This is a genomic window from Chryseobacterium sp. WX (assembly GCF_029542485.1).
GTDB classification, from domain to species: Bacteria; Bacteroidota; Bacteroidia; order Flavobacteriales; family Weeksellaceae; genus Chryseobacterium; species Chryseobacterium cucumeris.
Genome location: NZ_CP120710.1, coordinates 2249189 through 2305108 on the forward strand (window position 1 = coordinate 2249189; position 55920 = coordinate 2305108).

Below are 55920 nucleotides of genomic sequence, written 5' to 3' on the forward strand. Positions count from 1 at the left end.
GTCATTTGCTGTATTTTGTGAAAAAATACGTACTGAAAACAGGAATAAAAATACTATTAGTTGATAATTTTTCATGGCTTGATTATTTACTTAATTGTTTCAGGTATTGATAGTGTGAAGCCACGGCATTCACAATACTTTTCTCATGGTATGGAAAATTGTTTCTGGCAGCTGCTTTTTTGATTGCAGGAGTAATAATGGTATAAACTGTGTGTGGCAAACCTGGAAAAAGATGATGCGCCGCATGGGAATTGAACCCTCCGAAAATCCAGTTGGCAAAACTGCAGGTTGGATGATAATCCAGAGAGACGGCTAACTGATGCTCATAATAATCATATGGCAGATATCCATTTTCATCTGCCTGGGGGAAATCAGTTTCAAGACTCAGATGAGAAATAATCAGGGTCAGAACAAAAAACAGTGAAATGGTCACATGCATGATAATAAAAGAGATGAAAATTGTCATGACCGAAATATCTGTAAAAAGCACTGGCAACATCAGCATATAGCCGAAGTAAGCTAATTTTAGCAGGATAACTTCTGCTACAGATAGAATAGAATGTTTCTGATTTCTGAGATTAGCCAGGTCTTTCTTCCTTACATACATAAAATCTTTGATCATAATCCAATGCAAGGTGTAAAAACAATACAGCACAGTAGCATATACATGTTGGTAGGCATGGATTCTTCTTTTGGGATGATGTACAGACAAGCGCAAAAAAATATTATCATCGATATCAGCATCACAGCCATCCACATTAGGAAACACATGATGAGAAGCAATATGCCTCTTCCTCCACAGTCTTGCATTTACGCCCTGCAAATTAAAAGTGATATAGTAAATAATCCTGTTGAGTTGTTTATACTTTGAGAATGTATTGTGCACACAATCATGAGCACAATTAAAAGCCAGCAATATTCCGGTAAGTCCTAAAGCAATATAATTCAAAGTTACCAGCCAGTTCTTATCTGATATATAAGGATTGAAAAGATTAGCATAAAGAAGCAGAAAGGCCAGAGCATACAACAGGAATTTTATGATCATCAATCTTCCGGCCTTTTTCATCACTTCATCCGTCAGCAATAGATCCACCTCTTTACGCAATTCCGAGTAGAAAGAAGAGGTTGCTTTTTTAAATCTGATTTTGGGTTTCATAATCACTTTTTATTTACTTTCTGTTTCTTAAAATTCCAGTTGATCAAAGGCAGTTTCCTTCTTCCGTTCTCATTCCATCCTCCAATCTGTATTCCACGGAAATCCTTACATTGATTGTACAAACCGATCTGTATTCCCCGGCATTTCTGCCCGATATTCGCCAATGGCGCTACAGAAACCCCTTTCATCTCATGATGCAGATTAAAAAACGGAGAAACAGACATTCCGTTAGTCACTGCATACGTATTGACATTACTTGAAACATTAATCTCCAAACCATTGGTAACAGTGGGTTCCAGGTTAATAAGCGACAGCTGAAGTCCGTTAATGGTATTCATCTTTTCGCGGGGAACAATTACATAATCATCGTTAACTGGCGGTTGTAAATTGAAAAGCATTAATGGCGGAAGAAAAATTCCTACAAAATTGAATCCCATGGCTAAGCCATTTACTTTTTTAGGCTTAAAATATTCTTCCTCGTCAAAATATTTAAATAAAATTCCGTTGACATTTCTGGTAGTCTTTGAAGGTGAAGCTGCAATCAGTCTTGGTTTCAAAGAATCAACTTTCAGATTATCTGATGCATAAACCAGACTATTGACTAAAAGAACTGCTGTTAATAATATAATTCGTGTTTTCATAACTCGTTGTTTTAAAAATTACAGTTCAAAATTATCCGTAGAAACTCCAGTTCCGAATGTGAAAAAAAATTAAAAAAAACATCGTGTTTGCGAAAATCACAAAATACGGGTTGAAAGCCTGAAGAAGGAGGCTGGAAGTTACTCTCAGTGGTTCCACAAAAAACACTACATTTGTGAAAATCACAAAACTATGCACCAGGAAGCTCTGCTGAAAGAAATCCGAAGAAAAATAGGGGAGAAATCTTTAAATGACGAGATTGCCAACATTCTTAATATCAGCTATGATGCGGCTCACAGAAGGACTTCTTTGAAAGCCAAGTTCAGTTTTGAGGAAGCTCTGGAGCTTGCCAAATACTATCAGATCTCACTGGATCAGTTTCTGGGAACGGAAAATCAATTAGTCGTTAAGAGAACACAACCTGTAAGAACGACCGAAGATCTTTTAAACTATTTCGAGAACTCCTTGAAGATTTTGAATGTTTTTCAGAATATCAATAATTCCAAAGTATTTTATTCCGCAAAAGACATCCCTTTTTTCTATACCATTTCAGATTCTGTTCTGTCTCGTTTTAAGTTTTATGTCTGGATGAATTTGTTGAACCAGGATAAATTTTTAAGTCCGTTTGACGAGTTCACAATGAAATATCATTCTGTAAAAAATGAAATGCTGAAAGATCTTTACGACAAACAAAACGTAACGGAAATCTGGAATGATACCACCATTATGAGTGCATTGAGACAAATTTCGTTTTATTATGAAATGGGATTATTGAAAAAGAATGATGCAGATCTTATTCTGGAAGACCTGAAAAAGTTACTGGTAGGACTGGAAATTAAAACACTGGAAAAAAGTAATTTTCAGATCTATGTGAATGATTTAGTCATTTTAAACAACGCTATTCTATTCAAAAATGAAGAACAATGTTCCTTTTTTGTACCTTTCAGCATGTTCGGATATATGATGACCAATGATAAAATAACGTGTGAAGATTCGCTGAGCTATTTTGAGCATCAGATCAAGAACTCCAGATCACTTAATGAATCAGGAAACAGAGAAAGGAAAATGTTTTTTAATAAAATGTATGAACAGATTGACCGATTAAAACAAAATTTATCATGAATACACTTCGTAACGGCGAATATTTTGGAGACACCAATCAAAGGGTCAATTTAGAAGGATTGACCATCACCGATACGGAGTATACTCATTCTTATGTAGACTGGCATTATCATGAAAATGCTTATTTCACTTTTCTTCTTCAGGGGAATATGACGGAAGGAAACAGAAAGGAAGCCTACGACTGTTCTGCCGGAACATTATTGTACCATCATTGGGAAGATCCGCATTATAATATTAAACCGGATATTTTCACAAGAGGCTTTCATATTGAGCTTTCGCAAAGTTGGTTTGACCGGTTTGATATTCAGAAAAGTAAAGTGGAAGGCAGTTTTAACATAAAAGATCCGGCTTTAAAACTATTGGTTTATCAGATGTTCAAAGAAACCAAAGGTGATGATATTTCACTTGAACTGGCTTTTAATCAACTATTGCTACATCTTTTCAGCCAGTTGACCCATCAAAAAGAAAGCACAGAAAGAAAACCTTTATGGGTAGGTCAGATTAATGAAATTCTACATGAAAGCTTTACGGAAAGCCTTAATCTCAAAGAACTTTCCAAAACCCTGAACATCCATCCTATTCATCTCAGCAGAGATTTTCACAAATATTTCCACTGTAATCTGGGTGAATATCTCAGAAAATTAAAACTCAATAAGTCTCTTGAACTTCTCACTTCATCCCATTCTTTAACGGATATTGCATTAGGGTGCGGTTTTTCAGATCAAAGCCATTTTACACGCTGCTTCAAAGAAAATATAGGAATTACACCGCTGAAATACAGAAATCTTCTAAAAAATCATTGAAAGTTGTTTGAAATTAAAGAGGGGTTTGGATTTTGTCATAGACTACGGTCAATCTGCGATTTCTAAAAAGGTAGGAATCTTGTTATTCATCAATTGTTTGAGATTCTTCATTACATTTCATTCAGAATGACACGCGTTAAATAACACCATTCACGATTTGGATACATCATTCCCCGATTCGGCTACATTTACCTTTTCGTAAGTTTCCATCTTTGTACCATCATTTAAACAAAAAAATATTTAAAAATGGAAACGAAAAAAGTATGGTTCGTGACAGGAGCTTCAAAAGGATTAGGATTCGAGTTGGTAAAAAAATTACTATCCGAAGGGTTTCAGGTTGCAGCTACTAGCCGTACTGTTGAATCCCTGATCTCCACCATCGGAGAAACTTCAGAAAATTTTCTTCCGCTTAGCGCCAACATCACAGACAATAATGACATCAAATCTGCCATTGAAAAAACAGTTCATCACTTCGGACGCATTGATGTGGTGGTCAACAATGCAGGCTATGGACAAATCGGAACGCTGGAAGAACTGACAGATGAAGAGGCAAGAGAAAATTATGCAGTGAATGTTTTCGGAACCTTAAATGTGATCAGAAATGCCATGCCTTATCTGCGTGAACAAAGATCAGGAAACATCTTCAATATTTCTTCTGTTGGTGGATACTCTGCTAATTTTCCAGGCTGGGGAATCTATTGTTCTACGAAATTTGCCGTTGCAGGATTTACGGAAGCGCTGGCAGAGGAAGTAAAAGACTTCGGAGTTCATGCTACGGTTGTTTATCCCGGATATTTCCGTACCGATTTCTTAACCAAAGATTCTGTGAAAACGCCTTCAAATCCTATTCAGGCTTATGAAGCTGCAAGAAATTCGGAACAGGCGCACCTTAACGAAATCAATGGAAACCAGCCTAATGATCCTGAAAAAGCAGCCGATGTTCTGATCCAGATCAGTAAAGAGAAAAATCCTCCGGTCCATTTATTATTAGGGGTAGGAACCATAGAATTTCTCAATAACAAAATTGATATTTTAAAGAAAGACGCTGAGCAATGGGAAAGTCTTACTGTTTCTACTGCAATTTAATATGATAATCATATCCTTCGACTCCGCTCAGGATGACATTTCTAATACTGAATGTTTTAATTTATATGCATGGATTAAATATAAAATTTTAGAGAAGTCTGCATGAGCTGAGCCGAAGACTTTTTGAAATGTATTATACTTTCTATAAAAACAATTAACTTCGTTATATGAAACAACCCGTTCGTTTTAATTCTATATCAGATTTTCATACTTTCTGCAGTCTTCCGAATCCTGAGCATCCGCTGATCAGTTTGATCGATTACAGCAAGGTTCGTTATGTTGTAGAAAATGAAGAACTGAAGTGGATTCAGAATTTTTATTCTATTGGTTTGAAAAAAAATGTCACACCAAAGTTCAATTACGGGCACCAGCAATATGATTTTAATTCAGGAGTGCTTTGTTTTGTTTCACCGCAGCAATATTTAAGTCTTGAAATCAACCCGGACGTAGAAGTAGAGCCTACAGGATTTTTATTATTGATTCATCCCGATTTTCTGTGGAATACTTCATTAACCAAAAAAATAAAATCGTATGACTTCTTCAGCTACCAGGTAAAAGAAGCTCTTTTCCTCTCTGATAAAGAAGAGAAAATCCTGGTTGATATTTTTAAAAACATTGAACGTGAATATCAGACCAATACCGATAGATTCACACAGGAACTGATTATTGCCCAGATTGAATTATTACTGGTTTACTCTGACCGTTTTTATGAAAGGCAGTTTTTCACCAGAAAAAAATCAAGTCATGAATTGTTATACAAATTTGAAGACATTCTTTCTCAATATTTCGAAAGCGGAAGTCTCCTTGAAAACGGGATTCCATCAGTGAAGTGTATTGCTGAACAGATGAATATTTCTCCCAATTATCTGGGAACACTTTTACGTCTTCACACCCAACAAAATACACAACAGCATATTCAGAATAAATTAATTGAATCTGCCAAAGAACGATTAAGCACTACAAGTTTATCCGTAAGTGAAATTGCTTATGAGCTGGGATTTGAGCATCCGCAGTCTTTCAGCAAACTTTTTAAGCAAAAAACAAATCAGTCACCAGGAGAATTCAGAAAGCTTTTCAATTAGCACTGCTTTGAAATGATCATTATAAAATAGCAATGTTAATTTCATTCTATTTTGTGATAAGGAAGTTCATTATTTTTGTTTAAATACTTCTTTAAGATGAAACCAATCCTATTATTGATCTTTATTTTCACATTTTATTTCTATCAGGGACAAAGTAAAAAAGATATAATCAATGTTGAAAAAACAGAGAATCCAATTCAGAAAAAATATTCCGGAAAAATTGTTTTTCTAAGCCAAAACATAGCAACGGAAAATCTGAGAGATTCGGATATTCTTAATTCTGCAATATTTCAGGAAAATGGTGATCTTGGTATTCATGCCTTCTTTGATAACTCTCTGGTTAATTATCTGCATCAGCTTGAACCCCTTCTTTCTGTGGATGAACTGCTGAAAAAAGGAAATTATCAGTTCTCATTTTATGTAGACGGAAAACTTATTTATCAGGAAAATCTCAATACAGGAGCGGGAACTTCCGACCATAAAAAATTCAAAACCAGCTTACGAATTCCTCTTCTCAGCAGCAAAAATGAAGATTCCTGGGGAAGGTATTTATGGATGCATTTTTATATGGCTCATAACGGAATTGATGCGCTGACAGCAGGAAATCATATTTTAAAAATTGAAATCAGACCTTATATCAATACTTCTACGATCCAAACGGGATCAGTCATTGCAGAAGGACAAATCAATCTTACGGTTCCTGCTCAAAACACTACAGAGCAGCAGATCGCCATTCAACCTATTCAGTCCAATAGTGGTTGGAATATTTCACAGGAAAGAATCAATACGGAAAGCATCAGAACTCTGAATAAGAAAATTGCAGAGAACAGGTTCAAAAATATCACCGGAATTGTCATTATAAAAGAAGGAAAGCTTCTTCTAGAAGAATATTTCAACGGATCCGGAAGAGACTCTTTGCAGGACACACGATCGGTAGGAAAATCTTTTTCTTCAGCTTTAATGGGGATTGCTATTAAAGAAGGATATTTAAAAAGTGAAAACCAGAAACTGAGTGAATTTTATGACCTGAAGCTCTTTAAAAACTATTCTCCTCAAAAAGATAATGTCACTATCAAAAGTTTACTGACAATGAGTTCAGGGTTTGACGGAAACGATGAGAACTACGAATCTCCCGGAAATGAAGAAAATATGTACCCTACTGAAAATTGGGTAAAGTTTACTCTGGATCTTCCTATGACGGAAAATCCCATTGGTAAAAATTGGAGTTATTTCACAGCAGGAGTAGTAGTATCCGGAGATATTCTGGATAAAACTATTCCACAGGGGTTAAAAAATTATGCCCATCAAAAGTTGTTTCAACCTCTTGGAATTACAAACTACAAATGGCAGTTTACACCCCAGCAAAAGCCTTCATTGGCAGGAGGACTTCGCATGAAAGCACTTGATTTTGCAAAATTCGGGCAATTATATCAAAATAATGGCGTATGGAGTGGAAAAACCCTATTGAGTAAAGAATGGATTCAGAAATCTTTCACCAATTACTTCACAGACAATCCTGATTTTGAAGGATATGGATATTTATTCTGGAAAAAAGTTTATACTGTGGGAAACAAAAGTTATGAAGCTTTCCAATCCAGTGGAAATGGTGGAAATAAAATTATTATTTTCACTCAGATACCAGTTGTCATAGTAATTACAGCGCAAGCCTACAACAAGCCCTACGCACACCAGCAATCTGAAAAAATAGTACAGGATTATCTTTTACCCGCCTTAAAAATGAGTAATGAATAATCAGTAATGAGTAATACTATTCGTCTTTTTTGGAAGGAACCAGAAATACATCAATAAGACCTTCAGGAAGTTCCATTTTGATGGTTCTTTCTTCCCTGTCAACTGCAAGAATCCAGTCTTTGATCATAGGAATTACCACTTCTTTTCCATCCAGATTGGTAATGAAATACACCTGTGCTGTCTGATCGTTTACTGATCTGATCACTCCACAGTTGTTGTCATTCTGGTCAAAAATTTCAAATCCGATGATTTCGTGGTAGTAAAATTGTTTTCCTGAAAGTTTAGGCAGTGAAGCAAGTGGAAGGTAAACACTTTTACCCAATACCTGATCTACCATCGCTTCAGAAGAGTTTTTGAATGCAAGATTCAGAGCATCCAGTTTGCTCCATGATGATTTTTCAATAAAAAATGGAACCAATAATCCGTTGATTTCAACGAATATTGATTCCAATTTATTGTAAAGCTCGGGTTGATCGGTATCCAATTTAAGGATCACATTACCCGCAAGTCCATGTCTGCGTGTGATTTTTCCTAAAAAATAGCAATCTTCTTTACGCATAACAGGTTTTGTTCTTAAGCTTCAGTGTTTTCTTCAGTTTCAGCAGCAGGAGCTTCTCCTTCTGTAGCTTCAGCAGCAACTTCAACTTCTTCAGCAGGTGCATTAGCAGCTTCTTCAGCAGCTTTAGCATCAGCTTCAGCTTGTGCAGCAGCAGCAACTCTAGCTTCGTTTACTTTTACTTCAGCTTCTAAAGCAGCTTTCTTAGCATCAGCTTTAGCAGTAGCTAAACCTTCTACTTTACCTTGTACTTTAGCATCTTTAGCTTCTACCCAAGCATTGAATCTTTTTTCAGCTTCAGCTTCGTCAAAAGCACCTTTAGCTACACCACCTTGTAAGTGTTTTTTGTAAAGAGCACCTTTGTAAGATAGAATAGCTCTAGCAGTATCAGTAGGCTGAGCACCGTTGTTTAACCACTTTACAGCAGAATCAACGTTCAATTCGATAGTTGCCGGGTTAGTAATTGGGTTGTAAGTACCTAGTTTTTCGATGAATCTACCATCTCTTCTAGCTCTAGAATCTGCAACCACGATGTGGAAAAAAGGTTTTCCTTTTTTACCGTGTCTTTGTAATCTGATTTTTACTGACATAATGTTTGAATTTTACGGGAACTCGTCCCAGTTAAATATTTAAGAGTGCAAAGATAGTAAAAAAGTTTGAAGTAAAAAGCTCTGAGTAAAAAGTTTTATAAAATTCATTATTTTTTAACTAATCAGTGCAAAAGAGAATACTGTTGAAATAATCACAGAAATTAAAACTGCCATAAAAACAACAAAATTATCTCTTGTTTTTCCTGTAATCCCATAGATCACCAAATAGTTGATGATATACGCAGGCACCAGTAGAAAAAATGAAAACTGCCCGGTAGATGTAAGCACAGCCTTAAAAAAAAGACTCCCGGTTACAGAAGCTATGATAAGCCCTAAAAGACTTTTAAAAATGATTTTCTCATCTATCTTATCATTTTCTTTGACTTTTGAAAACTGATCAAATTTATTCAGAATAAAAATCTTTAAATCGCTGCTGCTAATCATTTCTGAAGAAATATTTTCAAGGATAACATCTATATTTTCTCCCTTTTGTACCCTTTTGTGTACTTCAAATGAGATTCTCCCTTTTTCTTTGACTAAAACTTTCCTGTATTCTGCTGCTTTTACAAATTCATCATAATTGAATTGCTGACTGATGGCTTCCCGCAGTTCATCATTGACTTTACCAGTATGATCAGTCATATGAAGATAGGCAGCATGAAGATCTTCTTCATTATAATTTCTGTAAATATTCTTCATCTACACCGTTCCCATATAGAAAAGTCCAAGGCACTTCTGGTTTTCCTCAATGGTCAGAGAGTCTTTCAGCTCGTCCACGATTTTAGGAGAACTCCAGTAACACCCGATATTATTTGCTGTACAGCTAAGATACATATTCTGAACCGCCATTGAAGTCGCTGCTATTTCTTCCCATTCAGGAACCATACCGCTGAAGTTGACAACAATAGAAACCACAACATTGGCTTTATTGATTTTAAAACCGATATCATTGTATTTTTTTTCTAAAAAAAGTTGTTCTGGAGTAACAGTCTTATAGATAGCCTGCATTTCTGCTGCCAGCTGTGCTTTTTCTTCTCCTTTGAATATTTTGAAACGCCAAGGCTTAGTACGTTTGTGATTGGGAGCAAACGTGGCAGAATTTACAATCTCTTCCAAAACTTCCTGAGATATTTCTGTGTCTGTATAATCTTTCGGGAAAATACTTCTTCTCTCCTCTATAATTTCTTTTAAAATGGTTGCTTTACTCATACCTGCAAATTTACAACATGAAATTCAATCTTCATTTTAAAATGTTAAGGATGTATAGCCAGTTTACGATTTTTATACGCCTGATAATTGCTTATGATAAATGTTGCGGCAATGATTAAAGCAATCAGAATACTCAGCCATTTTTCATAGACTTCCCCTTTTGCCGGGTTCAGCATAAATAACACAATAAAACTTATGGAATATACTACCCCGGCAATGATCCATCTGTTATCGGGATCAGGATATTCCTTCACGGTACTTGCTTTATTATAATTAAAAACAGGAAGCAGTTTATGTTGATCCCAAATGACCAATATCAGTACGGCAATCATCATTAAGGAGGTGATTATCCAGGTCCCCGAAAAGGAAAGGCTGAGAGTAATAACCCAGATATTACTCAAGATAGCCAGAAACATCAATGCACCCAATGTTGCAAAGCGCTGTGTCATCAGTAAAATTCCGGCTGCCACCTGTGCCAGTCCTAAAAAATTCCAATAAAATCCGGATTGATATAAAGCTTCAAAAAAGTATCCGATTGGGTTATCAGCTGAAATTCTGGTAAACCTTTCTCCCATAAGCTTTATTAAACCTGATGGAAAAAAAGCAGAGCCTACGAGATAACGAAGGTGAATAATGATCCACTGATTAATTCTGCCTGTTCTTAATTGTTCAAATTTCATAGTATAGTATTTTGCATAGCAAGGTACTAAATAAAAATAAAACTTCAAATATAAATCTGAAGTTAATCTTATTAAGATGAATAACTATATGATACTGCAGAATCCTATTTACAATACCTCTACAATCTTCTGATGGATTTTATTCAGGGTAAACTCGTCTCCGGGTCTCATTCCCATCATTTTTCTGGCCATGGGGCTTTCCGGAGAAATAGCGTAGAATCTGTCGCCCTCAAAAAAGAACTCTCCCAGCGATACAGAAATATAGAACCTGGCTTTATTGGTAATCACTAGTGAACCGAGCTGTACCCTTTCTGTAGCTGTATTCAGAACCTTTGCCATATTCCTCTTAAGATCATTCAATGCGCCGAGTTGCCGCTGCATCTGATAAATTTCCTCCTGCATTTCTTCTCTCATGCTGTCATATTTCGGAGTTTTTTTGATGTCACGGCTGGCTTCCATGGTAAATTCGATAAAGTTTTTAAGCTTCTCAATTTTCTCTGCGATGGTGGTCTTCACAAAATCTCTGATATCACTTTTTTCAAATACAATCTTCTCCATACAATCTATTCTTTATATAAAGATAATATTTTTAGAATAATATTTCTTTGACTTTATACAAAAACGATAACAAAATAAAGAGAAATATGATTTATTCAAATAATAGGTTCTCATAAAAAAGCCCTGCAAAATTTACAAGGCTTTCTTATTATTTCTCGGCTAATTTCTTAAGATTATCCAGACCCTGGCCAAACATTTTATCCATGTTATTATCCATCATAGGCTTCATAATCTTCATCATACTATTTAGTTCATTATCTATCATCCAGGTTACTCTGGTTCCATTCCCTTCACGAGTCAGCACAATATTAGCTTTTGCATCTCCTTCAAAAGGTTCTATAAAGTGAAGTTTTGTCGCCATTTTCTGATTAGGGATCAGTTCGGTAATAGATTGTTCACCTTCCCCTACATTTTTATCACCCTTCCAGTGATAAGAATCTCCTAATTTATCTCCTTCTCCTGAATAGGTAATCACAATATTTTTATCGGCTTTGGAGAAAGGATCCCATTGGTTATATCCTTTTAAGTTCCCCGTATAAGTCCATACTTTTTCCTGGGGTGCGTTGATGACAACAGATTTTTCATAGTGATAGTCTTTACTGAAAGCCAGCACAGCAATGACAGCATAGATAAGAATCAGTACGATGATGATACCGATAATTTTTAAGAGTGTTTTCATAGTCTATATATTTAAGGTTATTTATTTTAATGATGACTTTTAAATCTGTTTTCAAAATTAAATATTCCCATATCACTCCTTCTTTCCATATGACAAGATTAATTAAAGATAAGGTATTTTTGTCATAACTTGCCAGTAAGGCATTATTTTTGAGCATTTCAGCTGTGATTCCCGATGAATCATTACATTTACCTTATATAAAAAGATCAAAAAATGAATATTTTAACCGAAAAATTTAACACACCATATCATTCAGCACCGTTTAACCTTATTAAAAATGAAGATTATCTTCCTGCATTTAAAGAGTTAATTCAAAAATCTGAAGCAGAAATTGAGGCTATTGTCAACAATCCTGAAACCCCTACTTTCGAAAATGTCATTGAAGCATTGGCATATTCCGGAGAGCAGCTGGATGTGGTTTCCAATATTTTTTTCAACTTAAATTCTGCAGAAACCAGCGACGAAATCCAACAGATTGCACAGGAGGTTTCACCAATTTTAACGGAATATTCTTCAAAAATTTCTCAAAACGAAGCCCTTTTCAACAAAATCAAAAAAGTATATGATGAAAAGGAAAAATATAATCTGAATGAAGAGCAGGAAATGCTTTTGAATGAAACCTACAAAGGTTTTGTAAGAAGCGGAGCCTTATTGAATGAGGAAGACAAAGAAAAACTAAAGAAAATCAGCATGGATCTTTCTGTAAAATCTTTACAGTTTGGACAGAATGTACTGGCTTCTACGAATGCTTATTTTAAACATATCATTAATAAAGAAGATCTTGCAGGAATTCCTGAGGCGATCATTGATCAATATGCGGAAGAAGCGAAAGAAAGGAATCTTGAAGGCTGGGTAGTCACTTTACAGTATCCAAGCTATATTCCATTCATGACCTATGCTGAAAACCGTGAACTGAGAAAAGAACTGGCTTTAGCCAATGGTAAAAAGTCTTTCGATGGTGGAGAATTTGACAATCAGAATTTGATTAAAGAACTTCTGAATTTAAAACAACAAAAAGCTGAACTTTTAGGATATAAAAACTACGCTGATTTCGTTCTTGAAGAAAGAATGGCCAAGTCTCCGGTGAAAGTTTTCGATTTTTTAAATGAACTTCTTACCAAGGCAAAACCTTATGCTGATAAGGAAATTGGAGAATTAAAATCTTTAGCAAAAGCTGACGGAATTGAGGAAATGCAAGGTTACGACCATGCATTCTATGCTGAAAAACTTCGTAAGGCGAAATTCGATCTTAATGATGAAGAACTAAAACCCTATTTTCCATTAAACCAGGTACAGGATGCTGTATTCGGACTGGCTGGAGAACTTTTCGGACTGACTTTTGAGGAAAGAAATGATATTCCAAAATACCACGACGATGTAAAAGTATATGAAGTAAAAGAAATTATAGCAGTTTCCAGTACTGGAAAGACAGAATCTGATTATAAAGCATTATTATACGTTGATTATTTTCCAAGAAAGGGAAAAAGAGCCGGTGCATGGATGACCAGCTACAAAAATCAGTACAAACAAAACGGTGAAAATTCCCGTCCGCATATTTCAATTGTCTGCAACTTCAGCAAACCTACAAAAGATACACCTAGTTTACTGACTTTCCAGGAAGTGACTACTTTATTCCACGAGTTTGGGCATGCACTTCACGGGATGATGGCAGATACTCAATATCCTACTCTTTCCGGAACTTCTGTGAAATGGGACTTTGTAGAACTTCCCTCACAGTTTCTGGAAAACTTCTGCTATGAACCGGAATTCTTAAAAACGTTTGCAAAACATTATAAGACCGGAGAAGTACTTCCTGACGAAAAAATTGAAAAAATTGAGCAGTCTAAAAACTTCATGGAAGGATATCAGACTTTAAGACAGCTAGGTTTTGGACTTCTGGATATGAATTATCATACTAAAGTGGCAGAACTGGAACATGAAAGTGTAAAAGAGTTTGAAGATAAATATACCAAAGCAACCACTCTTTATCCTTCCAACGCTGAAACGGCAATGAGTCCAAGTTTCTCCCACATTTTCCAGGGAGGATATTCCGCAGGATATTATTCTTACAAATGGGCGGAAGTTCTTGATGCCGATGCATTCCAGTATTTCAAAGAAAACGGAATCTTCAATCCTGAGATTGCAGCCAAGTATAAAGTACTGCTTTCTTCAGGTGGAACAAAGGATCCGATGGAGCTTTACAAAAGCTTCAGAGGCAGCGAACCAAAAGTGGAAAGCTTATTGAAAAGAGCGTTTGGATAGAATACAGACTGAGATGACGACAGAAAAAATTAATATGCTGGAAGCTATTTTTAATCAATCTTTAAAAACAGCTCTTGGCAATACTACTCCCGAAAAGATTGATGAAATTCTTGACAACCGAGATTCTGCAGAGTTTTCTGCTGAATGGATGAAAGCGTATCAGGTGATTGAAGAAAAAGCTTTTGATGAAGAAACAGAAGACCAGATAAGTGATATCCGAAAGGAGATTTTTGTTTCCACTTTCAGAAGTACCGGTTCTTCAGATCTTCCGGCTTATATTTCGGATGATTTTGGTTTGATTTGCTCTTACTACATTCATCAGGTTGAAAATAGCTGGGTCACCAATTTGCTTTTCACCTATCTTCATCATCAGATTCCACAAGGTGAACTGATGAAAACAGAGAAAACAATGAAAGAATTGATCCCATAGATCAGAATTTACAATATAAAGAACAGCGATTGCTGTTCTTTTTGTTTTAAATTAGTCGCTCGATAATTTCAAAATCAATTCCTGATCTATGACCATTCAAGAACAAATCCAGGGCTACATCAACAGTCAGCCGGAACTGAAACGCAATGATATGCAGGAACTCCACAATATTATTGTGGAGCTCATCCCGGAATGCCAGCTGTGGTTTCTGGATGGTAAAAACAGTGAAAATAAAACCGTTTCCAATCCCAATATCGGATATGGATCATATACCATGCAGTATGCAGATGGAAAAACCAGAGATTTTTATCAGATTGGAATGAGTGCCAATACCACAGGAATTTCCATCTACATTATGAATATCGGTGATAAGGCCTATTTAGCCAAAACATATGGAGATAAAATAGGGAAAGCCAGTGTAACAGGATATTGTATTAAATTCAAAACGTTGAAAGATATCAACATTGAAATCCTGAAAGCTACCATACTGAATGGACTTAAAGAGTAAAAAGCTAAATTTGCACCTTATAGTAAACATCCATTCTGTAATTCTAAATAATGAGCACGATAACAACAAGATTAGAAAACGTAAAAAAACTTCAGGCTAAGAGATGGGAAAATGAAGACCATTGGGATACTTTAAATGATCTGTTGGTTAAAGAATTAGATGAAATTTTATTGATTGAGCCTGAAAACACTTCGGCTTTAATCAATATCGGGGCTATTTACTCGGATATGGGAGAAAATGAAAAGGCATTGGAGTATTTAAAAACGGCATTAGATTTGGGTTCAAAAGACAAAAATCTTTTTGTAAATCTCGCTATTGTGCTTGTTTATATGGAGAAACATCAGGAAGAGTATTTGGAATATCTAGAAGAAGCAGAGGATAAAACGGAAGATCCTCTCACTTTTAAAGCGTATTTTGATCCTCAGTCCCGGTAAAATCAAATTAATTAAAAACTTAAAATCATGTTATTAGCCATCTTACTTCCCTTCTTATCTTTCATGGTCCGTGGAAAAGTTTTCACCGGAATTATCTGCCTTATCTTACAGATCACTCTGATCGGATGGCTTCCTGCGGCAATCTGGGCTGTACTTTCTTTAAATAATGAAAGAGCAGACAAAAGAAATGACCGATTGATCAAAGCCATGCGGGAAAATAAAAGATAAAACTTACCCAAGCCTACCACAAACACTTGATTTAAAATCAATTAATAAACATTATCTATTGTTTTTCAGTTTCTGATTTATAAATTTCATCAAAAAAAATTGCGAAACCGAAAAGTTGCACATATATTTGCAACCATATAGTTTCATTTAAAAATTATCACCTATGAGAAGAGATATTTTTCAGGCTATAGCAGATCCTACACGAAGAGCTATTATTGCACTGATCGCAGTACAGGCGATGACGCCCAATGCCATAGCAGAGCATTTTGATACGACCAGACAGGCCGTTTCAAAACATCTGAAAATTCTGACAGAGTGTGAATTGGTAACTCAAAATCATCAGGGAAGAGAAATTTATTACTTTCTAGAAATTGATAAAATGAAAGAAATAGACCATTGGCTGGAACAGTTCAGAAAGATATGGGAAAGCCGTTTCGAACAGCTTGACACGTTACTGGCAACTTTGAAAAGCCAGCAGAAATAAAGTTTAATACGACAACCAAACTATAAAAATATTAATATGAAACATCTTCTTCAGTTCGATTTCCTTGCAGATAAGGAAAAGAACACCTTAACCATCAGACGTGAGTTTATGGCGAACAGACAATTGGTATGGGATTGCTACACGAAAAGTGACCTTCTTGATCGTTGGTTCGCTCCCAAACCATTTACTACCAAAACAAAATCTATGGAATTCCGTGAAGGTGGACACTGGCATTATGCAATGGTAGAACCTGACGGAAAAGAATACTGGAGCTGGGTTGGCTATCACAAGATCAATCCAATTGATTCTTATACTTCAAGTGATGCGTTTTGCAATGAAAAGGGAGAAATCAATACAGATCTTCCTCAGGCAGAATGGGTAGTATCTTTCACGGATAAAAATGAGAATACCCTTGTAGAAACTATTGTGACCTATCAATCCTTAGCAGATCTGGAAACCATTATCGAAATGGGAATGGAACAGGGAATGATGGCTACTCTTGAAAAGCTTGACGAATTATTATTAACATTAAACCCATAAAAATGAGCCACAAAATCACAGTTTCTGCCATCATCAGTGCAGATGCAGAAAAAGTATGGAATTATTACACCCATCCTGAACACATCACTCAATGGAACTTTGCTGATCCTTCATGGCAATGCCCATCTGCTTCCAATGATATGAAAGTAGGTGGAAAATATGCAGCAAGAATGGAAGCCAAAGACGGAAGTTTCGGTTTCGACTTTGAAGCCGTTTACAATGAAATAAAAGATGGTGAAAACTTTACCTATACCATGCCGGACGGAAGACAGGTACATGTTGACTTTAAAGAAAACAATGGCCAAACCCATGTACATGTAGCTTTTGATCCTGAAAGCCAGAATCCTGAAGAAATGCAGAAAGGAGGCTGGCAGGCAATTCTTGATAATTTCAAAAAGTATGCGGAAGCCAATTAAAAATATTTCAATCAAAAATTGATAAAAAGCTGGATGTTTTACATTCAGCTTTTATTTTTCTGGGATCAGAAATCTCTGAACTCTGATATTGTTGTAAATTTACATTTCAAACTCTGAAGGATTGATAGTAAAAAACTACAAACTTCTTTAATCCTTGTGATAAGTCAAGGGTTAGAACCTTGACAAGGATAGAGGATCATTCAGAAAAAATCAAAATGATTTTAATTAAAGAACCACATTTTTTGGGAAGCTATGAAAGAAAATAAATACGACCATCCATCATTTTTTGACCAGTATGAAAAAATGCTCCGTTCTCAGATTGGATTGGAAGGAGCCGGAGAATGGCATACTCTGAAAAATATGCTGCCGGATTTTCATGGAAAAAACATTCTGGATTTAGGATGTGGTTTCGGATGGCATTGTCGTTTCGCTATAGAAAACGGAGCAAAAACGGTTACCGGAATTGATCTTTCAGAAAGAATGCTGGCAAAAGCTTTGGAAATCAATAGTCTGCCTGGAATTCAATATGAAAGAATAGCTCTGGAAGAAGTGGATTATCCTGCTGAAAAATTTGATATCATACTCAGTTCTCTCACCTTACATTATGTAGAATCCTTCGATAGTATTGTTCAAAATATTTATAAATGGCTCACACCCGGCGGATCTTTTGTATTTTCAGTAGAACATCCTGTATTCACTGCAGAAGGTGGTCAGGACTGGATATATGATAAAAATGGTGAAAAAATCTGCTGGCCGGTAGACCGTTATTTTATAGAAGGAAAAAGGAATACAACTTTTCTGGGTGAAAATGTCATTAAATACCACCGCACTTTAACTTCTTATTTAAATACATTATTAAAACACGGCTTCACCCTCAAAGAAGTTATCGAGCCGGAGCCAGGTCAGGAAATGTTGAAAGAAATTCCGGAGATGAAAGAAGAACTCCGCAGACCTATGATGTTTCTCATCTCCGTATTGAAATAATTTTCAGAAAATCAACTTTATTGTTTTTAAAAATACAATATACTTTGCTATATTGTATAACATAGTAATTAAAATAATATATATCTTTGTATAACAAAATACAGAGATATGATTATTAAAAAACTCATAACCCCACTTATTCTACTTCCATTTTTAAGCAATACAACCGATGCTCAGACACTATCAAAAAGATATGAAAAGAAGATTGACAGCATTATCCAGACTGAATTCGGGAATAAAAATGAGCCTGGTGGCGTTTTCCTCATTAGTCAGAACGGAAAAAACCTGTATAGGAAAGCATTTGGGAAAGCCAATCTTGAACTTAACGTCAATATGACCCCTGAGAATGTTTTCCAAATTGGTTCAATGACCAAACAGTTTACAGCCGTAGCTATTCTGCTGCTTGAGCAACAGAGAAAACTGAATGTCAACGATCCCATTTCCCAATACATCAAAGATTATCTTAACGGAGATAAGATCACTATTCATCAACTTCTGACGCATACTTCAGGAATTAAAGATTTTACCAAAATGAAGTCTATTTCTTCCATTGCCCAAAAAGAAATGAAACCTGAAGAAATGGTGAATTTTTTCAAAAATGAACCTGTCGATTTCGCACCTGGAGAAAAATTTGATTACAACAATTCCGGCTATGTGGTTTTGGGATATATCATTGAGCTTGTCTCCGGAACTTCTTATGAAGATTTTATTAAGAAAAATATCTTCGATAAAGCAGGAATGAACCACTCTTATTATGCTTCTGACAGAAAAGTTATTCCTCAAAGAGCTTACGGATATCACAAAAAAGAGCAGGGATTTGTAAATAAGACAGTCATCAGTTTCAGCGTTCCATTCTCTTCCGGATCACTAATGTCTACAGCAGATGATATGCTGAAATGGCAGCAGGCCCTAAACCAAAATTTAATATTGGATTTAAAAGAAACTCAAAAGGCTTTTCAGAAATATAAACTGAATAATGGTGAAGAATTTACTTATGGCTACGGCTGGCATTTGAAAGACATCAATGGAATTCCTGACCGCGAACACGGAGGAAGTATCTTCGGATTTAAAAGTATGGGAGTTTACATTCCTGCTGAAGATGTTTATGTGATTGGGCTCAGCAACTGCGACTGCCACTCTCCTACCGAAGTGACCAAAAATATGGCAAAAGCAGCTTTACATGAAATGAAAACCTCATCAAAACAACCTTAAAAACAAGATCTGTTTTATTGGCTGCTCCTCATCTCAGGAAGAACATGATCCGGAACTTTATATATACAGATCATTACAAAGATCAGACAGAAAATATTAATCCGCAAAGCAACAGAGAAGGCATTGTAATAATATTTTACATCAGGCTTTTCTCCAAGAAAATAGTAGAAGAGACTTCCTACAGCAACAATTCCCACAATAGCTGCAATCTGCTGAATGGTATTATAAACACCAGACGCATTCCCGATCAGCTTTTCAGATATTCCCGACATCGCTATGTTTGCCAGGGAAGGAATGATAGATCCTATTCCCAAGCCATGTAAAAACAACAGCAGACAAAAAACCGGAAAACTGATCTGTGTCCTGAACAAAAACAATTGGAGCACAAGGATAATAATAATAAAGCCAAGTCCTGCCATCAGGGCTTTTTTTCCATATCTTAAAATCAGTTTTACTGAAAAAACGGAAGCCAGAATAAAACCCAATCCCTGAAAAACAATAATTTCACCTGCTTTTAATGGACTGATCTTTAGACCATCCTGAAAAAACAAGGATAGAATATAGAAATAGGAGTCCAGCATGATAAAAAAGAAGGAAACCGCTATAATTCCGAGATTGAAATTTTTATAACGGAACAACTCAAAATCAATCAGATAAGCTTGTGCATTCTGGATTCTTTTCTTTTGATTTTTAATAAATGTGAATAAAATTCCGACAGAAATAATCATTAATGAAATATTTTTAAAATCAAACCCTTCGTGTTCAGAGAGGGTTAAAGCATAAGTAGCAAAGAACAATCCTGCAGAAAGAATTAAAACTCCGCTCCAATCAAAAGACTGTTCCACATCCATTCTTGATTCGTCTAATAATCTTAAGCTAAAGAAAATAGCTGGTAAACATATGGGAATATTCATCAGAAAAATGAGTCTCCAGGGTTCTTCTATGATCATCAGAGACGAAAAATAGCCTCCGAGAAACTGACCCAGGACAGTTCCTATTCCGATGGTAATTCCATACCAACCCATCGCTTGGGTACGTTCCTTATGATCAGGAAACAGAATTTGTATCATCGAAAGTACCTGAGGAGCCATTATAGCTGCACTTATTCCCTGTACAAATCTTGCGATGACCAACTGGTAAGCTCCTGCAGAAAACCCACATGCAACAGAGCTTATCATAAAAGCTGATAACCCAATCACGTACATCTTTTTTCTTCCATACAAATCACCCAATCGTCCACCTGTAATGAGTAAAGAGGCAAAACCAATAAGATGGGCAGCAATCATGAACTGCATTTCCCCGTTAGAGGCATAAAGATCACGCTGTATAGAAGGCATGGACACATTAATGATAAAAATATCCATAATCGTCAACAACTGACCAAACAATATCACCAATAATTTCAAATACTTACTCTTCATTTTTATATAGATATATCTATTTTTAAATAATCAAAAAAAATCAAGATAATAAACCCTGTGTCATTTTTTTTACCTTAGCAAAAGAATCATTTTGTCTGTTGATGGTAGAGGTGACAACCGCTCCTTCTATTAAAAGGAAAATACTTTCGGCTATTAAATCAGGATCAGCTATTTGACCTTTTGCTGCACATTCATTGACAAGGGTTTTGATCAAATCTTTTTGCTTTTCTTTATGCTGTTTGGCAAAAGCTGAAACGGAAGGATTGCCTTCTCCTATTTCAGAAACAATTTTAATGAAATGACATCCTGCAAATTTTGAAGTCTGCTGTAGCTTTTTTCTGTAATCAATAAGTGCAAGAATCTTTTCTTTCGGGTCTGAAATTTTGGATGTGCTGTTTTCAAATCCTTCGAACCAATCCAATTCTTCTTTGATAAGATAAGCCTGAAGAAGATCATTTTTAGATGAAAAATGATTGTACAAAGAGCCAATCGCAATATCAGCCTCAGCAATAATCTGATTGATTCCCGTAGAATTATACCCCTGTTTATAAAATAAATCTGAAGCAACCCTGATAATTCTTTCGCGTACTTTTTCCTTTTTCATAATGAAAATTTTTACAAATGTAGACAAAAAAATAGAGAAGTCTATCTATTTTTAAAATTAAGATAAAAAACTTTATTTTAGATCCAGTAAATCATCCGCTCTGTTTAAAATATGAAATCATGAAACTGCTGTCCTTTTTTTGACCTTTTTATTGCTAATAGGCGTATCTTGCAGTCAGCCAAACAAAACCAATCCTGCAAAAAATATGAAACCTACCAATCCTGTTGTCTACTTTGAAATTCCTGTGAATGATCTTAAACGTGCTGAAAAGTTTTATTCTGAAGTTTTCAACTTTAGTTTTGAAAAAGAAATTATAGACAGCTATGAAATGGCTTTCTTTCCTTTTGAAGAAAAAAACGGTGGTATTACGGGAGCTTTAGCCAAAGGAGATGTCTACAAACCTTCTAAAAACGGAGTCATTATCTATTTTAAAACAGAAAATATTGACAGAACATTGGAACAAGCCGTTCACCATGGTGGTTCGGTTCTTTATCCTAAAAGAATTGACGAAAAATATGGGTTTGCTGTAGCAGAGTTTGAAGACCCGGAAGGAAACAGAATCGCACTGCATGAAACCGTAAAATAGCCATCCCATTTATTGCATATTATTTTTTTAACAGAATTACTGCATATTTTGTATATTTAAACAACCATTTGAAATCCAACTGGGTAAAGAACTATGGCGGAAGAACTTTATTTCATCAAGACCAATCCAACTATTGCCAAAATTAATTTGTACAATAAGTTGAGCCGTGAAGAAGAAAATATTCTGAAATTTCTTCAGCCTGAAGCGAAAAACACCCTTGAAACCATTAAAGAAAAAATCAAGGATTCTGTAGAAGAACTTACACAGGAAGAACTTCTGCTTATTTTTCAATGGTTTCATAAAGTCTATTCTTCAGATCATGAGGAGACCAAAACACAGCTTTTCATCAATGGTATAGATCTTTTTTATGAAATTCCAACAAATGTTCATGCTGAGAATTTTCTTCAGATTCTTTCGGACTATGAAAAACTGCTGAAACAGGACATGAATTATATTGTGGATTCTAAAAATTTCAATCAGTTTCTGATCTACGGAATTTTTCTGACAGAAATGATCAACAGAAAACAGCATCCTGATAATATCCTTTGTGAATATCTGAAACCGGATAACCAGTCTTTATACCTTCTGGCAGAAGACCAATGCGGGGTGAAAGATTTTGATCCCAACATCATTCCGGATCTTCAGCACTATTTTAATGATCTCTATGATCTGACCAAGTTTTATAAAGGTTCTATTATTAAACTGGAAAATCAATAAAAAAAAGAGGCTTTTCACGCCTCTATCAACATTTCAGGGTTTTTCATAAGGTAATCTAATGCTTCCCTCACAGCCTGTTCAGGGCTTTTGGGATTGAATCCCAGTTCATTTCTGGCTTTGGAAATATCAAAATCCTGCTGTAATCCTGAAAACATTGCAATATCTTTTCGGGTAAGTACCGGTGGCTTTCTGCTCAGCTTTGCGGTCAATTCCATGATACCAGCAATCGTAAACAGGATCCCTTTGGGAACGGCACGTGGAATACTCAGTTTCAGCTCCGGATAAAGGGTATTGGCAAGAATGGTGGTATCCGTGATTGTCATGCATTTTTCATTGGCAAGAATATAACGTTCACCGGAGCGTCCTTTTTCAGCTGCCAGATAGCATCCTTCCGCAACATCTTTTACATCAATCCAGTTCAGGGTAATTTTAGTATCTACCGGAATTTTTCTATTCAAAATTAATTTGAGAACTCCGTAGGAAACATTTAATGGTAAAAATGCCTTACTTCCAATCATCGCAGAAGGCATCACTGAAACCAGTTCTATTCCCAGTTTTGAAGCCAGCTCAAAAGCCAACTTCTCCCCGTCATTCTTAGAATTATAATACATATCTCTACGATCTGGATTATAACCTTTACTTTCTTTTGTAGGCAAGTGGGTATAATTAAGTGCTGCAATAGAACTTACGTACACTATTTTTTTTACACCTGCTTCTGCCGCTGCTTCGATGGTATTTCGGGTACCTTTGATATTCACGTCATAGATTTCTTTTTTTGGATCTTTAGCCCATAATTTAAAAGAAGCCCCTACCGCGTAAAATGTTTCTACTCCCTGAAGTGCTTTTAAAAAAGAGGTCTTATCAGTAATATCGGCTTGCACCAGCTCACAATCCAATCCTTCAAAAGGTTTTCTGTTCTCTGTATTTCTTACAGCTGCCCGTACCGGAAGCCCTTGTTTTAGTAAGAATCTGACTAAATTGTTTCCCAGATGTCCATTGGCTCCTGAAACAAGGCTTAGATTATTTTTTGTCATTGCATAAATTTTAATCTTGCAAAGTTCATTTTCCAGAAACCGGAACCACTTGACTTTTGTTAGTTAATTATTTTTCTCCGGATTCTGCTTAGACTTTCCGGTTTCATTCCTAAAAATGAGGCGATATACTGAATAGGAACATTCTGAATAATTTCGGGATAATCATTCATCAGTTTCAAATATCGTTGTTCAGCATTCAAAACAGATAATTCTCTGGAACGTTTTTCGTTATAGGTAATCGACTGCTGAAAAACCGAAATACTGAAATCTTTCATAGCCTGGCTTTGGCTGATCAGCTGGTCCAGGTTTTCTTTGGAAATTCTTAAAAGCTCAGAATTAGTGATGGATTCTATAGTATTTTCAGAAAGGGTCTGGCTGGTAAAATCTGAATAAGATGTAAAAAATCCCGGTGGACAATTGATATGCGTAGTCACTTCATTTCCATTCTCATCCATATAAAAAAGCCTAATATAACCTTCAATGATATAGTAAAGGTATTCGGGGATTTTCCCGGCCTCTTCTATTATTGTATTTTTTGAAAATGTTACAGGCTCAAAATATTTCCTGACCGCTTCAGTTTCTTCCAGGGTAAAATCATGACCAGAACACATATATTGTAAAAGCTTGTCGTGCATTGAAGTGAATATTTTTAATCCTATACAAAAATACCAAAAGAAAATTTCAATAATTACAAGTTTAAAAAATAGTCACCTATCCATGTAACATCTTGCATTCAATAATTGTCTTTAATACATAACCGAAAGAAAACTGCTACTCCAAATGCAGTAAAAATAATTATTGAACCAGGATAAAAACTATAACACAGCCGGCAGTCTCCTTTTACGATGCAGAACTGCTGGCTTTTTTATGTATCTGCTTTACTGCAAAAAGATAGTACCCTACTCCTCCTGCAACATAAGCCAGCACATCAAAAAAATCTCCGGTAAAATGAGTTGATAGTTTGGGACAGATCACTTCAAACAAAAAAGAGAGATACAGCACTGAGGTCAATACAAACTTCAAATCAGGTTTCCATTGATAACCGAGAATTCCATTCATGATATGTTCTATCAGATAACAATACATGGGAATTGTAATACAATCTGTAAAATGGTCATTGATAACGGGAATAACAATTCTGTTTGTTCTCAGCAGAATAATAATTCCCCATGTTGCCAGTCCCAGTAGGAACCAAAAGGAAATTCGTTTATTCATCACATATGCAAAACAGCCATTATTACTCCAAGAATAACCTGCAGTATTTTTGATATAACTTCCCCGGGATCTGTTTGGGTTTCTTGATCAGTACTTTCTGCCAACTCATCATTGAATTTTGATTTACCTTCCATTGTCATAAGATTTGATACTGCAAAGATATTAAATTAGAACAATTGTTCTAATTTTAAAAATATGATTTATATCCACTCTGATATTCTTATCTTTGGGTTATGAAGACCAAGGATAAAATTCTGTCTAAAGCACTGGAATTATTTAATGAGAAAGGGTACAACAATATTACCACAAGGCATATTGCTGCCGAACTTCACATCAGTGCAGGAAATCTGCACTACCATTTCAAACATTCTGAAGACATCATTACAATCCTATTCTCAGAGCTTACCCTGGAAATGGATGAGCTACTGAACCAGATGAAAAAAAAGGAAAATAAAAGTCTGGAAGATCTTTATCAGTTTACCTATTCTACCTGTGAAATTTTTTATTCTTACCGCTTTATATTTATCAATTTTATAGATATTCTGAATCGTAATCCTGACATCAAAGCCAATTATGAAGGGATTAATTTCAGCAGAAAAGAGGAATTTCAACTGATCTTTTCAGATCTTCAGAAGAACAATATATTTTTGAAAGATGTACCTCATTTTATTATAGATGGTCTTGTTGAGCAGATTTTCATCATTGCCGACAACTGGCTTACCCATAACAGACTTATTTTGAAACTTAATCCGAATGAGGCTATTCAGCATTATACCCTTCTGCAGATGAATCTTTTCTACCCACTTCTCAATAAAGAACAGCAAAAACTTTATGAACAGCAATACATCAGATAATCACATCATCCTTAGAAAAGGAGTTTACGATGATCTCCCGGCAATGTTGCAGCTGTTTACGGCAACAATAGATGAGGTGTGCAAAAAAGACTATAATCTACAACAGCTCGAAGCCTGGAAATCCGGTGCCGAGAATGAAGAAAGATGGATGAAGGTAATCAAAGATCAATACGTTGTTGTAGCTGTTACAGAGACTAAAATAGCAGGTTTCTGTACGCTCGACCAGGGAAATTATATTGATCTGCTCTTTGTACACAAAGATTGTCAGCATAGAGGAATTGCAACCCTGCTTTATCGTCACATTGAAAAGGAAGCTTTGCTGAATAATGAAAAAAAAATTACAGCTGATGTCAGTAAAACGGCCAGACCTTTTTTTAAAAAAAGAGGTTTTCATGTGGTTCAGGAACAGACTGTTCATGTAAAAGGAATTGCTATGACCAACTATAAAATGGTAAAAAATCTCATCTCTTAACTTTCAGGATTATGGAATTACGTTCAGAATATAACGAGTATAGAATTTCAGTTCCAAAGGAATTTGAAAACATATTTACTCATTTTTACTTTGCTGCAAATACTTCTGAATCCTCCATTACCAAAACGCTTTTACCCACTTATCAGACGATTTTGTTATTTTGTTTTGAAGAAAATGCAACGATGTCCACCCGGGAAAAGACCATCATAAGTGTTGATAAATGTATGGTTTTCGGGCCTGTAAGACAAGCCTTTGAATATACACTTCCCGCTGGCTGCTCTATTTTGGTTGTTAATTTTAAAGATGATGCTTTTTTCAGATTCTTCGGAAAAATATCCATTGAACAATCGGTAAGACATCCGGATGAATTGCTGGAAGAAAACTGCTTTACAGACCTTTGGCATCAGCTTACCAGATTAGATTCAGTCACCCAACAGGTGAATCATATTCTTGAATTCTGTAAGCCTTATCTCCAGGATCGGGATATCACCAGCCAGCTTTTGAGCAGTTTTGAAAACGATCTTTTAAATCCCATAAAAGTCATTGCAGAGCAAACCCATCAGACGGAAAGAAATATCCAACGGAAACAAAAAGAACAGTTTGGCTATTCTTTAAAAGAGCTTGCCCGCTACAACCGTTTTTTAAAAGCAATACAACTCATCGAAAAAGAGACTGAAAAACAAAATCAGGTCAAATGGTTTACCATTATTGATGAATGCGGTTATTATGATCAAAGCCAGCTCATCCATGATTTCAAGCATTTTATCAACATTTCTCCCGCTCAGTATTTAAAATTTCAACAGGAAATCTGTAATCCAAAATCTAAATAGTCCGTTTCGTTTTCTTACAATTTTTAAAAAGAGCACTCCGCTAATTTTGTCTCATTAATCTTAACAATCAAAACAATGAGACATTTAATTATTTACGCGCATCCTAATGAAAACAGCTTAAATCATCATCTTCTAAACACTGTTATTGAAACCCTTCAATCTCACAACGAGGAAATTATCGTGAGAGATCTTTACGACATCGGTTTCAATCCTGTTCTTTCTTTGAATGATATGCAGGGACAACGGATGGGAAAACTATCAGATGATGTAAAAACCGAACAGGATCATATTTCGTGGGCAGAACAAATTACTTTTATTTATCCTATCTGGTGGACCGGTCTTCCCGCAATGATGAAAGGATATATAGACCGTGTGTTCAGTTATGGTTTTGCTTACCGATATGACCAGGGCATACAGAAAGGTCTTCTGAAAGGCAAAAAAACCGTTATCATCAATACCCATGGAAAATCTCATGAAGAATATGAAAAAACAGGCATGGATAAAGCCCTTACTTTAACTTCTGACAATGGTATTTTTGTCTATTCCGGGCTTGAAATTATCAGACATTTCTTTTTTGATAAAGCAGATAAAGCTTCTCCTGAAAATCTGAAAATCTGGAAAGGTCAGATTAAAAATTTATACTATAAAAATGTTCTTAACTATTAATTTTTTTCATGAAAACAACGATAGAAAAACAGAGAATAAGCCCTATTTTACAGACTTCTTATCAGGTAACAAAGAAAATAATAAAATACAGTTTTTACATCTTTATCTTGTATTTTATTTTTAAGGAATTTATGGCATGAAATTAGCTTCAAAAATCGCAAGTAAAATTGTTTTGAACCATTATTTTAAGCCATTAAGATTGATGGATGGTTAAGTTTTTCTTTTAAAACAAATCTTGTTATAACCCTACAATGCGTCTTAATGGTTTAAATATTGGATCTTCAGGAAATTCCTGTATATTTACCTTATAATGAAACATCTGAACAGTATATTACGTCTTCCATTCTTCAGTGAATATTATACACCGGGCTATCGTTCGGGAAGACTTTCTATATCTGTAATCCAATAAAATAATCTAACGTTTATATAGAAGCCCGGACAGTACCTGTCCGGGCTTTTTTCATTTTAAAACTATTCAAACATGATTCATCCATTACAAGAAAATGTGGCTATCATCCTGCCTGAAAACGGTTTGGAAGAAAAACTGGCTCAAGCCGAAAAGGAAAACAGAAAACTTTCCATCAAACTGGGATTTGATCCCACCGCTCCGGATCTGCATCTGGGACACGCTGTAGTCTTAAAAAAACTGAAACAGTTTCAGGATCTGGGCCATCATATCATTATTGTCGTTGGAAGCTTTACGGCAAGAATTGGCGATCCCACCGGAAAAAATAAAGCCAGAAAACCTTTAAGTGCTGAAGATGTGCAGCATAATGCCCAGACTTATATCAATCAGCTTTCCAAGGTCATTGATGTACAGAAGACAAAGATTGTTTTCAATTCTGACTGGCTGGATGCTCTTGATTTTTCTGAAGTCATCCAACTGCTTTCAAAAGTGACCGTGGCTCAATTGATGCACCGCAATGATTTCAATAAAAGATTCACAGAAAATACACCTATTGCCATGCATGAACTGGTTTACCCGATTCTTCAGGGTTTTGATTCTGTAAAAATAGAGTGTGATATTGAAATGGGTGGCACGGATCAGCTATTCAACTGTACCATGGGAAGACAGCTTCAGGAAGTACATCAAATGCCTGCTCAGATTGTCATGTGTATGCCATTGCTGAGAGGGCTTGACGGAAAGGAAAAAATGAGCAAATCCCTGAACAATATTATCGGATTGACGGACGAACCTAATGAAATGTTTGGAAAAACCATGTCTATTCCGGATGCTTTGATTGAAGAATTTATCAATCTGACTACAGATTTTTCTATAGAAGAAAAAAACATGCTTCTTTCCAGCATACAAGAAGGGGAAAATCCAATGAATATCAAGAAGCTGATTGCTAAAAATATTATCAGTCAATACCACGATCCTGCTTCAGCAGAAAATGCAGAACAGTTTTTTATCAACCAATTTCAGAATAAAAATTTTGAAGAGAAAGTGTATGAACCTGTGGCTATTGATTCACTGAAAAGTACGGGGAACAGAATCTCTCTCGTTGAACTGTGTCATCAACTTAAAAATGACCTCAGCAAATCGGCGATCAGGAGATTAATAGAGAATGGAGGAGTTCAGATCAATACCCTTAGAATAACAGACTCAAATGAAGAAATGCAACTCACCCCTCAAACTAAAATAAAAATTGGGAGAAGGGGCTTTTTTGAGATAGTATAAGGCTGGAAGATGGAGGATAGGAAATGGAGGATCTTTAAGACGATGAACTTATGGAGGTTTTTGATTGGGATATTTTTTAAAAGAGCATTTTAATTTAAAAGACAAAAGAGTTCTTTACTACACAAAAATAACTTCCAGCTTCCTTTCCTTCCGCTTCCATCTTCCATCTCTCAGCTTATTTCAATATCTTCGTCCTGTTAAAAACTATTTCCAATGAGCTACATTATGGTTGACATAGAGTCGGACGGTCCGATTCCCGGAGATTTTTCAATGGTCTGTTTCGGAGCGGTACTCGTAAATGAAGAACTGGACACTACTTTTTATGGAAAATTAAAGCCTGTTTCTGAGAAGTTCACCCCAGATGCTTTAGCAGTTTCCGGATTCAGCAGGGAAGAAACAATGAATTTTGATGATCCTGAGAAAGTAATGCTGGCCTTTGAAGACTGGATTACCACTCATTCCAAAGGCAGACCTATTTTCATAAGTGACAATAATGGTTTCGACTGGATGTTTATCTGCTGGTATTTTCATCATTTTATCGGAAGAAATCCTTTTGGCTTTTCTTCCAGAAGACTTTCTGATCTGTACTGCGGGCTGGAAAAAGATACTTTTGCCCAATGGAAACATCTCCGCAAAACGGAACACACGCACAATCCGGTAGACGACGCCAGAGGAAATGCCGAAGTTTTGCTGTACATGAAAGAAGAAATGGGACTAAAAATTGCATTAAAGTAAGAACTCTAATCTTTGACTATGAATCCTGAACTGCATTATAAACAAGCTGATGAAACTGACATTGATTTTCTTCTCAATCTCAGAATGAAAACCATGAATCCGCACTATGAAACTTCAGGACTTTCTACTGACAGAGAAACAACCCTGCAAAGAGTTTTGTATCAGTTTGAAAAAGCTAATATTATTTTTTTACATGATCAGCCCATTGGACTATTAAAAGTAGACAGAACGTTTACCAATATCGAGGTTTTACAGCTTCAGATTGATCCAAGCCAACAGGGCAAAGGACTTGGAAAAAAGATCTTGTCAGATATTTTAGAAGAAGCTTCATTAGCTGGAAAAACGGTTTCATTAAGTGTTTTAAAAACCAATAAAGCACAGTATCTTTATCAAAGTCTTGGATTTAGAATTGTGGACGAGGATCAGTATTCTTATTTTATGGAAACGGAAAGACAGTAAATGTTTTTTTAAAGTTTTGCTATAGCCGTTGAATGTTTCCTTTGATTTAAATGATTTAAACACAAATCTCACAAATAAATGAGCACAAATGGCCACAATCATCTGTGAGATTCTTCATTACATTTCATTCCATTCAGAATGACACTCCGGAAACAAGCCTTGATTATCCGTTAGTCTTTACTGGTTTGCCATCGTTACATAGATCAATCTTCCGCCTTCTTCTGAGGAAAGCAGTATTTTTTTACCATCAATGAGTTCTACCATAGAACCTGGTGGAATTTCTTTCTGTTCTGTGACATCTTTCATACCGGATAATCCCTGATTCACCAATACCCATTTTTCGTGATGGAATGTAAAATATCCCACAGGCATTTTATCCTCCATCGTCAGATTTTCGTTACGTATCACTTTCCTGGAAACATGCCATTTGAACAGATACTGATTATGATAAACCATGAGCCTGTGATTTTCCGGTTTCCATACCTCATCATCAAATTTAAAATATAAGTCTAAAACGGGTAATGTTCCCTGATGAGGTGTTCCGCAGAACGGACATTTTGGATTGCTGCTATTATCAAAGACATACCATTTTTCTATACAGCCGGAATTCTGGCAAGGCTGGATCAAATCTACGGTTTTCAATAATGCGGCTTCCCATTCATTGGCCGTGGGACGTCTGATAGGATCATGCAAACCGTCAATGAATGTTTTTCTGAACAATTCTGAAATATATGGACCTGTAACGGTGTACGGAATCTTTTGAGGATCTCCCCAGAATGCATCCCACTTTCTGAGATGATCCGACTTCACATGGTTGGAATTATTTTCCGGATGTTCTATAAACATGGCTTTTTCTCCCATGGATAAAATTTCGTCCTTTTCGGAATCCAGATCCCAGATTTTTCCTCCACGCAGCGGATGTCTTCTCAAAAGATACATATAAATCAGAACGGCAAGTGCATGCAGATCTGTTTTTTGATTGGGTAAATGCCTATTCGGATCCTGAAGTTTTAAATGTTGTGTTTTCAGAACTTCGGGTGCAATAAAGTCGGCGGTTCCTATGACTTCCGGTGGAAAGAGTTTGGGAACCACAAGACCGTCAATATCGATAATACAGGCAGATTTTGTAACGGGATCTACCAGAATATTGTTATAAGACAAATCGGAGTGTGCCAGTCCCATCTGATGCAGCTTTTTCACTCCTCGGCTGATATTGACAGCAATCTGGAAATAGCTCAGCCAATCTCCCAATTCTGACTGATCAAGTCTCAACGGATACTGCTGATTCCTGAACATGGGAGCGGTAAACCACTTCCCCACTTTATCCTGTCCCTGGATATTATCTGAGCCAATATAGCCTTTGGCAAAATAAAATTTATCGTGATAAACAGGAACTACAATTCCCGTTAGTCTATTTCTTTCAACAATATCATAAGGCCATCTGAATATTTCATTCAGAAAATATTCAGAAGCATTTCCATTCCGTATACTTTGCAGATAGGTAGAAACAATCCTCATGATTCTTTCTTTCTGTCCTTCATCCAGCGGATTTCGGTAGAAAGCGACTACATAGTCTTTATCAGGCGAAAAATAAACATCTTTCACTCCGCCCCGGATAGGGTTTTCATCTACGTATTCATAGGATTTGGCTGTATCCAGAACAGAGACAACTTTAATAGTTTTTTTCATGGTATTAATAGATTATGGCCAATGTACGGTCATCATGATTTCCTCTGCTCCAGAAATCGCTCCAAATTAAAAGCTCTTCATCGATTTTTTCATCGTTAATAAAATCTGCTTTCGTCCGGTCATCATTATTTCCGGCAAGGTCTTCAAAAAGTGCTTTCCAGCTTTCTACATCTTCCAGTTTATTTTCTGTAGTAAATTTAGGATCATAAATACCATCTGTCATCAGCACGAGATAGGAAAAATCTTCTACACAGGTAATTTGGAAACGGGAAGCCATTTTATCATTAAAAATTTCTTTCATGGTGATAAAACGAGTGCCACCACCAAACTCTCCCACATCCATTCGGTTTAACAATTTTACTTCAGAAAAGTCTGTATTAATCAGATTGATCGGACAGTCACCCACTCCAAAGCTCAGAATCACATATCCGAAACTGAATTTCTTAAGCAAAGTAAAAATAAGTGTAGTGTGCAGATCATTCACAGAAAGGGCATTTTCTGCCGCTTTTTTTTCTAATGTGTGATAAACATGCAAGACACTTTCCGATAAGATATTGATGGTATCCTGCTTGGCTTTCAATTGTTCTTTATCAGGGAACTGATTGATATATAAAACATTGATGTTATTTTCAATCTGGTTTAAAATCTCCTGTGAGTTAAAAAAATGGTTGATCGTTGTAGTTGCCAGCCTTGAACCTTCTCTGGCAGCTGAGGCAGAGCCCGCTCCATCTGAAACAGAAATAATATTCCAGCCGTTGGGAAGCGTATTTACGGCAAAATCGTCTTCACGAAATTTACCTTCATGAGCGTGAGAACGTCCTCTTTTGGAGACTACAACAATTTTTTTGTCTGAAAAAGAACCTTTGTATGAGTCTTCTTCCGATTTATAAAAAGCAGCATTGGTATCGCTAGGAATATTTCTCCACAAATCTTTAGGATCTGCGTTGACAAACAGTTGGATTTTTTTTATTTCAATTTGATTCTGATCATGAGTGTGATAAAACCGAACATCCAGATGGTACATATTATTCTTTAACGGAATTCCTGAAATAGTATCATTTTCAAAACTAAGTCCTGTTTCTTCCAGGTTTCCGATATTCTGAATCCTGATGTTGGGAAACTCTTCCATCTCGAGACTGAACTCATAGAACTGTTTGGCACTGGCATTTTTCAATACCCAATGAACGTCTTTGAATTCTTCCTTTTCTTTATAAATAAGAGCCTGTTCCATACTTTTTGGTTTGGATTCATCAGCTGATTTCCTGAAAAATTTCCCCATCATTAGCCCAACGTTCTGTTAATGTCAAATCCTCCTCCGGAAAATCCATAATAATCGGAAGTTCCACACCACGGACATTTACTGTATCCTTCTCCCCTCAGGCAATGAATTCCTCCACACGAGCAGGTAGCCAGCGCAATGGGATTGGCACAGTGAGGGCATGAAGTTCCTCCGTCCAGTTCTTCGATATTGATTTTAAGATGAGTTTTCTGATTGGAAGAAAGTCTGTAGTAGGCTTTTTCATCAATTTTATACGCTCCGTCCAGTCTGTAATATCTTGTAGCCATTCCCGGTATGCTTGATTCTGCAAATGTTTTTTTGAATTTCATCAGATAAAGCTTTTCCGTTTCCTGGCATTTTCCATTCAATACTACAAAATTATTATCAGGAAATCTCTGTTCCATTTCAGGATCTACTTTCTCCAGAATAATGGAATCAATTTTAGACAAATTAATTCCTTCTTTTTTTGCTTCTGTGACACTCTGGCTGGTTGTTTTAATAGAATCCGTTACCCATTTGAAAAACTCTTTGTAAGAATTCTCATCAGAATTATTGAACAGTAAAACATGGTCTGCCAGAGAACCGAGAAGTTTATAATTGGTATTTTCTCCAATAGAAACGGCAATAGTGTTAGATTTTCCATTGTATTTGGTATTCCATCTTTCAATGGCTTTGGTGGCATCATCAGTGGGAACTCCGTCTGTAAAAAGGAACACTATAGGTTTCCAGTCGCCTTTTTTTTCATACGTTGTTTTCACAATATCCTTGTCGATACAATCCATTACTTTGATTAATCCCTGGGAAAGCGATGTTCCACTTCCGATTGGGATTTTTGGCGGATAAAAACTGATAATATCCTGCATGGGAGTAATCACTTCCGCTTCTCCTGCAAAACCTATCACAGAAATGTAAACCGTTTCCAGTGAATACGGATCTTTTTTTAATTCCCTGATGATATTGGCGATACCTTCCTGTACCTGCTCTATAGGCTCTCCTACCATAGATTCGGAGATATCTACTAAAAAATAAATAGGCAGTCTTCTCATGGTGTAAAGACAATATTTTAAATAATAATAGTAAGCTCCGATGGTGGCGGAGGTAATGTCATATTTTCTCCCGTATTCTGAGATTGTCCTCCCTGTGTAATGGAAGAGCTCACCCATTTGAAAAAGGAAGAAAGAGTAATCGCGTCTGTAGTATCCAGTTTTACTACATGATCGGTCAGTTCTTTCAAAAACTGCTCATCTGCTTTCGGGCCTGCTGCACATCCTACGATAGCCCCAAATTCCATCCCTCTGATCACAGGGATCATCTGCCTGTACTTCTGAATATCCGAAGGTTTTCCATCCGTAAATATAAACAGTAATGGCTGCCAGTCTCCTTTTGCATCGGCCGATTCTTTTACAATTTCTCTCTGAACCAGTTCAGAAACCATTTCCAAAGCAGCTCCTGTATGCGTAGGGCCACTATCCGGACAAGTAATCTCCATTGGATAAAAACTTGCCAGATCTGTTAAGGGTATAATATTCTTAACCTCTCTATCAAAGGTAATGACACTTAAATGCAGGCTGTCCATCGCCTGCGGATCCGCGCGAAGCATACTGATAAGACCGTTGAAACCATTGTTCAGTGCCTGAATAGGTTCTCCGTTCATAGACCCTGAAGTATCCAATAAAAAATAAGCTAATAATCTCCTGCTCATTATAGACAAGTATTAATTCTGAAGCCGGCGGAGGGAGTCGGAGACTTCCAAGCCGGCTTTTATATGAGTTGAAAAAAATTGAAAATCTAGTTCGAATAAGCGTATTGCTGTCTCAGAATATCGATAAAATTATCTGTATTATGAGGCTCTCCTACAGCGCGGAATTTCCAGTCGCCATTGTGACGGTAGGCTTCTGCAAAAACCATTGCACATTTACCATTCATGCTTGAATCGCCGGAAAGGCTGTATTTTGTAATTTCTTTTCCTGAAGCATCTACCGCACGGATAAATGCATTTTCGATCATTCCGAAGTGCTGGTTATTGGTTCTTCCCTGATAAATGGTAACAATGAACACAATCTTCTGATAGCTCTGATCCAGCTGATCCAGTCTTACAATGATCTGCTCATCATCGCCATCTCCAGCTCCGGTTCTGTTATCTCCGGTAAGCCATACATTTCCGCTTGGGTGCTGCATAGAATTGAAGAAAACCACATCTCCCTGATAAAGCCCCATCTGTCTTCCGTCATTGGTCTGCACCGTTCTTCCAAGATTAGCTACTTTTCCGTTGCCATCCAAAAGAAAGGCTACAGCATCAAGATCATATTCTGCTTCCTTGCTGAACAGTTTACCGAAGAATCCACTGCTTTGTTTTCTTACATCCCATCCTAGACCGATGGTTACTTTTGAAAGATCATAAACGTTTTCTCCGCGGTCATTCTTTCTTAAATCTATCGTTTGTCCTTTCTGTAAATTAATTGCCATAGTTATAGTTTTTGTGTATTTGATGATTTATTTGATGATTTGCCCTTTGTAGTATTTTTCAAGGAAGAAGCCTAAATCTGCTCTGTATCCTATCCCTGAAGCTTCAAATTTCCAGCTTCCGTTTCTTTTGTACAGTCTTCCGAACTCTACTCCTGTTTCGATAGAGAAATCCTCATCCAGTTCGTATTTTGCAATTTCCTGGTTGGAATGGTTATCTACTACTCTGATATAGGAGTTTCTTACCTGTCCGAAATTCTGTCTTCTTCTTTCAAAATCTTCTATGGTGACCACAAAAAGGATCTCTTCTACTCTTGAATCTACTTTATCAAGGTCTATAATGATCGCTTCATCATCGTCACCATCACTGTTTTTACCACTCGGATCATCTCCTGTATGGGTAAGTGCTCCATCCGGAGAATTCAGGTTATTGTAAAAAACGAAGTATTCTTCGCTTACTAATTTTCTGTCAGAATCAATCATGATTGCAGAAGCATCCAGGTCAAAATCGTAGCCGGTTCCTTCATTCGGATCCCAGCCTAATCCAATCGTCATTTTCGTCAATCCTATCTCGATCTTTTGTCCTTTCTGTAGATTAATTGCCATAGTGTTTTATATTATGATTATTTTTTGCATTAAGATAGAAGTGATTTACGAATTGACCAAATTTATTGATGAAAAAATGTTCCATACCGCTTAATTTTAAACTCTTTAAATCACAAAAATGCTCATAAAAAAAGGTCCAATTAAAAAATTGAACCTTGCATTATATAAAAAATGTATTGAATTAATTTTCAAATTCTTTATCTGAAACAGCAGCATTTCTTGCTTTGGCCAGCATAGGAATGGAAATTAATCCCATCACCAGCATAATCACAATCTGCAACGGTAAAGAAATAAAGGAATAGGTAAGTCCCATTTCACCTCCAAAATCTGCACTTTTTCCTACTGAGATGAAAAGAGCCATAAAACCATACTTCATGGCAAGGTTATACGCTCCGATTCCTCCACTGGCAGGAATAATCATTCCCAGTGTTCCCACTACAATAATGAAAAATCCATCTGCAAAGGTAAATGCTGAAGTTTCAGGAAGGGCAAAGCATACCAGATAAGCTGCTAAATAATAGCAAATCCAGATTCCTAATGTATAAAGAATGAATTTCCCTTTTTCTTTTAATTTAAAGATGGAAGTTATCCCCTGAAAAATCCCGTCAATAAAGCTAACCACTTTTCCTAAAAACGGAACTTCTGCCAGTTTCTTTCTAAATACAAAAAATAAGACTGTTCCTATTACCAGAATGGAAAGGATGAATATTATTTTAGTAGGATTGATATTGACTCCTGAGTTTTTATAGAATGACAGAATTGCATCATATTTGAACAATAATGTCAGTCCTAAGAAACCAAGCATACAGATCAGGTCTACTACTCTTTCCAGAATAATAGTTCCAAAAGATTTATCTACAGGTACTTTTTCCACCCCATATAAAGCGGTTGCCCTTGCTACTTCGCCACTTCTGGGAATCGTAAGGTTCATCAGATAACCAAATGAGATAGACCAAAGCGCATTGGAATTGGAAATTCTGTGTCCCATCGGCTCCAGCATCAGATTCCAGCGGATTGCCCTGAACCAGTAAGCCAGAAGACCAAATACAGAAGCAAACAATACCCAGATATAATTAGCTTTTGCCAGTGATTTTTGAATGACTTTAAAATCCAGCCCTCTTAAGGCAAGCCATAAAAAAAAGCCTGCAAAAGCAAGCGATATTACTATTGTAAGTATTGATTTTACCGGACTTTTTGATGTTTTCTCCATGTACTACGTAAGAAGGTTTGTTTTTTCATCCGGGAAAACGATCTTCGGCTGGAAATCTTTTGCTTCCTCCGGAGTCATCTGAGCATAAGCAATAATGATGATAATATCATCTTTCTGTACTTTTCTTGCTGCGGGACCATTCAGACACACTTCTCCTGATTTTCTTTTCCCTTTGATCACGTAGGTATCAAAACGTTCTCCGTTGTTCACATTCACGATATAGACTCTTTCTCCCACTACCAGACCGGCAGCTTCTATAAGATCTTCATCGATCGTTATACTCCCTATATAATTAAGGTCAGAGGCAGTTACTCTCACCCTATGAATCTTAGACTTGAAAACTTCTATTAACATGCTGCAAATTTATTAATAAAAATTAATAAAACAGGTCTTTATTATCATTTTAAAACTCCCACAAACACAGGGGTTTAATTTCACAAAACATAAGAAATTTAAAAATTACTTATAGATTTAACAATCATATGGTCAAAAAAATTAATTGTTTATACACAATTTAGGATTTAATAAATACGAAAAATAATATTAACTTTTTGCTAAAGTCAATACACATAAGCATTTGGCATGATTTTAGTAACCTGTAACGTAGATTTTCTGTGAAAAGTGGAATTATCATATTTTAACTGATTTCAGTGAAAAGCAAAAAAATTTTACAAGTTTTAATAAAAAAATTGCACAATTAGAAAATAGTACTATATTTGCTATAATTACGAACTAACTTTAATATTAAAAATTATGAACAAGTCTGAATTAATCGACGCAATCGCAAAAGATGCAGGTATCACTAAAGTTGCAGCAAAAGCTGCTTTAGAATCTTTCATTGGTAACGTTACAACTACTTTAAAGAAAAAAGACGGAAAAGTTTCTTTAGTAGGTTTCGGTACTTTCTCAGTAGCTGAGAGAGCGGCTAGACAAGGTATTAACCCTGCAACTAAAAAACCAATCAAAATTGCTGCTAAAAAAGTTGCTAAATTCAAAGCTGGAGCTGATTTATCAAATGCAGTTTCAGGTGCTAAGAAAAAATAATCATTCAGATTACAAAAATTCAAGGCTGTTTCTTAGAAACAGCTTTTTTTATGTCAAATTGTGATAGGAAATCCAACCGTTAAGAAGATTTAACTGGTTTATAATTATTAAGTTTTGGCTAAAGCCGGTATTATCAGACCCAATAAAATAAGCGGGCTAAAGCCCGCTTCTATTGATAAACCGATCATGACATGCATTAAAATATAACGCATCATCTAGTTTTTAACCTCTTATTTTTCCATTACGGAGCCAATCTTGAAATTTTCCAGTCAAGGTCTTTAAGCTCATAAATAATCCTGTCATGAAGACGATTGGGTCTTCCCTGCCAGAATTCAATTTCATAGGGTCTGGCAAGATATCCGCCCCAATTGGCAGGTCTTGGCACTTCCGTATGTTCAAACTCCTTTTCCAGCTCTTTTAACTTATCTTCCAGAAATTCTCTATTAGGAATCTCCTGGCTTTGCGGAGAGACCACAGCGCCAAGCTGACTTCCTTTTGGCCTGGAATGGAAATAACCATCGCTAAGATTTTCTGCTACCTTTTCAAGATCAGCCTTGATAATGATCTGCCTTTCAAGATTAGGCCAGAAAAAATGCAGGCAGGCTTTATGATTGCTTTCTATTGCTTTTCCTTTTCTGCTGTTATAATTGGTATAAAAAATAAACCCCTCATGGGTATATGCTTTAAGAAGCACCATTCTTGTTCTTGGACACCCATCTTCTTCTACGGTAGAAACCGCCATAGCATTAGCTTCTGAGATCATCGGACTCTCATTGGCTTCCAAAAACCAGTCTCTGAACTGCTCAATTGGATTTTGTTTTATCTCACTTTCAATAAGTTGGGATTTCTCGTACACTTTTCTTTTGTCGTGCAGGTTTTCCATAAATATTTTTTATTAAATTTGAGTATGAATCACTCATACAAAGGTAAAATATTAATCTCGACCCCTGACATTTCCGGCGATATTTTTTCAAGATCGGTAGTATTGGTTATTGAACATAATGAAAGTGGTGCATTTGGTTTGATATTGAATAAAAAGAATAGCCAGATGAGTAGCAAATTCAAAGATTTTTTTGACTTTAAAATTGAGGTTTATGATGGAGGGCCTGTAGAAAACGACAAAGTATTCTTCATTGTAAAAGGTAAAAGAGTTACTGAGATCTATACAGACATCACTGATGAATACTATCTTACAGAAGATATTGAACGTATTATTAATGCGGTTTTAAGCAGTGAACTGGATATTAATCATATCAAAATATTTTCAGGATATTCCGGGTGGTCTCCTAATCAGCTGGATAGTGAAGTTCAGAGGAAAATGTGGACTGTAGTGGATGTTTATAATCTTGATTATACACTTCCCAACGATCAGACACTCTGGAAATCTATCATGCAGAATCTTGGAGGAGAATTTCTTCTCTGGGCCAATTCGCCAGAAGATATTTCACTGAACTAAAAGTATATTTTTCGCATTACTCTGATAATTAACAAACTTTAAGATTCTTTTAACCAATTTTAAAGAAAGTTTTTCCGTTCTTTGAAAAACTAAAATCACTGATATGAAAGGTATTACATTACTTGCTTTATCAATATTTTCTACAGCTTTTTTATCATTTACTCCTATCAACAAAAAATATATTGTCATCGATGCCGGACATGGCGGAAATGATTTTGGAGCAACTTATGGTGAAATTCTGGAAAAAAATATTGCATTAAGCGTTGCTAAGGAAATCCGGAAGATCAATGAAAGCCAGAATCAATATGAAGTTATTTTAACAAGGGATTCAGACAGTTATCCTACTCTTGCAGAAAGAACAGATCTGATCAACAAGCTAAACCCTGAAATGGTTATTTCCCTTCACGTGAACAGCTCTCCTGAAAAAGAAAGATCTGACAACGGATTTGAAGTGTACGTTCAAAATTCTGATGTTTCAAAGGAATTAGCTGGAAAAATCTATAAGAAATTCAATGCCCGAAAAATATCGGAGAGCAATCTTCATATGCTGAGAGAAACCAAAGCACCTGCTGTATTGGTAGAACTTGGCTTCATCAATAATTCTGACAACAGGAATTATATTACCAGTGAAAAAGGGCAGAAAGAAATCGCACAAAAATTTGTTGAGATTATCAACGAATATTAAATAAAAAAACAATTTCTGATTTACTCAGAATAAAACCCGGTAAAGGACTTCTGGAACTTTGTTGTTTACCGGGTTTGTCAATTTTTATGAATTAAAACTTTTCTTCCAGCTTTCTACCAGTTCAGAGAAACGGGAAGTTTCAAAAGTCTTGTTTCTTATCTTACCTACAGAAAATATACCTTTCTCGTCTGAAATCATTAAAATTTCTTCAGCTTTCTGAGATTCAAATGCGATAATCTCGTGTTCCTGAATATCAGCAAGATTATTTTTATGTAAAAAAGTAACAAAGTTTTCCATCAAAGGAGAAATGTAAGCTCCTTCTGTCTGTTTGGGTACTTTGATCACGTCACCTTCCAAAAAGAGAAGATTTCCTGCAGTGGTGCGCGCTATTCTTTTGTTTGGATTCAGAAGAATCACGTCATCAAGGTCATTTTCCTGGGCATAGATCACTCCGTAAATATTTTCCGGACAGTGAACCCTGATATTGCTCAAAAGATTGTTATTAACGTTAATTTCTTTAATCAAATCCAATTCCAAAGGTCTTTGATGAACTGCAAGCACATCCGCCATTTCCGTTACTTCGTAAAAATAGGAAACTGAAGATTTTGCCAAGGTCACTCCATCATTATTTCTGAACACCTGGAAATTGATAATTCCGTTCTTGACTCCTTTACCTTCAATGATTTCTTTTTGAAAAAGGTTCTGGAAAAACTCCAGGGTGTAAGTTAAAGGAATATTCAGTCTCATCTTTCTCATGGAAGCCATCAGGAAAAAATAGCATTCTTCGTCCATGATCAATCCACCATTTCTTACAAAGAAAGATACTTTTACTGAGTCTCCCCAAAGAAAAGCTCTGTTCTTTACACTTAACTCGTCTGATGTAAAATATTGATTTTCCAATTTTTGATATGATTTATTTACAAAAAAATAATGAACGATAAATCGTTCATCAGTTTTATCATTTCATATAGCCCGGTATTATGCCGCACCTAGTTTTATTCTCAGGTTTTCGATAAGATTTTCCCAATACATTGCATTTTCCTCTTCATCACCTTCTTCACAGAAATCAGTAATATTTAAAGCAAGATCTTCTGTAATATCATCGATAGTGATAGTCATTTCAAAGAAATTTTTTGTTCCTTCATCTTCTTCCCATCTGAAACGCACGAAACCTTCAGGCTTATATCTGATCAAAGTGGCCTTCTCAGCAGGTCCTCCACCCCAGCTAAAAAAGAAATCATCGCCTTTCTCTGTTACCTCATCCGCAAACCATTCAGACAATCCCTCTGCAGTCGCCAGATATTCATATAAAATCTCTGATAAACAGTGCATTGGAAATTCGTAATGGACTTTATGTTTCGCCATATAATCTTTGTTTTATCGTCCCGCAATATATAAATTAATTTTTTTATTACGCAAAAAAACAATTACTTTTTTATAGAATCTGTATGATATTTATCACTGGATTTAAATCTCTGTGATGTCAGGTTTTAAAGCTAAAAATTACCATGCAAAACATAAAAAAATCTCTCATTTACAGAGAGATTTTATCTTTAATTTTCATTCAGTATATCAAGAATAATCTGGCATCCTTCCCGGATTTCGTCCAGAGATAATGTAAGCGGCGGAGAGATTCTCAGGTATTCATTTCTGTACAGCTGCCAGAAAACAATCAGCCCTTTTTCCATACATTTTTTAGCTACTTCCAGCGTATATTCAGGAGTTCCTAAGTTCACGGCAAGCATCAACCCTTTACCGTTGATATTTTTAATTTTAGGATGAACCAAAAGTTCTCTGAACAATTTCTCTTTTTCCTCAACTTCATTCATTAAACCGCTTTCCAGCACTTCTTTCAATGTTGCATAACTTGCCGCTGCAATGAGTGGATTTCCTCCAAAAGTAGTAATGTGGCCCAATTTAGGAGAATGTGAAAGCGTTTCCATAATTTCTCTGGAACTCATAAAAGCTCCTACAGGAACTCCACCACCCATTCCTTTTCCCATCACCAGAATATCCGGAACAATTCCAAAATGTTCAAAAGAGAATAACTTCCCTGTTCTTCCAAATCCGGGCTGTATTTCGTCCAGAATTAAAAGTGCTCCTACTTCTTCACATCTTCTTTTTAATTTGATCAGATAGTCGTTATTTGGAACCAGAAAGCCTGCTGCTCCCTGAATGGTCTCAAGAATAACACAAGCAGTCTTCTCCGTAATTTTATCAAAGTCATCTTCATTGTTAAACTCAATGAAAGACACCATTGGTAGTAAAGGACGGAATTCTCTCTTGTGAGTTTCATTTCCGGAAACACTTAAAGCCCCATGAGTATTTCCATGGTAAGAATTTTTAAAGGAAACTATTTCTTCTCTTCCCGTATATCTTTTAGCCAGCTTTAAGCTTCCATCGATAGCTTCTGCACCGCTATTCACAAGGTAAGTAACCTCCAGAGGATCCGGAGTGGCTTCTGCAAGCAGTCTGCATAATGCGATTGGTTTTTCCTGTGCATATTCTCCGTAAACCATTACGTGAAGATATTTATCGGCCTGCTCTTTAATGGCATCCACTATTTTAGGGTGCGAGTGTCCCAAAGTATTAGCAGAAACTCCTGCTACAAAGTCAAGATATCTTTTTCCGTCTGTACCATAAATGTAGCTTCCTACTGCTTTTTCAACTTCAAAACCGGCAGCAAATTTGGTGGTTTGAGCCTGATATATAAAAAAATCTTTATGCATTTCCATAAATATGTTATGAAAGTCTAAATCAGTTCTCTTCTTTAGAATCTTTTTTTATTTTTATTTTAGATGTATTGTTGTAATCAAAATCAGAAAGTTCATCAAGTTCATTCTGAATTTTCTGTTTCCAGTCCTGCAGCTTCTGAGTATTGAGGCCATAATTGGTTTCATTGTCTATCAGGGCCTGAGCTTTTGTATATTCAGCTGTCAGATTATTAAACATTTCATTGGCATAAGTAAAACCTTTCCACAGCGTATTTTTATGAATAAGAAGGTCTTTACGCATTTTTCGGGCATATACTTCGGCTAAATCAAAATTGACCTGCTGATATTCTATCATAGCCGGAATATTGCGAGAATCAGGATTTATTGATGAAGCACTGCTGGAAAATTTATTGATAATCTTTTTATTAAAATTATTACTTAGTGCATTAAATCCCCTTAACTGATAAGAAAAGTTGATTGCTGATCTGATTGAAATACGATCATCATGGGTAATCAATTTATAATCCTCTTTCTGTAATTTTCGTTCTTTACTCCATACAAATTCACCTGGTTGTAAATCTTGGGAAAAAAACATCAATGGGAAAAATAATAACAGTAACAGAATTTTTTTCATACCTACTTGTTTTCTATTTTCTTACTCTCTTTGGTTTTTTAGCTTCTTCTTTAGCTTTTTCGTCGTCAATTGCTTTCTGCGCTTTATCGAATAGCTCACTATCAGCTGTATATTGTATTTCTTCGTTATTTGGAGTATCTACAAGGATATCCTGCCATTTCCTGATTCTGTCTTTGGTATTCCAGTTAAAATCCGGGAATTTTCTTTTCGAAGGTTCTATCATACTCATAGGATAAGTATCGGAAGCAGCTCCAATACTGCATGAAATAATCTGAAGTGCTCTTTCTTCAAACAATGCTCCGATAATTCCGCAGGTTGATAATGTAATCCCTATTCTTTCCGGTTTTTTGGTTTCCTGATCAGTATCATCAACATACACGATAGACTGGGCATTTCCAACGACTCTTGCTTCTTTAATCGCATTTTTCTCATAGTATACCGTCATGAATTTTCCTTTCACCTGATTGAACTCATCTTTCAGGGTAAGTGAGTCAACTTTACTTATGGCAAAGGCATTTCCGATTACTTTTAAGGAGTCAATATCTTCTGTTTTAGTATTGAAATAAGCTTCTACTTTATCTCCGGTAACCTGCTTTTCACCGCTCCAAAGAATCGGATTGGTATACATATGCATGATTCCGTCTGTTTCATTGAAAGCAATGGAATCTGCTCTTCCCTGTGCATTGGATTTATAGATACGGGCTTTTTTAAAAGCTCTCAGATAGCTTTTCTTCACTTTGATATCTACTGTATCCGGTCTTTGATAGGAGATAATTTTTTCTGCAGCGAAATAAATGGAGTCTTTTTCCATCACTTTTACAGCATACGGACTTTTAGTCATCATGGCAGAGTCTTTTTTCTCAAAAATTTCTCCGTAACCTCCTTTTATATATCTTTTTTCTATAGGATCATCAAGAGTTACATTTCCTGTTGCCTTACCGAATCCTGAGATTTGATTATAGTACATATCATCACCGGTAAGAATTTTCTCATTATAATAGATTCTGGAGTTTTTGGTTAGAAAAGCCTCCTTGGAATCCATTTTATAAGTTCCTTTTTCGGTGTAGATTCTGTTTCTTGGATTGGTTTTGCTGGTAATGGTTGTAGGACCTAGAAAATCAGCAATTTTTGTGTTCTGATTCTGTTTGATGTTGGGTCCTTCTATAGTATACTGCGGGGTTTCAATTTTTACATTCCCAGTAAGATCTACCACTCTTGTATTGAGAAAATAGGTTCCTACTTTGGCGTAGGTTACATTCTGCCCGTCAGAAATTGTCCCTCCTGTGTTAAAATAAGCCTGATTAGCCAGCCTGTCATAATACAGAATATCTGTTTTAATGGTTTGCTTCGGATCTGTTAAAACCACATTTTTTCTGGCAACACCTTTCTGGGTATTGGCATCATATTCCATTTCTCCTGCTGTGATCACAGAACCGTCGGTATTTTGAAGCCTTGTATTACCTATTGCTTTTACAAAGTTCTCTTCATTATACAGAACAACTTCATCTGCTGTAAGAATGGAGCCTTGGTGTTCTATCTGAACATTTCCGGTAAAGTATTGATTCCCGTCGTATTTTTCAGGGCTTTTCTTGATCTCGTCCGCATGGATGATCTTTACTTTATCTTCAGGTCTCACCTGCTTGGGCTGAGCCGGTGAAGGAGCCTGCAAATAAGGATCTCTCTTCACAGGGGTTTTATCCTGCGCAAAGTTGAGCGTAGAAATAAAGAGTAACAGAAAAAGGGCTATTCTCATTAATTAGTCATTCTTAGTGCCATAGAAATATAGCGAATGAGAATCAATTTTTACGCCAAATGCTTCTTCAATGGCTTCTTTGATTCCTTGAATTCTTGGGTCACAGAATTCAATAATTTCTTCAATTTCTTTATCAGAGTCTTTTTTGTAGATCACCAGGTGGTCATGCTGTTTGTCAAAATAAGACTTTTCATAAGACGAAGAAGTTAATGTCTTTTCTCCGAATTGATGCTTACGGATTAAACCTGCATCAAGGAAAATTTCAATCGTGTTGTAAATGGTTGCTTTGGAAACATGATATTTTTTCTGCATCATGAGAAGATACAGATCATCAACATTAAAGTGATGATCCATATTATAAATCTCTTCCAATATTGTATATCTTTCAGGTGTGTTTCTGAACCCTTTTTCTAATAAGTAGTTTCTCAAAACATCCTTGATCAAAGCTATATTCTTTTCTTTTTGTATTGTATCCATTAAAAAAATTATCTACAAATTTATTGAATTTTATTTAAATAGATAGTATGGTTAAATACGAGTGGCTACGAGTTGTGGCGGAAATACCCGGACTGCTCGATCTTATTATCATAAACTGTTAATTCTGTGATCGGTGCAGATTCTACTTCAACGTTATGCGAAGAGACTCCCCAAGCCTTAAAGTCGTCACTTCCGATATACTTAACAAAATTGTAAATGTTAAGAGTAATCTTCTGTTTAACAGTTAAAAGGATATCGTTGATATAGGTGTTATCTATGATCACATATTTAAGATCCGGTGGTATATCATGAGCTCTTAAAGATGGGTGGCTGCTTCTTGAAGGAATGGTTCCGTCTGCCATTAGATCTTTAAGGACCATATTGAAATAATCGTTGATTCTTCGGTCTACTTTAAATCCTAAAAGGAAATTGATTTTATATACGGTTCCCGGAAGGATCTCGTCTACAGTATATCTGAAAGTATATGGATCTTCCTGGTTTACAATGCTCAGGATGAAGTAATGATCTGCTCTTTTCGGTTGTTTTTTGATGATGGAATAAATAATTTTAGATTCCACTTCATCATTTCTTTTAGCTCTGCTCAGATAAGCCAGATTGGTAGCATATTTCGGAATAGTTTCGTCCAGTTTCATGTCTTTAAGAATAGACACATATTTTTCTATTTTCACAAACTGGATAAATCTTGTTTTGATCAGTCTTCCGTTATACCATGCATACATAGAAATTCCGATAGAACCAGCCAAAACAACGGTGATCCATCCACCTTCCATGAATTTGATAATGTTGGCACTGAAGAAACCTAATTCGATTGCCATATAAACCATTGCGAAAACCAGAATCAAGACTTTGCTTACTCTGTGTTTCAGGAGCCAGAAGACCAACAGAACGGTTGTCATCAGCATGGTCACCGTAATGGAAAGTCCGTAAGCGGCTTCCATTTTTCCTGATTCTCTGAAGTGAAGCACAACAATGATACACAGGATAAGAAGTCCCCAGTTGATTCTTGGGATATACATCTGTCCTTTTACTCCGGAAGGATAATCAATTTTCTGATTAGGCCAAAGGTTAAGAGACATTGCTTCTGAAAATATGGTGAAAGAACCGGTAATTAACGCCTGACTGGCAATAATTGCTGCTGCTGTTGCTAAAATTACTCCCGGGATGATCATCCATTCTTCCATGATTCCAAAGAAAGGATTCACTACAGAAAACCCAGGTTTGTTATAATTGGTTAAAAGCCATGCTCCTTGTCCAAGATAATTCAGAATAAGCATAATCTTAACGAATGCCCAGCTTATTCTGATGTTTTTTGCGCCACAGTGCCCTAAATCAGAATACAATGCTTCTGCTCCGGTTGTACAAAGGAAAACAGCTCCTAAAATAACAATAGCACTTGGAGAGTTGGCAATAAGTTTATAAGCGTAATAAGGGTTGAAAGATCTTAAAATCTCAAAATTTTCACTCAAATGCATTACTCCCAGTCCTCCTAATACCAGGAACCAAACCACCATTACAGGACCAAAAAATTTTCCGATAAAACTGGTTCCAAACTGCTGCACCACAAAAATGGCAATCAGTATTCCAATGGTGATAGGCACGACAGGAGTATGTGGGTTATAAATTTCAAGACCTTCAATAGCTGACATTACCGTCAGTGATGGTGTAATGACTCCGTCTGCAATAAGGGCTGCAGCACCAATGATTGCAATGAGGTACAACCATCCTTTTTTAAGGTTTCTTACCAGTGAAAACAAAGCAAGGATACCCCCTTCACCTTTGTTATCTGCTCTCAAAGCAATGATCACATATTTTATCGTGGTCTGCAGGGTAAGGGTCCAGATAATACAGGAAAGAGCACCTTCTATGTATTCATTGAAAGGCATATTGCTCCCTTGGGATCTTGCATTCACAATTGCTTTCATTACGTAAAGCGGAGAGGTACCAATATCTCCAAAAACAATTCCTAGAGACACTAAAACTCCTATGAAGGAAAGTTTCTTTATGTCGAAGTGGTAGCCATCTTCTGTAACTTCTGCCATATCAGCTTAATTTATTTTAAAGGCGCAAATTTATACTAATTTTATGACGTCAAGAATTTTTCTTCATGAATATAATAAATGAAAAAACTTCCTTTCGGAAGTTTTTCTCTATAACTATTTTACGTACATCGCTTTTTTGATTTCCTCTTTTACTTTTTCAAGTTTAGGGAACCATTCTGCAAATAATGCAGCAGAGTAAGGTGCAGGAGCATCAGGAGTCGTAATTCTCTTGATAGGAGCATCTAAATAATCAAATGCTTTTTGCTGTACCATATAAGTGATTTCAGAAGAAATAGAAGCAAATGGCCAAGCTTCTTCTAAAATAACCAATCTGTTTGTTTTCTTAACGGAAGCTAAAACAGTATCAAAATCCAGAGGACGAACTGTTCTAAGATCGATAACTTCTACAGAGATTCCTTCTTTCGCCATATCTTCAGCAGCCTGTAAAGCCAGTTTCATGATCTTACCAAAAGAAACTAAAGTAACATCTGTACCTTCTCTCTTGATATCTGCTTTTCCTAACGGTAAGTAGTATTCTTCTTCAGGAATTTCCATTTTATCTCCATACATCTGCTCAGATTCCATGAAAATAACCGGATCATTATCCTGAATTGCAGTTTTCAACAACCCTTTCGCATCGTAAGGATTTGAAGGAACTACTACTTTAAGACCAGGAATGTTTGCAAACCAGTTTTCAAAAGCCTGAGAGTGAGTAGCACCTAATTGACCTGCAGAAGCTGTAGGACCACGGAAAACGATTGGACAATTCCATTGTCCACCACTCATCTGACGGATTTTTGCAGCATTATTGATAATCTGATCAATTCCTACCAATGAGAAATTGAATGTCATATACTCTACGATGGGTCTGTTACCATTCATCGCAGCACCCACAGCAATTCCTGTAAAACCAAGTTCTGCAATTGGGGTATCGATTACTCTTTTAGGACCAAACTCATCCAACATTCCTTTGGAAGCTTTATATGCACCATTGTATTCTGCAACTTCCTCCCCCATTAAAAAGATGGATTCGTCTTTACGCATTTCCTCGCTCATTGCCTGTGCAATTACCTCACGAAAAGTATATTCTGCCATATTTATTCGAAAAATTTAGACTACAAAAATAGTGTTTTTTTATTATACACATCATAAAAACGGTCTTCATTTCCATGAGAAGTCATAATATTAACTGTATTTAAAATTAATTTTCCTTCTTAAATGCGTCCTTCTTGTACCTTTTTTATGTTCCGAAGAATTTTCACAGAATTTTTATCTACAAAAAATGACATCCCATTTCTGAGATGTCATCTAAAATTCTATTTAAACTTATATTAATTAGCTTTCTCCCAAACCTGGGTTCTTCCCAGTAAAGATAATCCTAAGTACCCTCTTACGTTCAGTTTATCACCGCTTCTTGTAATGGTACATTTGTATGTTTTTCCTGTTTTAGGGTCTGTAATAGTTCCTCCGGTGAACTCATCACCGTCTTTTTTCAGTCCTCTGATAATCTCCAATCCTAAAATTGGTTTTCCTTTTCTGTCATCTTTACAAACTGTACAGTTTGGATCAGCAGGTTTTATCAACAACTGAGAAACTTTTCCATAGTATTTTCCGTCTGATTTTTTGAATACTTCAACAATAGATTTTGCCTGTTTTGTCTCATCATCTATCGTTTTCCACTTACCTTCTATCTGTGCAAATGTAAGTACACCACATAAAGAAAGTGCGAACGTTAACAATATTTTTTTCATATTTCTTATAGTTTTAATTTTATACAATATTCTTATCTACGTATTGATAAAAATATAAATTAATTTTCAACGAACAAAAATTTTTATTATACAAAGCATAAAGAGGTGAAGAAAAGTAAAATCAATAATTACTAAAACAATTAATTTGCCAATCAGTTTATTGACTATTTCGCCATTCTATTTTTTGTCTTCTGCCTAATACAGCTTCCTGTTAATCACCCTATCCATATAATCCTGATACCAGGCCTTTGCCGTTTTCTTTCCTTGTTCTATTTCAGGATTTTTAACTTCATTCATGATATTTTTTTCAAGGCTCAGATCAGATTTATCATAGACTCCGATGATTTCTTTTCCATCAAAGCGGTAAATATAATTTCCGATCATGAACTGATCTGTACTTCCATCCGAGTTGACTACGATGAAAGGATATTTTTTATCACTTACCAAACTTCTCCCCCAGCTTCGGATAGGTTTGTTATACCCAATAAGATCTGCCAGTGTAGGATAAATATCTGCTTGTTGTGCGATTTCCTGGCTAACACCTTTTAGCTGATACGCAGGATTCGGAGAATAGAAAACCAATGGAACTGCATAACGGTTCATGGCTCTTTCGTATTCCGGATAATAAACCTGATTGGTATGGTCTCCCGTGAAAACAAAAATGGTATTGTTGTACCAAGGTTGCTTTTTAGCCGTCTCAAAATATTGTTTGATCGCATAATCGGTATACTGCATCGGCTCATGGATTTCTATTTTTCCTTTTTTAAATTTCCCGTTATATTTTTCAGGGATTTTAAAAGGGTGATGAGATGATGCGGTAAATACAGTAGTCATAAAAGGTTGTTTCTTCCCTACATTCTTAGCGAAATACTGAAGGAAAGGCTCATCCCAGATCGCCCACATTCCGTCAAAATCTTCATCATGATTATATTCTGTTTTTCCGAAATAATGTTTAAATCCTAAGATATTTCCGAATCCAAGAAATCCCATAGAACCATTTGGGGCACCATGATAAAAAGAAGTATCATACCCAAGATCATTACATACGGAAACAATAGATTGAATTTTCTGATTGGAATAAGGAGATCCTGTAAACGCATCGGTAAGACTCGGAATTCCGGCCAATACACTGCTCATCCCATGAATAGACTGTCTTCCGTTTGCAAAAGTATTCGGGAAAATAAGGCTTTGGGTAGCCAGACTATCCATAAAAGGAGTATAAGAAACGTAATCTTTGATATTTTTATCTTTATTGAAAGCTCCTGAATATTCTCTCCCGAAAGATTCTACAATAAAAATAACAATATTGGGACGATTCTCCACTTTTCTGTCATATACTTTATAAGGCTGTACATAGTCTTCAATATATTTTTCATCTACAAAATGAACTTCCTTAAAATTATTGGTATTTAAAGTCCTGAAAAAGGAGAATGTACTATTGAGTACAATGTTTCCCTGAAGCGGATTTGTTACAAAACGAGTAGCATCCACCATATTAATAGGTCTCGTGCTATGCTTAAAATCTCCTCTGATTCCTCCCACAACCAGCACCGCTGTTATACACAAAGTAAGAATAGATGTAATAAAGTAAGGAAGTAGTTTCGCAGGTTTTGTATCTTCTACTTTCACCTTTTTGTATAGAAAAACCCATAAGATCATCAACACGACGTACCAAATCAATACAAAAGGATGTTCTCCCACAGAGATCATCAGTGTTTTAGTTACATTGGATTCATGTTCAGCCACCTGAAATACAGCCGAAGTAAGCCTTGCCTGAGCGAATTTATAGTAAATAAAATCCCCGAAATTCATGGCATAAGCAATACCGTTGGTGATGAAATACAGCCAGAATAGGACTTTCTGAAATATTTTCTTGGTATTAATAACCAGCGGCAATAAACTCAGGAGTATAAATAATGCGTTGACATACAAAATAGCTGTGGTATCGAAAGCCGTACCATGGAAAGCCAGCTTTATGTAATCAGAAACCGAGTCAACTTTAATCAGATCTTTATTAAAATACCAGAATAAAAGTCTGGCAATCTGATAAAAAACATAGGCTAAAAAAATCCTGTAAACCAATGCCAGAACTTCCTGTTTTCTAAATCCTTCTAAAAATTTCATGGAGCAAATTTACATCAAAATCACTTTAATGCATTTTTTAGTTCATATTATTTTGAGTTAGAATTTTTAAAAACTGTAATTTTGTGCTTATGGATTTTATAAAGAATAATCTGGCCAATGCCTTAACTCTGGCTAACTTATTTGCAGGCTGTGTAGGTGCAATACATTTAATTTTAGGAGATTATCAGACAACGGCAATCTGTCTTATTCTCTCTTCTATCTTCGATTTTTTCGATGGCTTTGTGGCCAGAGCTTTAAAATCAAACTCTAATCTTGGTCTTCAGTTGGATTCTCTTGCTGATATGGTAAGCTTTGGTGTAATCCCGGGACTGACGATGTACAAAGCCCTTGAGCCTTTTGGAGCTGAGCTTCTTGGAATTCATTTTCCATTTGAGATCAAATATCTGGGATTAATTGTCACTGTATTTTCCTGCCTGAGACTTGCCATCTTTAACCTTGATGAAGAACAACGCTATTATTTCAAAGGATTGAATACGCCTACCAACACCGTTTTACTGTTTGGTCTTTATTATGCCTTTAAAGAAACCGGAACTTTCAGCTTTTTGTTTGATAATGAATTGTTATTGGTTCTGCTGACTCTTCTCACTTCATGGCTTCTGATCAGCCCGATCAAAATGATGGCGATGAAATTCAAATCAAAACAATTAAAAGATAATTACCCTAAAGTTGTATTACTGGTGGGAGGAATTGCTATTCTTGCGATATTCCAGGTTATTGGAATTCCAATGCTTGTTATTTATTATATATTGGTGTCTCTTATTTTTCAGGCACAATTAAAATAAACTCATTTAAATAAAACACGTTTCAATTTATTAATAGTCAACATGAATTTAAAACTCCATAAACCACTTTGTATTTTTGACCTGGAAACCACAGGAACCAACATAGGAAAAGACAGAATTGTTGAAATCTGTATTTTAAAAGTAAATCCGGACGCCTCCAGAGAAAGCAAAACATGGCGTGTAAACCCGGAAATGCTTATTCCTAAAGAAAGCAGTGAGATCCACGGTATTTATGATGAAGATGTAAAAGACGCGCCTACTTTCAGAGACATTGCATCTAAAGTAATGGAAATGATTACCGGCAGTGATTTGGGAGGATTTAATTCTAACAGATTTGATGTTCCCCTTTTGGCTGAAGAACTTTTAAGAGTAGGAATGGATTTTGATCTGAGTAAATTCAGACTGGTAGATGCACAGACTATTTTCCACAAAAAAGAGCCTAGAAACTTAAGTGCTGCTTACCAGTTCTACTGTGGAAAAACATTGGAAAATGCACACTCTGCAGAAGCTGATGTATGGGCAACATTTGAAGTTCTGGATGCCCAGGTTGGAAAATATGATGATATCCCGAATGAAATAGCACCGTTAAGTGAATTCACATTCCATAATAAGAATGCAGATCTTGCAGGATTTATCGGATATAATGAAAAAATGGAAGAGGTTTTCAACTTTGGAAAATATAAAGGACAGGGCGTGAAAGCGGTATTCCAAAAAGACTTAGGATATTTCGGATGGCTTCAGAATGCTGACTTTCCATTATATACTAAGAAGGTTTTTACAAAAATTCAATTATCAAGTAGATTTTAAATATGTCTGACCTGGTTCGTTTTAAATTTTATGAAACTGCCCTTGAAGCTAACAGGGACAAGCAGATACTGGCTGAAAACGGCATCAACAGTTTCATTGCGAATGAGCAGCTGATCCAGTCGGATTGGCTTCTGTCACAGGCGGTAGGAGGAATACAGCTTCAGGTGTTTGAAGAAGATGTGGAAAAAGCACAGCAGATCCTGCAAGACTATAAAGACAACGAGCAATATTCGCTGGAAGTAGAACATACCATTGAAGATCCTGAGTTTGATTTTGTATGCCCGAAATGTGGTTCCAACCACATCTACAGGGATGACAGTGCTACCAGTTTCTTTGGTATTTCTTTCCTGACGAGTCACAAATTCAAATGTTATTATTGCGGGAATGAGTTTACGCATTAAGGTTTAATATGGTCAAAAAATTTGGAAAGATTTTTCTCGTTGTTATTCTTGGCTTTCTTGTTTTCATAATAGGAAAATTCATATTGGTATGGAACAGCGTAGAAGTTGATCATAGTTTAAGCCAGAAACCTCTTTTTAAATCTTTTGATCAGCAAAAGCAAACAAGTATTTGGGGTTCAGAGAGTGAAGATATTAAAACCAATGATTTTAAGACAAAGTCAGACAGTATAAGTCCAGCATATTATAGCTGTTCTATTACTGAAAATCCAATGCTAAATGTTACATTTTCTGTTGGAGATGGTTTCAGCGGTGGTGGTTTTCAGATAGATATTTTTCAAAGCAGATATAAAATCTCTCCCTATTCATATACTGACAATGTAAAACTCTTTGATTTTTTGGACACAGGAGAATATTATAAAGTTTTGGACAGTAAACTTATTCTGGATAAAGAATCTTATAAAAAAGGAGATAGCATCTTCGGATATACTGAACTCAAAGTTCAAAGAAGATATGGTCCTGAAAAATATATAGAAGAAGGTAAAGGATATTTTAAAGGTAAAGTAAATTAATTAAGTTATGAAAATAATCTGCATAGGAAGAAATTACAGTGAGCATGCAAAAGAATTAGGAAATGAAATTCCTGAGAATCCTGTTATCTTCATGAAACCGGATACAGCCGTTTTAAAGGGAAATGATTTTTACATTCCCGAATTCTCCAATGATATTCACTACGAACTTGAAGTGGTAATAAAAATTTCAAAAGGAGGAAAATATATTCAGAAAGAAACAGCACACAAGCATTATGAAGAAATTGGCCTGGGAATAGATTTTACGGCAAGAGATCTTCAGAGTGAACTGAAATCAAAAGGTCTTCCGTGGGAGCTTGCCAAAGGTTTTGACGGTTCGGCTGTGGTAAGCAGTTTTTTCAAAAAAGAGAGCTTCAGCCTTGAGAACCTTCAGTTTTCGTTATTAAAGAATAAAGAGAAGGTACAGGATGGCAATACAAAAGATATGATGTTCAACTTTGATGATATTATAGCTTTTGCATCTCAGTATTTTACATTAAGAGTAGGTGACCTTATTTTCACAGGAACTCCAAAAGGGGTTGGAAAAGTAGATGAAAATGATATTCTGGAAGCTTACCTTGAAGAGAAAAAAATCCTTGATATCCGAATATTATAAGTATTTAACATCAAAGTCTGACAAATTTTTCCTATCTTTAGGTAACAAAATTAGAGGTTATGATAAATATTGTATTACCCGTAGATTTTGGGGACAAG

68 protein-coding genes (2 of these 68 only partly in view) are annotated in these 55920 nt (G+C 36.0%); 33 read left to right on the forward strand and 35 right to left on the reverse strand.

Annotated elements, in window-relative coordinates; translation table 11 throughout:
* The 3 genes in view from PZ898_RS10080 to PZ898_RS10090 are tightly spaced (at most 7 nt apart) and all read right to left on the reverse strand, a layout consistent with a single transcriptional unit that may run on beyond the window.
* Positions 1-75: the start of a hypothetical protein gene (locus tag PZ898_RS10080; RefSeq protein ID WP_062673939.1), read on the reverse strand. 567 nt of this gene lie to the left of the window's left edge; 75 of the gene's 642 nt are visible here — the first part of the coding sequence; its start codon is at positions 73-75; the stop codon falls past the left edge of the window.
* Positions 76-82: 7 nt separating this feature from the next.
* Positions 83-1156 (reverse strand): fatty acid desaturase, encoded by a 1074-nt coding sequence (locus PZ898_RS10085; RefSeq protein ID WP_120232088.1) that lies wholly within the window; start codon positions 1154-1156, stop codon positions 83-85.
* Between the two features lie 2 nt (positions 1157-1158).
* The gene (locus PZ898_RS10090) at positions 1159-1797 is read right to left on the reverse strand and encodes a hypothetical protein (protein WP_062673935.1); all 639 of its coding nucleotides are present in this window, start codon (positions 1795-1797) and stop codon (positions 1159-1161) included.
* A 190-nt stretch (positions 1798-1987) separates the two neighbouring features.
* Between PZ898_RS10090 and PZ898_RS10095 the strand changes: the two genes are divergently transcribed.
* The 5 genes from PZ898_RS10095 (at position 1988) to PZ898_RS10115 (ending at position 7640) form a co-directional block, all read left to right on the forward strand.
* Complete coding sequence (locus PZ898_RS10095) at positions 1988-2917, forward strand: helix-turn-helix domain-containing protein (protein WP_062673932.1); 930 nt, start codon at positions 1988-1990, stop codon at positions 2915-2917.
* A complete protein-coding gene (locus tag PZ898_RS10100) occupies positions 2914-3720 on the forward strand; it encodes an AraC family transcriptional regulator (RefSeq protein WP_062673930.1) in 807 nt (268 codons plus the stop codon). Before PZ898_RS10095 ends, PZ898_RS10100 begins: the two co-directional genes overlap by 4 nt.
* Positions 3721-3966: 246 nt before the next feature.
* Positions 3967-4806, forward strand: coding sequence for an SDR family NAD(P)-dependent oxidoreductase (locus tag PZ898_RS10105; protein ID WP_120232091.1), 840 nt, complete (start codon positions 3967-3969; stop codon positions 4804-4806).
* Between the two features lie 167 nt (positions 4807-4973).
* Positions 4974-5888 (forward strand): response regulator transcription factor, encoded by a 915-nt coding sequence (locus PZ898_RS10110; protein WP_277695426.1) that lies wholly within the window; start codon positions 4974-4976, stop codon positions 5886-5888.
* Positions 5889-5984: 96 nt separating this feature from the next.
* Positions 5985-7640, forward strand: coding sequence for a serine hydrolase (locus PZ898_RS10115; protein ID WP_277695427.1), 1656 nt, complete (start codon positions 5985-5987; stop codon positions 7638-7640).
* Between the two features lie 16 nt (positions 7641-7656).
* On the opposite strand, the gene rimM is transcribed toward PZ898_RS10115, so the two are convergent.
* From rimM to PZ898_RS10150, 7 genes are all read right to left on the reverse strand, one after another.
* On the reverse strand, positions 7657-8199 hold the full coding sequence (gene rimM / locus PZ898_RS10120; RefSeq protein ID WP_062673923.1) for a ribosome maturation factor RimM: 543 nt from the start codon (positions 8197-8199) through the stop codon (positions 7657-7659).
* A 14-nt stretch (positions 8200-8213) separates the two neighbouring features.
* Positions 8214-8786 (reverse strand): 30S ribosomal protein S16, encoded by a 573-nt coding sequence (locus PZ898_RS10125; RefSeq protein ID WP_277695428.1) that lies wholly within the window; start codon positions 8784-8786, stop codon positions 8214-8216.
* Positions 8787-8900: 114 nt separating this feature from the next.
* A complete protein-coding gene (locus PZ898_RS10130) occupies positions 8901-9485 on the reverse strand; it encodes a hypothetical protein (RefSeq protein ID WP_120232095.1) in 585 nt (194 codons plus the stop codon).
* Positions 9486-9995, reverse strand: coding sequence for a nitroreductase (locus PZ898_RS10135; RefSeq protein WP_120232096.1), 510 nt, complete (start codon positions 9993-9995; stop codon positions 9486-9488).
* Positions 9996-10039: 44 nt separating this feature from the next.
* Positions 10040-10675, reverse strand: coding sequence for a DoxX family membrane protein (locus PZ898_RS10140; RefSeq protein WP_277695429.1), 636 nt, complete (start codon positions 10673-10675; stop codon positions 10040-10042).
* A gap of 108 nt (positions 10676-10783) precedes the next feature.
* Positions 10784-11233: a hypothetical protein gene (locus tag PZ898_RS10145; protein WP_120232098.1), complete on the reverse strand. Its 450-nt coding sequence runs from the start codon at positions 11231-11233 to the stop codon at positions 10784-10786.
* A 148-nt stretch (positions 11234-11381) separates the two neighbouring features.
* Positions 11382-11912, reverse strand: a complete 531-nt coding sequence (locus tag PZ898_RS10150; RefSeq protein WP_062673913.1) for an SRPBCC family protein — start codon at positions 11910-11912, stop codon at positions 11382-11384.
* 213 nt (positions 11913-12125) lie between these two features.
* Between PZ898_RS10150 and PZ898_RS10155 the strand changes: the two genes are divergently transcribed.
* The 10 genes from PZ898_RS10155 to PZ898_RS10200 all read left to right on the forward strand — a co-directional run bounded on the left by PZ898_RS10155 (position 12126) and on the right by PZ898_RS10200 (position 19410).
* Entirely contained in the window at positions 12126-14174 is a 2049-nt protein-coding gene (locus PZ898_RS10155; RefSeq protein WP_277695430.1) for a M3 family metallopeptidase, read from the forward strand.
* Between the two features lie 13 nt (positions 14175-14187).
* The gene (locus PZ898_RS10160; protein WP_277695431.1) at positions 14188-14604 is read left to right on the forward strand and encodes a hypothetical protein; all 417 of its coding nucleotides are present in this window, start codon (positions 14188-14190) and stop codon (positions 14602-14604) included.
* An 88-nt stretch (positions 14605-14692) separates the two neighbouring features.
* Entirely contained in the window at positions 14693-15112 is a 420-nt protein-coding gene (locus PZ898_RS10165; RefSeq protein WP_277695432.1) for a DUF1801 domain-containing protein, read from the forward strand.
* 50 nt (positions 15113-15162) lie between these two features.
* Positions 15163-15546 carry a tetratricopeptide repeat protein gene (locus tag PZ898_RS10170; protein ID WP_120232102.1) on the forward strand — a complete coding sequence of 128 codons (384 nt, stop codon included), beginning with the start codon at positions 15163-15165 and terminating at the stop codon, positions 15544-15546.
* A 27-nt stretch (positions 15547-15573) separates the two neighbouring features.
* A complete protein-coding gene (locus PZ898_RS10175) occupies positions 15574-15774 on the forward strand; it encodes a YqaE/Pmp3 family membrane protein (RefSeq protein ID WP_202967943.1) in 201 nt (66 codons plus the stop codon).
* A gap of 163 nt (positions 15775-15937) precedes the next feature.
* Positions 15938-16258: a metalloregulator ArsR/SmtB family transcription factor gene (locus PZ898_RS10180; protein WP_047378845.1), complete on the forward strand. Its 321-nt coding sequence runs from the start codon at positions 15938-15940 to the stop codon at positions 16256-16258.
* A gap of 36 nt (positions 16259-16294) precedes the next feature.
* Positions 16295-16798: an SRPBCC domain-containing protein gene (locus PZ898_RS10185; RefSeq protein WP_123279260.1), complete on the forward strand. Its 504-nt coding sequence runs from the start codon at positions 16295-16297 to the stop codon at positions 16796-16798.
* A 2-nt stretch (positions 16799-16800) separates the two neighbouring features.
* Positions 16801-17214 carry an SRPBCC family protein gene (locus PZ898_RS10190; protein WP_277695433.1) on the forward strand — a complete coding sequence of 138 codons (414 nt, stop codon included), beginning with the start codon at positions 16801-16803 and terminating at the stop codon, positions 17212-17214.
* Positions 17215-17466: 252 nt separating this feature from the next.
* The gene (locus PZ898_RS10195) at positions 17467-18198 is read left to right on the forward strand and encodes a class I SAM-dependent methyltransferase (protein ID WP_277695434.1); all 732 of its coding nucleotides are present in this window, start codon (positions 17467-17469) and stop codon (positions 18196-18198) included.
* Between the two features lie 108 nt (positions 18199-18306).
* Complete coding sequence (locus tag PZ898_RS10200) at positions 18307-19410, forward strand: serine hydrolase domain-containing protein (RefSeq protein WP_277695435.1); 1104 nt, start codon at positions 18307-18309, stop codon at positions 19408-19410.
* Positions 19411-19424: 14 nt separating this feature from the next.
* Here the strand turns inward: PZ898_RS10200 and PZ898_RS10205 are convergent, their stop codons facing one another.
* Positions 19425-20831, reverse strand: a complete 1407-nt coding sequence (locus tag PZ898_RS10205) for an MFS transporter (protein ID WP_277695436.1) — start codon at positions 20829-20831, stop codon at positions 19425-19427.
* Positions 20832-20871: 40 nt separating this feature from the next.
* Entirely contained in the window at positions 20872-21435 is a 564-nt protein-coding gene (locus PZ898_RS10210) for a TetR/AcrR family transcriptional regulator (protein WP_062673890.1), read from the reverse strand.
* Positions 21436-21640: 205 nt separating this feature from the next.
* On the opposite strand from PZ898_RS10210, the gene PZ898_RS10215 reads away from it, so the two are divergent.
* Positions 21641-22021: a VOC family protein gene (locus PZ898_RS10215; protein WP_277695437.1), complete on the forward strand. Its 381-nt coding sequence runs from the start codon at positions 21641-21643 to the stop codon at positions 22019-22021.
* Between the two features lie 93 nt (positions 22022-22114).
* Positions 22115-22738 carry a hypothetical protein gene (locus tag PZ898_RS10220; protein WP_062673888.1) on the forward strand — a complete coding sequence of 208 codons (624 nt, stop codon included), beginning with the start codon at positions 22115-22117 and terminating at the stop codon, positions 22736-22738.
* Positions 22739-22752: 14 nt separating this feature from the next.
* On the opposite strand, the gene PZ898_RS10225 is transcribed toward PZ898_RS10220, so the two are convergent.
* The 4 genes from PZ898_RS10225 to PZ898_RS10240 all read right to left on the reverse strand — a co-directional run bounded on the left by PZ898_RS10225 (position 22753) and on the right by PZ898_RS10240 (position 25121).
* A complete protein-coding gene (locus tag PZ898_RS10225; RefSeq protein ID WP_062673886.1) occupies positions 22753-23772 on the reverse strand; it encodes an NAD-dependent epimerase/dehydratase family protein in 1020 nt (339 codons plus the stop codon).
* 59 nt (positions 23773-23831) lie between these two features.
* Positions 23832-24407 (reverse strand): Crp/Fnr family transcriptional regulator, encoded by a 576-nt coding sequence (locus PZ898_RS10230; RefSeq protein WP_277695438.1) that lies wholly within the window; start codon positions 24405-24407, stop codon positions 23832-23834.
* 205 nt (positions 24408-24612) lie between these two features.
* Entirely contained in the window at positions 24613-24987 is a 375-nt protein-coding gene (locus tag PZ898_RS10235) for a hypothetical protein (RefSeq protein ID WP_123279255.1), read from the reverse strand.
* Positions 24987-25121, reverse strand: a complete 135-nt coding sequence (locus PZ898_RS10240; RefSeq protein WP_262486814.1) for a hypothetical protein — start codon at positions 25119-25121, stop codon at positions 24987-24989. Before PZ898_RS10240 ends, PZ898_RS10235 begins: the two co-directional genes overlap by 1 nt.
* 99 nt (positions 25122-25220) lie before the next feature.
* On the opposite strand from PZ898_RS10240, the gene PZ898_RS10245 reads away from it, so the two are divergent.
* From PZ898_RS10245 to PZ898_RS10275, 7 genes are all read left to right on the forward strand, one after another.
* On the forward strand, positions 25221-25841 hold the full coding sequence (locus PZ898_RS10245; protein ID WP_062673882.1) for a TetR/AcrR family transcriptional regulator: 621 nt from the start codon (positions 25221-25223) through the stop codon (positions 25839-25841).
* The gene (locus tag PZ898_RS10250) at positions 25819-26313 is read left to right on the forward strand and encodes a GNAT family N-acetyltransferase (protein ID WP_062673880.1); all 495 of its coding nucleotides are present in this window, start codon (positions 25819-25821) and stop codon (positions 26311-26313) included. The genes PZ898_RS10245 and PZ898_RS10250 overlap by 23 nt, the downstream gene beginning before the upstream one ends.
* Before the next feature lie 11 nt (positions 26314-26324).
* Positions 26325-27143 (forward strand): helix-turn-helix domain-containing protein, encoded by an 819-nt coding sequence (locus PZ898_RS10255; protein ID WP_277695439.1) that lies wholly within the window; start codon positions 26325-26327, stop codon positions 27141-27143.
* 75 nt (positions 27144-27218) lie between these two features.
* The gene (locus PZ898_RS10260; protein ID WP_277695440.1) at positions 27219-27809 is read left to right on the forward strand and encodes an NAD(P)H-dependent oxidoreductase; all 591 of its coding nucleotides are present in this window, start codon (positions 27219-27221) and stop codon (positions 27807-27809) included.
* A gap of 481 nt (positions 27810-28290) precedes the next feature.
* Entirely contained in the window at positions 28291-29490 is a 1200-nt protein-coding gene (tyrS, locus tag PZ898_RS10265; RefSeq protein WP_277695441.1) for a tyrosine--tRNA ligase, read from the forward strand.
* 213 nt (positions 29491-29703) lie between these two features.
* Positions 29704-30225, forward strand: coding sequence for a 3'-5' exoribonuclease (locus PZ898_RS10270; RefSeq protein WP_277695442.1), 522 nt, complete (start codon positions 29704-29706; stop codon positions 30223-30225).
* Positions 30226-30243: 18 nt separating this feature from the next.
* Complete coding sequence (locus tag PZ898_RS10275; RefSeq protein WP_277695443.1) at positions 30244-30684, forward strand: GNAT family N-acetyltransferase; 441 nt, start codon at positions 30244-30246, stop codon at positions 30682-30684.
* Positions 30685-30861: 177 nt separating this feature from the next.
* On the opposite strand, the gene PZ898_RS10280 is transcribed toward PZ898_RS10275, so the two are convergent.
* From PZ898_RS10280 to panD, 8 genes are all read right to left on the reverse strand, one after another.
* Positions 30862-32373, reverse strand: coding sequence for a kinase (locus PZ898_RS10280; RefSeq protein ID WP_277695444.1), 1512 nt, complete (start codon positions 32371-32373; stop codon positions 30862-30864).
* Positions 32374-32377: 4 nt separating this feature from the next.
* Positions 32378-33655 (reverse strand): PP2C family serine/threonine-protein phosphatase, encoded by a 1278-nt coding sequence (locus tag PZ898_RS10285; RefSeq protein ID WP_277695445.1) that lies wholly within the window; start codon positions 33653-33655, stop codon positions 32378-32380.
* Positions 33655-34698 (reverse strand): TerY-C metal binding domain-containing protein, encoded by a 1044-nt coding sequence (locus PZ898_RS10290; protein ID WP_277695446.1) that lies wholly within the window; start codon positions 34696-34698, stop codon positions 33655-33657. Before PZ898_RS10290 ends, PZ898_RS10285 begins: the two co-directional genes overlap by 1 nt.
* A gap of 17 nt (positions 34699-34715) precedes the next feature.
* Entirely contained in the window at positions 34716-35354 is a 639-nt protein-coding gene (locus tag PZ898_RS10295) for a VWA domain-containing protein (RefSeq protein WP_062673861.1), read from the reverse strand.
* An 86-nt stretch (positions 35355-35440) separates the two neighbouring features.
* Entirely contained in the window at positions 35441-36118 is a 678-nt protein-coding gene (locus PZ898_RS10300) for a TerD family protein (protein ID WP_277695447.1), read from the reverse strand.
* Between the two features lie 27 nt (positions 36119-36145).
* Positions 36146-36721 carry a TerD family protein gene (locus PZ898_RS10305; protein ID WP_034698933.1) on the reverse strand — a complete coding sequence of 192 codons (576 nt, stop codon included), beginning with the start codon at positions 36719-36721 and terminating at the stop codon, positions 36146-36148.
* A 181-nt stretch (positions 36722-36902) separates the two neighbouring features.
* Complete coding sequence (locus tag PZ898_RS10310) at positions 36903-37931, reverse strand: lysylphosphatidylglycerol synthase transmembrane domain-containing protein (RefSeq protein WP_062673859.1); 1029 nt, start codon at positions 37929-37931, stop codon at positions 36903-36905.
* 3 nt (positions 37932-37934) lie between these two features.
* Positions 37935-38285, reverse strand: coding sequence for an aspartate 1-decarboxylase (gene panD / locus PZ898_RS10315; RefSeq protein WP_002976902.1), 351 nt, complete (start codon positions 38283-38285; stop codon positions 37935-37937).
* A 399-nt stretch (positions 38286-38684) separates the two neighbouring features.
* Here panD and PZ898_RS10320 point away from each other — a divergent pair, with 399 nt between their 5' ends.
* Positions 38685-38975, forward strand: coding sequence for an HU family DNA-binding protein (locus tag PZ898_RS10320; RefSeq protein ID WP_002976900.1), 291 nt, complete (start codon positions 38685-38687; stop codon positions 38973-38975).
* A 241-nt stretch (positions 38976-39216) separates the two neighbouring features.
* Here the strand turns inward: PZ898_RS10320 and pdxH are convergent, their stop codons facing one another.
* A complete protein-coding gene (pdxH, locus tag PZ898_RS10325; RefSeq protein WP_062673858.1) occupies positions 39217-39858 on the reverse strand; it encodes a pyridoxamine 5'-phosphate oxidase in 642 nt (213 codons plus the stop codon).
* A 24-nt stretch (positions 39859-39882) separates the two neighbouring features.
* Between pdxH and PZ898_RS10330 the strand changes: the two genes are divergently transcribed.
* Both PZ898_RS10330 and PZ898_RS10335 read left to right on the forward strand, forming a co-directional pair.
* Complete coding sequence (locus tag PZ898_RS10330) at positions 39883-40431, forward strand: YqgE/AlgH family protein (protein WP_062673856.1); 549 nt, start codon at positions 39883-39885, stop codon at positions 40429-40431.
* Positions 40432-40534: 103 nt separating this feature from the next.
* Positions 40535-41116 carry an N-acetylmuramoyl-L-alanine amidase gene (locus tag PZ898_RS10335; RefSeq protein WP_062673854.1) on the forward strand — a complete coding sequence of 194 codons (582 nt, stop codon included), beginning with the start codon at positions 40535-40537 and terminating at the stop codon, positions 41114-41116.
* An 84-nt stretch (positions 41117-41200) separates the two neighbouring features.
* Here the strand turns inward: PZ898_RS10335 and PZ898_RS10340 are convergent, their stop codons facing one another.
* The 10 genes from PZ898_RS10340 to PZ898_RS10385 form a co-directional block, all read right to left on the reverse strand.
* On the reverse strand, positions 41201-42016 hold the full coding sequence (locus PZ898_RS10340) for an aminotransferase class IV (protein ID WP_216443953.1): 816 nt from the start codon (positions 42014-42016) through the stop codon (positions 41201-41203).
* 78 nt (positions 42017-42094) lie between these two features.
* Positions 42095-42481, reverse strand: a complete 387-nt coding sequence (locus tag PZ898_RS10345; RefSeq protein ID WP_034696870.1) for an START-like domain-containing protein — start codon at positions 42479-42481, stop codon at positions 42095-42097.
* 188 nt (positions 42482-42669) lie between these two features.
* Positions 42670-43845 carry an aspartate aminotransferase family protein gene (locus PZ898_RS10350; RefSeq protein WP_277695602.1) on the reverse strand — a complete coding sequence of 392 codons (1176 nt, stop codon included), beginning with the start codon at positions 43843-43845 and terminating at the stop codon, positions 42670-42672.
* Between the two features lie 28 nt (positions 43846-43873).
* Entirely contained in the window at positions 43874-44464 is a 591-nt protein-coding gene (locus PZ898_RS10355; protein WP_131797507.1) for a hypothetical protein, read from the reverse strand.
* Between the two features lie 13 nt (positions 44465-44477).
* Entirely contained in the window at positions 44478-46217 is a 1740-nt protein-coding gene (locus tag PZ898_RS10360) for an OstA-like protein (RefSeq protein ID WP_062673847.1), read from the reverse strand.
* 3 nt (positions 46218-46220) lie between these two features.
* The gene (locus PZ898_RS10365; RefSeq protein ID WP_002976876.1) at positions 46221-46694 is read right to left on the reverse strand and encodes a transcriptional repressor; all 474 of its coding nucleotides are present in this window, start codon (positions 46692-46694) and stop codon (positions 46221-46223) included.
* Between the two features lie 65 nt (positions 46695-46759).
* A complete protein-coding gene (locus tag PZ898_RS10370; RefSeq protein WP_062673845.1) occupies positions 46760-48754 on the reverse strand; it encodes a KUP/HAK/KT family potassium transporter in 1995 nt (664 codons plus the stop codon).
* 114 nt (positions 48755-48868) lie between these two features.
* A complete protein-coding gene (locus PZ898_RS10375; protein ID WP_034696867.1) occupies positions 48869-49849 on the reverse strand; it encodes a pyruvate dehydrogenase complex E1 component subunit beta in 981 nt (326 codons plus the stop codon).
* Positions 49850-50085: 236 nt separating this feature from the next.
* A complete protein-coding gene (locus PZ898_RS10380; protein ID WP_062673843.1) occupies positions 50086-50505 on the reverse strand; it encodes a DUF2147 domain-containing protein in 420 nt (139 codons plus the stop codon).
* Between the two features lie 195 nt (positions 50506-50700).
* The gene (locus PZ898_RS10385; RefSeq protein WP_277695448.1) at positions 50701-52629 is read right to left on the reverse strand and encodes an LTA synthase family protein; all 1929 of its coding nucleotides are present in this window, start codon (positions 52627-52629) and stop codon (positions 50701-50703) included.
* Positions 52630-52718: 89 nt separating this feature from the next.
* Here PZ898_RS10385 and PZ898_RS10390 point away from each other — a divergent pair, with 89 nt between their 5' ends.
* The 6 genes in view from PZ898_RS10390 to PZ898_RS10415 are tightly spaced (at most 59 nt apart) and all read left to right on the forward strand, a layout consistent with a single transcriptional unit that may run on beyond the window.
* Entirely contained in the window at positions 52719-53432 is a 714-nt protein-coding gene (locus PZ898_RS10390; protein ID WP_062673840.1) for a CDP-alcohol phosphatidyltransferase family protein, read from the forward strand.
* A 42-nt stretch (positions 53433-53474) separates the two neighbouring features.
* Positions 53475-54239, forward strand: a complete 765-nt coding sequence (locus PZ898_RS10395; RefSeq protein WP_062673838.1) for a 3'-5' exonuclease — start codon at positions 53475-53477, stop codon at positions 54237-54239.
* Positions 54240-54241: 2 nt separating this feature from the next.
* A complete protein-coding gene (locus PZ898_RS10400) occupies positions 54242-54640 on the forward strand; it encodes a DUF2007 domain-containing protein (RefSeq protein ID WP_277695449.1) in 399 nt (132 codons plus the stop codon).
* A gap of 8 nt (positions 54641-54648) precedes the next feature.
* Positions 54649-55209 carry a hypothetical protein gene (locus tag PZ898_RS10405; protein WP_216443948.1) on the forward strand — a complete coding sequence of 187 codons (561 nt, stop codon included), beginning with the start codon at positions 54649-54651 and terminating at the stop codon, positions 55207-55209.
* Positions 55210-55216: 7 nt separating this feature from the next.
* Positions 55217-55822: a fumarylacetoacetate hydrolase family protein gene (locus PZ898_RS10410; protein WP_277695450.1), complete on the forward strand. Its 606-nt coding sequence runs from the start codon at positions 55217-55219 to the stop codon at positions 55820-55822.
* 59 nt (positions 55823-55881) lie between these two features.
* A protein-coding gene (locus PZ898_RS10415) for a universal stress protein (protein ID WP_062673831.1) crosses the window boundary here: on the forward strand, positions 55882-55920 show its 5' end (the start). Its footprint extends 399 nt past the window's final position; the window shows 39 of its 438 coding nt (coding positions 1-39); the start codon lies at positions 55882-55884; its stop codon lies beyond the right edge, outside the window.

Bases quoted from the DNA above. Each gene is read 5' to 3' on its own strand.
- PZ898_RS10085 (WP_120232088.1), bottom strand. From the start codon at position 1,156: ATGAAACCCAAAATCAGATTTAAAAAAGCAACCTCTTCTTTCTACTCG.
- PZ898_RS10090 (WP_062673935.1), bottom strand. From the start codon at position 1,797: ATGAAAACACGAATTATATTATTAACAGCAGTTCTTTTAGTCAATAGT.
- PZ898_RS10095 (WP_062673932.1), top strand. From the start codon at position 1,988: ATGCACCAGGAAGCTCTGCTGAAAGAAATCCGAAGAAAAATAGGGGAG.
- PZ898_RS10100 (WP_062673930.1), top strand. From the start codon at position 2,914: ATGAATACACTTCGTAACGGCGAATATTTTGGAGACACCAATCAAAGG.
- PZ898_RS10105 (WP_120232091.1), top strand. From the start codon at position 3,967: ATGGAAACGAAAAAAGTATGGTTCGTGACAGGAGCTTCAAAAGGATTA.
- PZ898_RS10110 (WP_277695426.1), top strand. From the start codon at position 4,974: ATGAAACAACCCGTTCGTTTTAATTCTATATCAGATTTTCATACTTTC.
- PZ898_RS10115 (WP_277695427.1), top strand. From the start codon at position 5,985: ATGAAACCAATCCTATTATTGATCTTTATTTTCACATTTTATTTCTAT.
- rimM (WP_062673923.1), bottom strand. From the start codon at position 8,199: ATGCGTAAAGAAGATTGCTATTTTTTAGGAAAAATCACACGCAGACAT.
- PZ898_RS10125 (WP_277695428.1), bottom strand. From the start codon at position 8,786: ATGTCAGTAAAAATCAGATTACAAAGACACGGTAAAAAAGGAAAACCT.
- PZ898_RS10130 (WP_120232095.1), bottom strand. From the start codon at position 9,485: ATGAAGAATATTTACAGAAATTATAATGAAGAAGATCTTCATGCTGCC.
- PZ898_RS10135 (WP_120232096.1), bottom strand. From the start codon at position 9,995: ATGAGTAAAGCAACCATTTTAAAAGAAATTATAGAGGAGAGAAGAAGT.
- PZ898_RS10140 (WP_277695429.1), bottom strand. From the start codon at position 10,675: ATGAAATTTGAACAATTAAGAACAGGCAGAATTAATCAGTGGATCATT.
- PZ898_RS10145 (WP_120232098.1), bottom strand. From the start codon at position 11,233: ATGGAGAAGATTGTATTTGAAAAAAGTGATATCAGAGATTTTGTGAAG.
- PZ898_RS10150 (WP_062673913.1), bottom strand. From the start codon at position 11,912: ATGAAAACACTCTTAAAAATTATCGGTATCATCATCGTACTGATTCTT.
- PZ898_RS10155 (WP_277695430.1), top strand. From the start codon at position 12,126: ATGAATATTTTAACCGAAAAATTTAACACACCATATCATTCAGCACCG.
- PZ898_RS10160 (WP_277695431.1), top strand. From the start codon at position 14,188: ATGACGACAGAAAAAATTAATATGCTGGAAGCTATTTTTAATCAATCT.
- PZ898_RS10165 (WP_277695432.1), top strand. From the start codon at position 14,693: ATGACCATTCAAGAACAAATCCAGGGCTACATCAACAGTCAGCCGGAA.
- PZ898_RS10170 (WP_120232102.1), top strand. From the start codon at position 15,163: ATGAGCACGATAACAACAAGATTAGAAAACGTAAAAAAACTTCAGGCT.
- PZ898_RS10175 (WP_202967943.1), top strand. From the start codon at position 15,574: ATGTTATTAGCCATCTTACTTCCCTTCTTATCTTTCATGGTCCGTGGA.
- PZ898_RS10180 (WP_047378845.1), top strand. From the start codon at position 15,938: ATGAGAAGAGATATTTTTCAGGCTATAGCAGATCCTACACGAAGAGCT.
- PZ898_RS10185 (WP_123279260.1), top strand. From the start codon at position 16,295: ATGAAACATCTTCTTCAGTTCGATTTCCTTGCAGATAAGGAAAAGAAC.
- PZ898_RS10190 (WP_277695433.1), top strand. From the start codon at position 16,801: ATGAGCCACAAAATCACAGTTTCTGCCATCATCAGTGCAGATGCAGAA.
- PZ898_RS10195 (WP_277695434.1), top strand. From the start codon at position 17,467: ATGAAAGAAAATAAATACGACCATCCATCATTTTTTGACCAGTATGAA.
- PZ898_RS10200 (WP_277695435.1), top strand. From the start codon at position 18,307: ATGATTATTAAAAAACTCATAACCCCACTTATTCTACTTCCATTTTTA.
- PZ898_RS10205 (WP_277695436.1), bottom strand. From the start codon at position 20,831: ATGAAGAGTAAGTATTTGAAATTATTGGTGATATTGTTTGGTCAGTTG.
- PZ898_RS10210 (WP_062673890.1), bottom strand. From the start codon at position 21,435: ATGAAAAAGGAAAAAGTACGCGAAAGAATTATCAGGGTTGCTTCAGAT.
- PZ898_RS10215 (WP_277695437.1), top strand. From the start codon at position 21,641: ATGAAACCTACCAATCCTGTTGTCTACTTTGAAATTCCTGTGAATGAT.
- PZ898_RS10220 (WP_062673888.1), top strand. From the start codon at position 22,115: ATGGCGGAAGAACTTTATTTCATCAAGACCAATCCAACTATTGCCAAA.
- PZ898_RS10225 (WP_062673886.1), bottom strand. From the start codon at position 23,772: ATGACAAAAAATAATCTAAGCCTTGTTTCAGGAGCCAATGGACATCTG.
- PZ898_RS10230 (WP_277695438.1), bottom strand. From the start codon at position 24,407: ATGCACGACAAGCTTTTACAATATATGTGTTCTGGTCATGATTTTACC.
- PZ898_RS10235 (WP_123279255.1), bottom strand. From the start codon at position 24,987: ATGAATAAACGAATTTCCTTTTGGTTCCTACTGGGACTGGCAACATGG.
- PZ898_RS10240 (WP_262486814.1), bottom strand. From the start codon at position 25,121: ATGGAAGGTAAATCAAAATTCAATGATGAGTTGGCAGAAAGTACTGAT.
- PZ898_RS10245 (WP_062673882.1), top strand. From the start codon at position 25,221: ATGAAGACCAAGGATAAAATTCTGTCTAAAGCACTGGAATTATTTAAT.
- PZ898_RS10250 (WP_062673880.1), top strand. From the start codon at position 25,819: ATGAACAGCAATACATCAGATAATCACATCATCCTTAGAAAAGGAGTT.
- PZ898_RS10255 (WP_277695439.1), top strand. From the start codon at position 26,325: ATGGAATTACGTTCAGAATATAACGAGTATAGAATTTCAGTTCCAAAG.
- PZ898_RS10260 (WP_277695440.1), top strand. From the start codon at position 27,219: ATGAGACATTTAATTATTTACGCGCATCCTAATGAAAACAGCTTAAAT.
- tyrS (WP_277695441.1), top strand. From the start codon at position 28,291: ATGATTCATCCATTACAAGAAAATGTGGCTATCATCCTGCCTGAAAAC.
- PZ898_RS10270 (WP_277695442.1), top strand. From the start codon at position 29,704: ATGAGCTACATTATGGTTGACATAGAGTCGGACGGTCCGATTCCCGGA.
- PZ898_RS10275 (WP_277695443.1), top strand. From the start codon at position 30,244: ATGAATCCTGAACTGCATTATAAACAAGCTGATGAAACTGACATTGAT.
- PZ898_RS10280 (WP_277695444.1), bottom strand. From the start codon at position 32,373: ATGAAAAAAACTATTAAAGTTGTCTCTGTTCTGGATACAGCCAAATCC.
- PZ898_RS10285 (WP_277695445.1), bottom strand. From the start codon at position 33,655: ATGATGGGGAAATTTTTCAGGAAATCAGCTGATGAATCCAAACCAAAA.
- PZ898_RS10290 (WP_277695446.1), bottom strand. From the start codon at position 34,698: ATGAGAAGACTGCCTATTTATTTTTTAGTAGATATCTCCGAATCTATG.
- PZ898_RS10295 (WP_062673861.1), bottom strand. From the start codon at position 35,354: ATGAGCAGGAGATTATTAGCTTATTTTTTATTGGATACTTCAGGGTCT.
- PZ898_RS10300 (WP_277695447.1), bottom strand. From the start codon at position 36,118: ATGGCAATTAATTTACAGAAAGGACAAACGATAGATTTAAGAAAGAAT.
- PZ898_RS10305 (WP_034698933.1), bottom strand. From the start codon at position 36,721: ATGGCAATTAATCTACAGAAAGGACAAAAGATCGAGATAGGATTGACG.
- PZ898_RS10310 (WP_062673859.1), bottom strand. From the start codon at position 37,931: ATGGAGAAAACATCAAAAAGTCCGGTAAAATCAATACTTACAATAGTA.
- panD (WP_002976902.1), bottom strand. From the start codon at position 38,285: ATGTTAATAGAAGTTTTCAAGTCTAAGATTCATAGGGTGAGAGTAACT.
- PZ898_RS10320 (WP_002976900.1), top strand. From the start codon at position 38,685: ATGAACAAGTCTGAATTAATCGACGCAATCGCAAAAGATGCAGGTATC.
- pdxH (WP_062673858.1), bottom strand. From the start codon at position 39,858: ATGGAAAACCTGCACGACAAAAGAAAAGTGTACGAGAAATCCCAACTT.
- PZ898_RS10330 (WP_062673856.1), top strand. From the start codon at position 39,883: ATGAATCACTCATACAAAGGTAAAATATTAATCTCGACCCCTGACATT.
- PZ898_RS10335 (WP_062673854.1), top strand. From the start codon at position 40,535: ATGAAAGGTATTACATTACTTGCTTTATCAATATTTTCTACAGCTTTT.
- PZ898_RS10345 (WP_034696870.1), bottom strand. From the start codon at position 42,481: ATGGCGAAACATAAAGTCCATTACGAATTTCCAATGCACTGTTTATCA.
- PZ898_RS10350 (WP_277695602.1), bottom strand. From the start codon at position 43,845: ATGCATAAAGATTTTTTTATATATCAGGCTCAAACCACCAAATTTGCT.
- PZ898_RS10355 (WP_131797507.1), bottom strand. From the start codon at position 44,464: ATGAAAAAAATTCTGTTACTGTTATTATTTTTCCCATTGATGTTTTTT.
- PZ898_RS10360 (WP_062673847.1), bottom strand. From the start codon at position 46,217: ATGAGAATAGCCCTTTTTCTGTTACTCTTTATTTCTACGCTCAACTTT.
- PZ898_RS10365 (WP_002976876.1), bottom strand. From the start codon at position 46,694: ATGGATACAATACAAAAAGAAAAGAATATAGCTTTGATCAAGGATGTT.
- PZ898_RS10370 (WP_062673845.1), bottom strand. From the start codon at position 48,754: ATGGCAGAAGTTACAGAAGATGGCTACCACTTCGACATAAAGAAACTT.
- PZ898_RS10375 (WP_034696867.1), bottom strand. From the start codon at position 49,849: ATGGCAGAATATACTTTTCGTGAGGTAATTGCACAGGCAATGAGCGAG.
- PZ898_RS10380 (WP_062673843.1), bottom strand. From the start codon at position 50,505: ATGAAAAAAATATTGTTAACGTTCGCACTTTCTTTATGTGGTGTACTT.
- PZ898_RS10385 (WP_277695448.1), bottom strand. From the start codon at position 52,629: ATGAAATTTTTAGAAGGATTTAGAAAACAGGAAGTTCTGGCATTGGTT.
- PZ898_RS10390 (WP_062673840.1), top strand. From the start codon at position 52,719: ATGGATTTTATAAAGAATAATCTGGCCAATGCCTTAACTCTGGCTAAC.
- PZ898_RS10395 (WP_062673838.1), top strand. From the start codon at position 53,475: ATGAATTTAAAACTCCATAAACCACTTTGTATTTTTGACCTGGAAACC.
- PZ898_RS10400 (WP_277695449.1), top strand. From the start codon at position 54,242: ATGTCTGACCTGGTTCGTTTTAAATTTTATGAAACTGCCCTTGAAGCT.
- PZ898_RS10405 (WP_216443948.1), top strand. From the start codon at position 54,649: ATGGTCAAAAAATTTGGAAAGATTTTTCTCGTTGTTATTCTTGGCTTT.
- PZ898_RS10410 (WP_277695450.1), top strand. From the start codon at position 55,217: ATGAAAATAATCTGCATAGGAAGAAATTACAGTGAGCATGCAAAAGAA.